Genomic DNA, 57,671 nt, shown 5'->3' on the forward strand with positions numbered 1-57,671 from the left:
AATTTGTTGATTTTAATTTAGTTGTCTGTTACAAAAATACAGTTATTCAGGGTTATCAACAGTAATTAACAATGCTTTTTTAACGATTCTTAATAAAGTGTTAAAAATCAATTAATTAACAATATTCATTAAATGTTAACAAATACTAGTATCTTTTTAAAACTTTTTTTGGTTATTAAATTATTTTTTACAATACTCGAATAGGTATTAAATATGCAACTTTTTTTATGATTTTATAATAAACATTTATCAACATAAAATTAACCTCTTGTTAACAATATAGGTCTCATTAGATATTAAGAATTAACAGTTAATAACAGTTAATAAGTATTGTTAACAAGTAATATAAATATCTAATAATCAAACAAATGAACACCTAATAAAATGTTAACTATTTTTAATAAGTCATATAAACAAAAATTATACCTTTTATTTATTGTAGCTATTAACACACTATAATAACAATCATATTTATTTTTAAAATTTAAAGAAAAGATTTATATAATATAGTAAATGTTAATAACCTAAAACTTAATAGAAATTAAGAATTTATTTTATCAATAGAATCAATTATAAAAAAGGACAATAATTATATAAATTGTTTTTATATATATTTGCAGTATAATTCTGTTAACTATATAACGTAATATTCCTTCTCCATTAACAGAAATTATATTTTACAACTTTATTAAATGAATTCTATAAATTTCATTTAGCAATTATCAACAGTTGTAAAAAAAATAAAAAATTCGATATTTTTTGTAGATTAATTACTCAACTTCTTTTCAATTTTCAAATTATTTTTATTTGTATAAAGAAGATTGGTTATTAAAAAAAAGAATATATCATCAATAATAAAATTTCACCTAATTAAGAATAAATTGATAACAGTTATTTAATAATAAATACCGTTAATTTATTTGTAAATTGGTGATAATTAACAATAAGACGAAAGATTAATGACTAGAAAGAAAAAAATATATAAAAAAAAGGGAAAAGTAATTAAAGACTTAACCTTAAAGATTTTCAAAATATTAAAAGAAGACACTTCAAAAACATATAATTACAAACAGATTGCAAGTAAAATGGATATTTCTGATTCTGACGGAAAAAGCCAAGTACTTAAAAAATTAGTAGAACTACACGAAACAAAAAAAATTAAAGAAATTGATAGAGGTAAGTATCAAATTAATGAAGATCGTAAATATCATATCGGTACATTAGATTTAACATCAACAGGAAATGCATATTTTATGTCTGATGATTTTGAAAATGATATTTTTATTCCAGCAATAAATTTAGGTAAAGGATTACATCAAGATACCGTAAAAGTTTTTGTTTACAATAAAAGAAGATCTTCTAAATTAGAAGCTGAAGTTGTTGAAATAATTGAACGTAAAAAAACAGAATTTGTAGGTATTTTACAAATGAATAAAACTTTTGGCTTTGTAATTCCTGATAATCAAAAAATGCCTGTTGATTTATTTATATCTCAAAATAAATTAAATGGTGCACAAGACGGAGAAAAAGTAGTTGTACAAATGACCGATTGGCCAGAAAACTCTAAAAACCCGTTTGGAAAAATTACTCAAGTTTTAGGAAAACCTGGCGAACACGAAACTGAAATTCATTCTATTTTATTAGAATATGGCTTGCCTTACGAATTTCCTGAAGAAGTAGAAAAAGAAGCAGAAAATTTACCTATTGAAATTACTGAAAACGAAATTTCAAAAAGAAGAGATATGCGTAAAGATTTAACCTTTACCATTGACCCAAAAGATGCTAAAGATTTTGATGATGCATTATCATTTACAAAATTAGAAAATGGAAATTATGAAATAGGAGTTCATATTGCCGATGTTTCGCATTATTTACAACCAAAAACTATTTTAGATGATGAAGCTTATGAAAGAGCAACATCGGTTTATTTAGTTGATAGAGTAGTGCCAATGTTACCAGAAATGTTAAGTAACGGGGTTTGTTCATTACGTCCGCATGAAGAAAAATTAACTTTTTCGGCAGTTTTTGAAATGAATGAAAAAACAGAAATTGTAAATAAATGGTTTGGTAGAACGGTAACTTATTCCGATCAGCGTTTTGCTTATGAAGAAGCGCAATCAATTATTGAGAACTGTAAATTATCAGAAAATATTGAAGCCTACGAAATGCCTGTAGATATTTCAATTACTGATGAAAGTTATCAAGTTACTCCAGAAATAGTTGAAGCTACTTTAAAACTAGATGAATTAGCCAAGAAATTACGTAAAAAACGTATGAAAGCAGGCGCAATTTCATTTGATAGAGTAGAAGTAAAATTCGATTTAGATGAAAAAGCAAATCCTGTAGGAGTTTTCTTTAAAGAATCGAAAGATGCTAATAAACTTATTGAAGAATTTATGTTATTAGCCAATAGAAAAGTAGCCGAATTTATTGGTTTTTCTAAAGGAAAAGAAACAAAAAACACGTTTATATATCGTACACACGATGAACCAAATATTGATAAATTAGCTTCTTTACAGAATATTATCAACAAGTTTGGGTACAAAATAGATACTGAAACAAAAGAAAAAACATCACAATCGTTAAATAAATTATTAGCTGATGTTCAAGGTAAAGGAGAAGCCAATATGGTAGAAACTTTAGCAATTCGTTCTATGAGTAAAGCAGCTTATACGACTCAAAATATTGGTCATTATGGTTTAGCTTTTGATTATTATTCGCACTTTACATCGCCAATTCGTCGTTATCCAGATGTGATGACACACCGTTTATTACAACATTATTTAGATGGCGGAACTTCTCCTAAATCAGATGAATACGAAGTAAAATGTAAGCACTCTTCACAAATGGAAGAATTAGCTGCAAAAGCAGAGCGTTCTAGCATAAAATATATGCAAATAAAGTACATGAAAGATCATCAAGATGAAGAATTTGAAGGTGTTATTTCAGGAGTTACTGAATGGGGAATTTACGTAGAAATTACTTCAAATAAATGTGAAGGAATGGTTAGAATCAGAGATATAAAAGATGATTATTATACTTTTGATGAGAAACAGTATGCTATTGTAGGACAGTCATCGAACAATGTTATTCAATTAGGAGATAAAGTTGTTGTAAGAGTTAAAAATACTGATTTAGAGCGTAAACATTTAGATTTTCATTTAGTTTCACATTAATTTATAGCAATTGTCACAATAAAATATAGTATTTGTCTTTATAGTATTGGTATAATTATTCAACGTATCAAGTAACTAACAACAATTATGATTAAAAAAATAATATTTTTAAGTTTGATTTTGATGCCATTTTTATCAACTGCTCAAACAACAGTAACAAAAAAACTAGGAGAATTTTCTATAGTGAAAGTGTTTAATGGTATTGATGTCGTATTAGTAAAATCGACAGAAAATAAAATTATTATTACAGGAGAAAAAGCAGAAAAGGTAACTGTAAAAAGTAAAAATAATACCTTAAAAATATCTTTAAAATTTCCTGAAACTATAGCTGATAATAAGGTTAAAATAACACTTTATTATGAATCAATATTACAAATAATTGACGCTAATGAAGGTGCTGTTGTTACTGGGAAAGATATTGAACAACCAACAATTGAAATAAAAGCACAAGAAGGTGCTTTTATAAACATGGTTGTTAAGGTGAAACATTTAAAGGTAAAAAGTTCATCAGGTGCTGTTGTAAAGCTCTCAGGTTCTGCTAAAAATCAAAATGTGGAGGCTAATTTAGGAGGCATGTATCACGGATATAATTTATCTATTACCGATTTAAACTATATTCGTGCAGGTTCAGGCTCTAAAGTAGAAGTACAATCTGGTGAAACATTAGATGCTAAAGTTTCTTTTGGAGGTTCTATTTTTTATAAAGGAACTCCCGAAATTTTAAAAGAGAAAAAAGTAATTGGAGGAGTAATTGAACACAGAATTTAATTTAGTATATTTGTACTGTAAAATTTAATTAAAATGATTTCACTTACTATAGTTTTAGGAATGATTGGACCATGGCAAATAGCCATTGTAGTTGCATTAGTTTTATTAATGTTTGGAGGTAAAAAAATTCCAGAATTAATGAAAGGTTTAGGTACAGGTATCAAAGAATTTAAAGATGCTACCAAAATCGAAGAAGATGAAGAGACAAAAGAAAATACTGAAAATAAAAAATAAGTATTTTTAATTATATATAAAAAACCGAAACTATTAAGTTTCGGTTTTTTTATGTTTAATTTTTAGAGTTAAAATTTAATTGCCGTTCCCGAGGCTGTTACCATTAGCATTCCGCCATTTGGTCCTACGGTTTCATAATCTAAATCGACACCAACAATAGCGTCTGCACCTAAAGATTTAGCTCTTTCTTGCATTTCTTGTAAAGATGTATCTTTTGCTTCTCGCAATACTTTTTCATATGAACTAGAACGTCCACCAACAATATCTCTAATTCCTGCAAAAAAATCTTTAATAAAATTTGCTCCAATAATTGTTTCACCAGTAACAATTCCTAAATACTCTTTAGCTGGTTTATTTTCGATGTTAGGTGTTGTAGTTATAATCATAATATTATGCGTCTTTTTTAAGATTCTTACTTTCCTTCATGCTTTCGCCTATTTGATTTGTAGCTGCAAAACTAGCTACCATATCATTTAACATAGAACTTGCTGCATTCGGGTTATTTGGAAGTAAAATTAGGTTACTATTTGTATCAGCCCCAATAGATTGTAAGGTATCGTAATGTTGTGTAATTACAATTAATGCCGATGCTTCTTGTGAGTTTATACCTGCTCTGTTTAAAACTTCTACTGATTCTTCTAAACCACGAGCAATTTCTCTACGCTGATCGGCAATACCTTTTCCTTGTAAACGTTTACTTTCTGCTTCTGCTTTGGCTCTTTCAACAATTAAAATACGTTGTGCATCACCTTCATATTGAGCAGCTGTTTTTTCTCTATCAGCAGCATTAATACGGTTCATAGCTTCTTTTACCTGTGCATCAGGATCAATATCGGTAACTAATGTTTTAATGATATCATATCCATAAGTCATCATTGCTTCATTTAATTCTGATTTTACAGCAATTGCAATATCATCTTTTTTCAAGAAAACATCATCTAATATCATTTTAGGAACTTCCGCACGAACTACATCAAAAACATACGAAGTAATTTGATCGTGAGGATAATCTAACTTATAAAATGAATCATATACTTTTTCTTTAATAACCTTATATTGAACAGATACTTTTAGTTTTACAAAAACATTATCCAATGTTTTTGTTTCAATAATTACATCTAATTGCTGAATTTTTAAACTTAATTTTCCTGAAATTTTATCGACTAACGGAATTTTTAAATGTAAACCTGATTGACGAATACTATGGAATTTACCAAAACGTTCTAGAATAGCCGCAGATTGTTGTTTAACTGTAAAAAATGATTTGAAGAAAATAAATAATCCAATAAGTATTATTGGATACAAATAATTAAACATAGTTTTAATTTTTTTAGTTAGTAATTTTTTTATAAAGATACAGAAAGAAGTAGCTAACTACAAGACGCTTTTTTTTTAAAATGTTACATTTTTTTCTTTTAAAGGTATATTTGCTTAAAATCAATTTTATGGAAATTATTAAACAACACGGAGCAGAAATTTTAATTTTACTTTTTTTAATTGTAACTTTTTTACAGTCGGGTGTAGATAAAGTTTCCGATTGGAATGGTAATGTTTCTTTTATTAAAGATCATTTTAAAAATACGCCTTTAAAAAATTTAGTCCCACTTTTATTAATGATAATTGTAGTGATGGAATTAATTGCTGGAGCTTTTATGTTTATCGGAATTTTTAATTTAATTACTATGGGAGATGGTGATTTAGCTTTACTAGGAGTTCAAATAGCAGCACTTTGTTTAATTTTTCTTTTGATAGGTCAAAGACTTGCAAAAGATTATCAAGGAGCAATGTCATTAGGAGTTTATTTTATAGTAACAATTTTAGGAATGCATTTGTTAAGTAACTAAAATCTATAGTAAAATAATTATCAATAAATTTTAATTATATAAAAAACCTCTTAAAACAGCTGTTTAAGAGGTTTTTTATTTTTAATAATGCAAATGTGTATTTAATTATTTTAAATACATAAAAATATATTTAAAATAATTTTAATTGTTTTTTATCAAAAAAATTAAAGAAGAATACTCTCCATTTTTATTTGCTTTTATATTTGATGTTAATCCTGTAAAAAAAGCACTAATTGGTTTTGATGTATTATTTTTATATTTTTCTGATAATAAAGAAACATAAAAAGCATCAAATTTCATTGGAAGTATTTTTATTACTTTCATATCAATATCAGCAAATAATTTACAAATTGAAATTTTAGAAAAATGCCATAAATGTCTTGGAACATCATAAGCAGCCCAAAATTCTTTATATTTTTTCGCATCGTAACTTTTATAATTTGGTACTGCAATAATTAAAACACCATTTGGTTTTAATAATTTTTTTAATTGATTTATATATTCAATTAAATTAGGAATATGCTCTAAAACATGCCAAAGAGAAATAACATCAAATTGTTCTCCTTTATAGTCTGAAATATCTTCTTGAAGCTCAATATTTTTTTTTGAAGCAAAGTTTCTAGCTTTTTCCGATGGTTCAACTCCTGATACTTTCCAATTATTTTCTTTACAAACTTTTAAAAAATCACCCGTACCAGCACCTACATCTAAAATTGTTTTTTCTTCGGATTTAAAAGAATTTATCAATTTTAATTTTTGTTTTAAAGTATGATTTTTTACTACTTGGTAAACTTTATCAAAAACACTTTTTTTACTATCAGTATGCGAAATATACGCATCACTTACATAGTAATTTTCTAAATTTTGAGGAACAGGCGAAGTAACAAGCATATCATATTTTTTGTTATACATTACCTCATAACTTTCATCAGAAACTGTATGATCGATACAATTTAGTAATGGTGTAAGATTTTTGTAAAGCTCTTTTGTTGTTTCCAATTTTTTATTTTTTATGATGTTCTAAGCTAAATATTGATGCTTTATTATTGCAATAATACGTAAAAAAAAACGCTCCATATGGAACGTTTTTTTATCAAAATAATTTTTATTTTATTACCTTCCCATGTAAACTAATAAAACAGAAATATCACTTGGTGATACACCACTTATTCTACTAGCTTGTGATATTGAAGTTGGTTGAATTTTCGTTAATTTCTCTCTAGCTTCACGTGATAATGAATGTACTTTACTAAAATCAAATTTAGCAGGAATTTTAACATTTTCTAATCGGTTTAATTTATCGGCATTATTTTTTTCTTTTTCAATATAACCAGAATATTTTAAGTGAATTTCAACTTGTTCAATTATTTCTTGATCCATATCATTTTCTTGAAGATAATTTTCTAGTTTTTCAATAACTCTAAAATCATTAAATGATAATTGTGGTCTTGTGGCTATTTTAAATAATTTAACTGATTGATTAATTAAACTAAGTCCTTTGCTTTCTAAAATAGGATTTATCTCTTCTTGTTTAACACTTAAATTTTCAACAAATTTAACAAGAGCGGCTGTTTTAATTCTCTTATTTGTTACTCTGTCTAATCTTTCTTTAGATGCTAAACCAAGATTATAAGCTATTTCTGTTAAACGTAAATCAGCGTTATCTTGTCTTAATAAAGTTCTATATTCAGCACGAGAAGTAAACATTCTGTAAGGTTCTTCTGTTCCTTTTGTAATTAAATCATCAATTAAAACTCCAATATAAGCCTCACTTCTTTTTAAGATAAAAGGCCCTTTATTTTGAGTTTTTAAAGCCGCATTTACACCCGCCATTAAACCTTGTGCAGCAGCTTCTTCGTAACCAGTGGTTCCGTTAATTTGTCCTGCGAAAAATAAATTTTCAATTAACTTAGTTTCTAAGTTGTGTTTTAATTGTGTTGGCTGAAAGAAATCATATTCAATAGCATATCCAAAACGTAAGAATTTTACATTTTCAAAACCTGCAATATGTCGAATTGCTTTGTCTTGAATATCTTCAGGTAATGATGTAGAAAATCCGTTTACATAAATTTCTACCGTATTCCATCCTTCAGGTTCTACAAAAACTTGATGACGATCTTTATCAGCAAAACGATCAATTTTATCTTCTACAGATGGGCAATATCTTGGTCCTGTCGATTTAATTCTACCGTTAAACATTGGCGAACGATCAAAACCTTCACGAAGAATATCGTGTACTTTTTGATTTGTATATGTTAAATAACAAGAACGTTGTGTGGTTAATTTTTCAGTAATTGGCAAGTAAGAAAATTTCTCAGGATTTTCATCACCAGGTTGTTCTGTCATTTTAGAAAAATCTAAAGACCTTGCATCAACTCTTGGCGGAGTTCCTGTTTTCATTCTTCCAGATTCAAAACCTTTTTCAACTAAATCTTCGGTAATACCAGTTGAAGCACCTTCACCAGCTCTACCACCGCCGAATGTTTTTTCACCAATATGGATTAATCCATTTAAAAAAGTACCTGCAGTAATAATTACTGTTTTGGCTTTTATTTCTAAACCTAAGGCTGTTTTTACGCCAATAATTTTATTTTCATCAAAAATTAATCCGTTAACGGCATCTTGATAAAAATCTAAATTATCGGTTTTTTCAAGCATATTTCTCCAACATTCTGCAAATTGCATTCTGTCAGATTGCGCTCTAGGACTCCACATTGCAGGTCCTTTCGATTTGTTAAGCATCTTAAATTGAATAGCTGTTTTATCGGTTACAATTCCACTGTAACCTCCTAACGCATCAATTTCTCTTACTATTTGTCCTTTCGCAATACCACCCATGGCTGGGTTACAGCTCATTTGAGCAATATTTTGAAGATTCATTGTTATTAGTAATGTATGTGCCCCCATATTGGCACTTGCTGCGGCAGCTTCACTACCAGCATGTCCACCACCTACTACAATTACATCGTATGTTGTATTAAATAAACTCATTTTTTAATGCTGTTCCATTAGGAACGGTTTTAGTTTAAATTTAAAAGTTTTAAAGAATCATTTTCTTTAGTACGCATTATTTGTTTTTCTTGATCCGTTTTATCTTTGTATTTCATGTAGTGCAATACGCCATGAATAATAACTCGGTGCAATTCATTTTCAAATAATACATCAAACTCTTTTGCATTTTCTTTTACTCTTTCAATCGAAATAAAAATATCTCCACCAACTAATTTTCCTAAGGTATAATCGAAACTGATAATATCTGTTAAGGTATCATGTTGTAAAAACTCCACATTCATTTTATGTAAATAGGTATCATCACAAAAAACATAGTTTATTTCTCCTAATTCAAAACCTTCTTTTTCGATACAATTTAAAATCCATTGTGCCGTTTTTTCTTCATTTTTTAGTTGAAAATCGGTTTCGTAATTAAATTCAATCACGTTATTTTAGTTGTTTAAAAATAATATTTTTAAGTATTATTTGTTGCTTTTAGGAAGGCTAAAATACTCTTGAACCTTCTTTTTATAATCAGGTTGCAAAGGTAATGATTGTCTATTTAATATTTCTGTTTGGTTATAAAACAACTTTTTAAACTTTAATTCTTTAGCACTTTTGTTGTCAAACTCTTTTAAATTAGCATCAGATTTTCGTTGTTTGTCTTTATTTTGTTCAAAAGTAGCTTTATCTAATTTCAGTAATTGATAATTTAATTGTTGCATTCTGTTAATGCTTTGTTGGGTAAAACCTTTTTCTAAAATGTCGTTTTCTAATTGTTCCATTTTTTTTACCGCTTTTTTAGCATTTCCGTTTCCACCTTTTCCTTGTTTTAAAGCTTCTTCTAATTGCTGTCTTAATTGCGATTGTTCTTTATAAATTTGATACAATTCTCCATTTAATTTTTCACTTTGTCCTTCGCCTTCACCATTTTTTTGACCTTTCTTTTTACCTCCTTTACCATCTTTAGGTTTCCCGCCTTTTTTCTTTTTCATTCCATCTTGCATCTTTTTCATTAATTCACCTTGTTTTTTAATGATGTCGGGCAAGCTAAAAGATTTCCCTTTTCCCTTTCCTTTTCCGCTACCAGGTTTCGGGTTTTTCATGGTGTCAAGCGTACTACTTAACATATCGGCTAAGGCATTTGCGGCGGTCATTATATATCGCTGATTTGAAATTCCATTTTGAAATTTATTATCGGCAAAATTTTCTAAAGATTCATCTAAATTATAATGAGCCAAAGAAAGTTGATCTTGAATTTTTGAAGATATTTTAGGATTTTTCATTGATAAAACAAATAAACTATCATCAATATGTTCAAAATAAGTTTTAAGTTGAAATTGTTTTTGCAAGTTTTTTCCAAAGTTCGGATGCGAAGAATTACTTTCCGAAAATACATTCATTAAATCTTCTTGATCAAAAGAAAAAGTAATTAAATTTTCTAAAACCTGACGCAAACCTTCCATGTTTTCTTCTTCAGATTCTGCGCTCATTTGTTGCATTGATTTTTGCATTTTCTGAGCCATCTCTTCCATTTTTTCGGAAGCTTTTTTCTGATTTTTTTTCGATTCAGGTTCGTTTTTCTTTTCTAAATTTTCTTTTGCTTTGTTTAATTCTTCTTGCGTTTTTTTCGCTAAATCTTCCATTTTTGGAATTTCCATTGGAGATTTTAAATTTTTATTATCTTTTTTAAGTTCGTTTAGCTCTTTTTTAACTTGCTGAAAATCTTTGTTTATTTTTTGTTGTTCTTCTTTTATTTTTTCAATATTATTTTTTTCGGAAGCTTTTTTATTAGCTTCTTTAGATGTTTCTTTTTTACTTAAATCTTTTTGTTTTTTTGATAAATCTTTTAAGTTATCAGCTATTTTTTGCATTTTTTGTTCCATATAAAAACGCTTGGTCATTTCTAAAATACGCTCTAAACTTTTTTCTTGTTGTTTGTTTTGTTCGGCTAATTCTTTAGTTTTTTTAAGTAAATCTTCTCTATTTAATTTTTCAGCTAACTTTTCAAGTTCGTCTAGTAATTTTTGTTGTTTATCTAATTTTTTAAGCTCTTCAATTCGTTTTTTTAAGTCTTCTTTCTTTTCTTGTAAGGCTTCATTTTTCTCTTTTTTCTCCGAAAAATTTTCTTTTAAATTATCAGTTTGTCGTTGCATCATTTTTTTATATTGATTTTGACGCTTAATTAAACTTTCAATTTTTTTCTGATTATTCCAGTTTACATTTTTCTTATTTTGAAGCTCAAATTGAATTTTTTCTAATGATTTTTTATCTTCTTTTTGCTTACTTAAAGACTTTTCTAAATTTTCAATATGATTACGTTGTTCTTGTAAAAGTTCCGTTTCAATTTGATTTTTTGTTTTTTGTTGATACGAAAATTTCTGACTTTTAGTCTTTTTACTACCGTTGATAATATCGTTATCAAACACTTGAAAATACATTTCGTAGTTAATTCCTTTTTGTAAATTCAAGTTATCAGGAAATTCAAAAAAGAACGTTTGCAAGGTGTTTTTAGTAAGTTCTATTCTTTTAATTTTTTGATTTTGTTGACTATTATTTTTATCATAATAAACTAATTCTAATTTTTTGAAACCATAATCATCAGCAATTTGTCCTACAAACTGTGCATTTCCTCGTGATATGCTATCAATATTAGATTTTACATTAATTGTCGGATGTTCATCTTTAATAACTCCAATCGAAAATTGTAATTTTTCGTAATCTTTTAAATTTTTATTGGTCGTTGTAATTTGATAATTGAGTGCTTTTTTTACTTGTTTTTTAAATTGAAATTTATTTTTTTTATCCTTTAAAAAAGGAAATCGTTTGTTATTTGAAAGTAAATGAACACTATCAGTTTCAGAAGTTTTAACTGCCCATTTTACAATTGTTCCTTGGGGAATAATTATATTTCCTGTGTTTTTAATGATTTCATTTTTCTTTTTGATATAGTTCGGATACGTTAAATGCAATGAAATATTTTGAATCGAAGGCGTATTTATTACCGCTATTTTAAAAATATCCGAAGTAATGCCATTTGCACTTGCATAAAAATCAACAGGCTTTTGTACTTGTGTAAAAGTGTAAGAAAACAAACCATTTCCTTCATTTTTGAAGAAATATTGTTGTTTATTAAAATGAATTTTTACTTCTTCAGGAACAGTTTTTCCTGTTATTTGTACGTACACAGTAATGTCTTTACCTTTAATAACAGTTAAATTTTTTGAGGTGATATTAAAGTAAAAAGGTACAGGAGCTTTATAAGCTACCGAATGATTTACAACTCGATTAAAACTTTCAGATAATTGCTTAGAAGTACCTGTTAAAAAAAATAATCCCCAAATAATTAGCGGAATTAATGCATATTTTAAATAGCGAATATTACTTTTAAAATCGATTGCTTTGTTAAAAGTAATTGGTTGTATTTCTTCTGATTTTTGATTAATACTAGCTATTAATAAATCAGATTTAGTGTTATTTTGTTTTAATTGAAGCAGATTTAAAAGTTTATCTTGTACTTCAGGAAAATGATTTCCGATTATTTTTGATGCTTCTTCAAAAGAAATTCCTTGTTTTAATCCTATAATTTTAAATATCGGAAAACAGATAAAACGTATCAATAAAAATAATTGTACAATTATAAATAACCAAAATAATAAAGTTCTGGCATTGGGTTTAAGCCATAAAAAATGCTCTATAAATAAAGTAAATAAAAGGTATATTAAACCTAATGAGATAAATAAAATGCTTCCTTTTATTAATTCGCTTGTATAGTATTTTTTACTAAACAGCTGTAATTTTTGTTCTATTTTGCTAAAATTCTCCATATCAGTTTATAAAAGTACTATTTTTAAAAGGAAAATTTACTTAAATATTCTTGTAAAATTTTTTAGTTCTTGACTATAAAATAATCAAACAATCTTTTATTTTATTCTCTTTCTTATTCTGTTAACATAAAACTATATTTGTAGCTTCAAATCAACATAAAATGACTGATAACGTAAGAGTACGCTTTGCTCCTAGCCCAACAGGACCTTTACATATTGGTGGTGTAAGAACTGCTTTATTTAACTATTTATTCGCTAAAAAATATAACGGAACTTTTGTGTTACGTATTGAAGATACTGACCAAACTCGTTATGTTAAAAATGCCGAACAATATATAGTTGATGCTTTAAAATGGTGTAATATTCCTTTTGATGAAGGACCAAATAATAATGAAAAATTTGGACCTTATCGTCAGTCAGAACGTAAAGAATTATATAAAGAATATGCCAATATTTTATTAGAAAAAGGATGGGCATATTATGCTTTTGATACTGCTGAAGAGTTAGATGCTCATCGTAAAAATCATGAAGAAAACGGAAAAACGTTTACTTATAATTGGCATAATCGTCAAAAATTAAACAGTTCATTAGCACTTTCATCAGAAGAAGTTGAAGCTAAATTAAAGGCTGGAGATAAATACGTTGTTCGTTTTAAAACGCCACAAGATGAAATCTTAATACTTGAGGATGAAATCCGTGGAAAAATTAAAATTGACACCAATGTTTTAGATGATAAGGTATTATTTAAATCGGACGGAATGCCAACTTATCATTTAGCAAATATTGTTGATGACCATTTAATGGAAATTTCGCACGTTATTCGTGGTGAAGAATGGTTACCATCAATGGCATTACATATTTTATTATATCGTGCTTTTGATTGGAAAGCGCCAAAATTTGCACATTTACCGTTAATCTTAAAACCTGTAGGAAAAGGAAAATTAAGTAAACGTGATGGTGATAAATTAGGATTTCCTGTATTTCCATTAGAGTATACCAATGAACAAACTGGTGATATTTCAAGAGGATATAAAGAAGATGGTTATTTTAACGATGCTTTTATAAATATGTTAGCTTTATTAGGATGGAATCCTGGTACGGAGCAAGAAATTTTTTCATTAGAAGAATTAGTTGAAGCTTTTGATTTAAGTAGAGTTAGTAAATCAGGAGCTAAATTTAGCCCAGACAAAACAAAGTGGTTTAATCAGCAATATTTACAGACAAAATCAAATGAAGAATTAACCGCTTTATATATTCCTATTCTTGAAGAAAAAGGAATTACTGCAGATGAAAATTTCACTCAAAAAATAGTGTCATTAATAAAAGAACGTGCTACGTTTGTTGCTGATTTTTGGGAATTATCAAGTTTTTTCTTTCAAAACCCATCAGAATATGATGAAAAAGCAGCTAAAAAACAATGGAAAGAAACTACTGGCGAATTAATGCAAGGGTTAATTACGATAATTTCTAACATTGAAGATTTTACAATAGAAAATGCTCAAACCGAAATTAAAGGATGGATAACATCAAAAGAAATTGGTTTTGGAAAAGTAATGCAACCGCTTCGTTTAAGTTTAGTAGGTAAATTAGCAGGTCCTGATTTATTTGATATTATGACAATGATAGGTAAAGAAAATACTTTACAGCGAATTAAAAATGCAGTAGAAAAATTGTCTTAAAAAAGACATTGAAATAATAATATAAAAAAATGCCACTTTATAACAAAGTGGCATTTTTTTATATTTAGAAAATCTTTTTAATATTTATTGTAATAACAGTCAGGTCTTGATTTTGAACCATTACGAGTATTACTACCATTCGATTTTAGTTTAAATACTAAAGATAGAGTAGCTTGAATATGAGAATGCATACTTTCAAAGCTATCTGCCGAATATTTATAATAAACTTGTGGGTTAAGCCCAATTGTATTGGTAAACCAATAAATTCCACCAGTACCAATGTTTAAAGTAGGTGTTGATCTTAACTCAGAATCAACGACACTTCCTCCTACAAAAATATACGGGCTAAATTTATTTAAGATAGCATTAAAATTATAACGTAACGAAGCATCTATAGAAAAATAATTAACAGAATTTTCCATAATACCAATATTATCAATAACACTTAAAGACATTGCACTATTAACTGATAAATGCTTACTAACAGGTACTGTTAAACTAAGTACAGGTACTTGAAACATATTGGTATCACCAATAACATCACCATCACTTTCACTAAACTTTGTAATTCCTATACCAGCACCTATTTGCCATGAATCATTTAAATTTTGTGAACATAAATTGATTGAAAAACAAAAAAGTGTAATAAGTAAAATTCTATTTATCATTAAAAAGGGGGGGTATAATTATATTATTAATTAATATTTAATGAAATAAGATTAAATCGCATTTACTTTTTTGATAGCTGCAGTAAAATCATCTAAATCATTATCATTATTTACTAAATGGATTGCTTCATTACAAACTTTTTCAACATTATCTGTAGGAAACTGTAAAGCAACAGCAATTTTTTGCATAAGCGATACTTCTTTCTGATCTATTTGTCCGTCTGCAAAAACCATTTTAGTTAAACGATATAAACGCTCAATACGCTCATCATAACTTGCAGGAGGATTTACAGGGTATTTTTCAGGATTTTTTAAAACATTAGTATATTCTGTTTCATCAATGTTTAATCTACTAGCTGTTCTATCTAATAACTTTTGTTCTCCTTCTGAAATAATTCCATCAGTTTTTGCAATTTTTACAACACTTGCAAAGTGTCCTAGTTCTTGTTTGTGTTTTCCAGTAGAATATAAATCTGATATTGACATTTTTTTATAATTTAATAATTAAAATTAGTTGTTTATTATTCAATGTGCAAAGATGAAAAAAAGACATGAATAACCTTTTATGAAAGTTAAGAAATATAGTAATAATTTACTATTATTTTTTCAATGAAATTTTTGTCAAAATTAATAAATATTATTGATTAAAAAAGATATTGATATAACGTATTTTTACCTATTTACAAGATAAAAAATATAGTAGTTAAACACTAATAAAATGAAAATACTTCACACTGCCGATTGGCATTTAGGACATCGATTACACGAACAATCGCAACTAGCAGAACAAACTTTATTTTTAAATTGGATAGAAAATTATATCATCAATGAAAAAATAGATTTGCTTTTAATTTCAGGTGATATTTTTGATAACGGTTCGCCGTCTAATCAAAGTTTAGCGATGTATTATAATTTTTTGATAAAACTAAAATTTACCACTTGTAGCCAAATTATTATTACAGGAGGAAATCACGATTCGCCAGGAACTTTAAACGCTCCCAAAGAATTATTAAATGCTTTATCAATAAAAGTAGTTGGTAAAGCCACCGAAAATATAGCCGATGAAGTTTTTGAAATTGATATAAATGATGAAAAAATTATCATAGCGGCTGTTCCTTATTTGCGTGATGGCGATATTAGGCGTGCCGTAGCTGGTGAATCTTTTGATGATTTAACCGATAAATATAAAAGAGCTTTAATTAATCATTATGAATCGGCAGCAAATCAATCTGAAAAAATAAATACCAGTAATGCGCCCGTTATTGCTATGGGACATTTATTTGCTACGGGCGGTTCGGTTTCTGATAGCGAACAAAATATTTATGTAGGAACTTTAGGGCATATCGGAGCTCAAGATTTTCCAATTTATTTTGATTATGTGGCTTTAGGACATTTACACAGACCACAAATAGTTGGAGAAAATGATAAAATTAGATATTCAGGTTCTCCAAATATTTTAAGTTTCAGTGAAATTAATTATGATAAAAAAATCATTGTTTTAGAAGTATCAGCAAATAAAATTACGAATATTGAAGATGTTATAATTCCTAATTTTAGAGAATTTTACAAACTAAAAGGAAGTATGGAAGACTGTATTTCTAAATTTCCGAGTATTATTTCGAATTCGTATCAATTAAAACCTTGGATAGAAATTGTTTTAGATGAAGATAATACAATACAAACCGATGAATTAAAAATAAGTGCTGAAACGTATGATTTTGAAATATTAAAAATTACCTTAAAAAATCAACGAAAAATAAAAGGAATTGAAGAATTATTAGCAGATGCTACATCAATAAAAGAATTAGTTCCTACCGAAGTTTTTAAATTAAAATGCGAAGAGATGGATTTTGATTTAGAAGAAAATCAGCAAGTTTGGGATGCTTTTAATGAAGTTTTACAAGCAGTTAAAAATCAATAAAAATTAATATTCTTTATTTGTTATGAAAATTTTAAAGATAGTATTACAAAATATAAATTCATTAAAATCAGAAACTCCAATTGTTATCGATTTTGAAAATCAGCAATTTAAAGACGTTGGTTTATATGCTATAACAGGAGTTACAGGAGCAGGAAAAACGACCATTTTAGATGCTATTACAATTGCTTTGTATCATAATATTCCTCGTTTTAAAGGTACAAAAGGAACTTTAATTGATGTTGTTAGTCATGGTGCAAATGATGCTTTTAGTTGTGTTACCTTCGAAAATAATAATTTTATTTATGAAGGATATTGGGGCATACGATTAGCAAATAAAGCAGGAGTTATTTTAAAAAATCCTATTGAAACAGTTAGTTTAAAAAACTTATCGACTGAGAAAATAATAGCAACTCAAAAAAGAAAATATATTGAAGAAGTTGAAAACGTAACGCAATTAGATTACAATCAATTTTTACGTTCTGTAATGTTGGCACAAGGTGAATTTGCATCTTTTTTATCAGCAAAAGGTCCTGAAAAAGGAAAATTATTAGAGCAAATTACAGGCGAACAAATCTATAAAAAAATTGGCGAAGAAATTTTAAATAGAAAATCATCCGAAGAAAAAAAATTAGCAATAATTAAAGCAAAAATTAATGCTGATGATATTTTATCTAAAGAAGAAAAAGAAGAGTTATCAGAAAAATCAGCAGTTTTAATAACCGATATTGCTAAAAATGAACAAGAAATAGCAAAAATTACAGCTGTTATTAATTGGTATATAAATTATCAAAAATTACTTGATAAAGATGTAGTTCTTGAAAAAGAAACTGAAAAACTTTCTCTTTTTATTGATGATTATAAACAAGAATTAAGTTTATTATCTTTAGATGAAAAAGCATCTCCTTTTAAAGAATTGATTCAAAATTTTAAAAGAAATGAGAAAAATATTTTTGATAAAAAGAATGAAGCTGAAAAAATAGAAAAGGAATTAAAAGAGCTTATACCTAAAATTGAAATTTTAAAAAATCAAGTTAAAAACGAAACAACAGCTTTAGAAAATACAGATAAAGAATTTAAAATTTGGTTGCCGAAATTTGATGAAATTACAAAATTAGATGCTCAATTAAGAAATGAAATTGATATTACTTTTCAATCATCTGAAAAATTAAATGAGTTAAAAGAAGAAATTACAAATTTTGAAACTAAAAAAAATAAGCTAAAATCTGATTTAGAAAAATTAAAAGTAAACATTAAAATTGATGAAAAAAATCTAACTGAAAATAAATTTTTATTAGAAGTTAAAAATCATATTTCTAGTTGGAATTCAGATTTAATTACTTTAAAATCATATGAAAAAACTTTAAAAGAAAATGCTTTTTTTATTGATGGAAAAAATGAAGAAGTAAAAAAAACAAAGACATCTTTAAAAGAAAAAACTGATTTTTTATCTAAAGAAAATATCGAAATTGAAAAGCTTGAAAAAGAAATTTTAGATGTAAACTCGAAATTATCAAAAAATAATATTACTGATTTATTAGCAAATCAAAATATACTTTCATCATCAGAAAATAAATGGAAAGAATTTAAAAGTTTATCCGAAGAAATTCTGAAAAATGAGAAAGAAAAAATTGAAAAAACAACTCAAAAAACTACTTTTTCAACGGAATTAATCAATTGTAAATTAGAAATTGAAAAGTTTGAAAATAATATTTCAAAACAAGAAATATCAGTTAAAGATGCCGAGAAAATTCTGAATTTAGAAAAAAGTATTGCTAATTACGAGGCCGACCGTAAAAAATTAAAAAAAGGCGAACCTTGTGGTTTATGTGGTTCAGAAGAACATCCGTTTACAGAAAATTTGGAAGTTATTGGGATTTCAGAATCTGAAAAAATACTTATCGAAAGAAAAAATATTTTAAGAAATTTAGAAAAATCAAAAGTAGCTTTAAAGATAAAAGAAACACAATTAAATACAAATATTGAAGCTCTACAAACTCAACTAAATTCAATTTTAGAGGTTGTAAAAACCTTAAAATTAAAAGCAACAAGTTTAAATATTGATTGTGATTTAACAAATATTTCTAAAATTGATTTTGAATTAAATTCAATATCAGAAAAAATAAAAGTACTTACTCAAAATTTAAAAGTAGCACAAGAATTACAAATTGAGAAAGATAGTTTATCTAAAAAAATTGAATTTAAGAAAAACGAAGTAAATACACTTAAAACAGAAGTTGCAACACTCACAGAAAAAAATAAAAATGCAACAGCAGAAATAACATCCAAAGGTAAAATAACGACTGAATTAACGATTACTTGCAATAAGTTAGAAAACACTTTAAAAACTAATTTAGCCCAATTTAAGTACGAATTACCAGCTATAAATCAGGCGGATTTGTTTATCGAAAATATTGAAAAATCTGTTACTCAATACTTAAAAATTCAACAAAATTTAGAGGCTTTAAAATCCGAAGAAAAAGTAAATAATCTTGATTTAGAAAATACTAAAAAACAAGTAGAAAATTATACAAAAACGCAAAATGAGTTTCTTCAAAAAAAATCAGCATCTGAAAATAATACGAAGCTTTTAAAAGAACAACGAAATAGTATTTTACCATCTGAAATTACTGTGGAAAAAAAGCGTGAAAATTTACAATTAAGATGTAAAGAAGCTTCAAGAAAATTGGAAGAAAGTAAAAAAGATGTTCAAAAAATATTAGAAGAAAAATCGGTAAAAGAAGCGTTAAAAGTTAAAAATAATCAAGATTTAAAAGTTTTATCGGAAGAAATAGAAAACTTAAATGTTGAATTTAATAAGCAACTTAAAAATAGTGATTTTGAATCGAAAGAAGCGATTGAAAAGGCTTTGTTATCGAAAGAAGATATTTTAAAATTTAGCGAGAATAAAGAGAAAATCAACAAAAAACAAGTTGAATTAAAAACACTAAAAGAAGAGAATATAAAAGCAAAAGAATCTTTAAATAACTTTAAGAATTTTGAAATTTCAGAGGAAGATAGCAAACTAAAATTAGCCGATTTTGAACAAGAAAATAAAGATAATTTAACTGAAAAAGGTAAAATATCAGAGGCTTTTAGAAAAGACAAAGAAATAGAAGATAGAAATAAAGAAGTGTATCAAAAAATAGATGCGCAAACTAAAATTTGTAACGTTTGGAAAGAGTTATTTAAAATTATCGGGAACTCAAAAGATGCGTTTAATGTGTATGTGCAACGTTTAACTTTAAAGCATTTATTAGACCTCGCCAATGCGCATTTGCGTAAATTGAACAAGCGTTATTCGTTAAAAATGGAAGATTTATACAAGCCAAAAGAAGAGCTTAATTTTAATTTAATTGACCATTATCAAACTGACCAATCTCGTTTGGTAGATACTTCGAGTGGTGGCGAAAAGTTTATTATTAGTTTGGCTTTGGCGTTAGGATTATCGGATTTGGCGAGTAAAAATGTGAAAATTGATTCGCTTTTTATTGATGAGGGTTTCGGAACTTTAGACAGCAACACGCTTGAAACGGTAATATCAACCTTAGAAACTTTACAAGCACAAGGAAAAATGATTGGGATTATATCGCATGTTGAAAACCTGAAAGAACGTATTCCGACACAAATACAAATTACCAAAAAAAGTAATGGGGTGAGTGTTTTGGGGGTTGTGTAATGTGGTTGGTGGTTTATCTAAATAATTGTGTAGTTTTATAGGTGAAAAATTGAAGAAGGAAAAACTCTTCATTTACGATGTGTTTTGCATTGTTTAATGGTGGAGATGTATAGTTAAAAAATAGATATACTCTTAATAAATTATATAATAGTATGTTTTTATAAAAAAATTAGAATGAAAAGAAAAATCACAGAATTCTCAGTTTTAAAAGCATATAACGGAGATTGTATTTTAATCAAAACGTATACTTCTGATAACAATGAGTTTATTATTTTGTTAGATGGAGGAACGTCTTCTACATTTAAATATTTTTTAAAACAAGAATTAAAAAGTATTACTAAAATTGATTTATTAATCCTGACTCATATTGATTCTGACCATATAGGTGGTTTAATAAAATTATTCAAAAATTCTATTATTGATAAAATAGAAATAGAAGAAATATGGGTAAATCATCCAGAACTTTTTGATATAAATGCAGGTGAATTAATTAGTTTTAAACAAGGGAGTGATTTAAAGAAACTCATTTTAGAGAAAAAACCAAAAGTTAGAGTTAGAAATATAACAAATGAGGATAAAGAAATTAATTTGCAGGGAATAAAATTCAAAATTCTATCTCCTACAAAAGAAATATTAAGTTCACTATATGATAAATGGGAGCAGTTAAAACCTAATAATCAACAACAAAAAGAAAATATATCATCTAAAAATATTACAGACTCTTATAATATTTGCTTAGAAGAGTTGAGTAAAACAAGTTTTAAACCTAATAGTCCTATAAAAAGTGATATTGTAAATGCTTCTTCAATTTCTTTCATTTTAGATTGTTTAGATAAAAAAATATTATTCCTTGCTGATTCAAGAGCTGAAATAATTGAAGAAGAATTAAAGGCGTTAAATTACACAGTCACTAATAAACTAAATTGTGATTATGTAAAAATATCTCATCATGGTAGTAAAAACAATACTTCTAGTAGTTTATTAGAATTAATTAATTGTCCAAATTTTATTATATCTACTAATGGTGGTTCGAGTAATCATAAACATCCATCAAGAGAAACAATTGCTAGAATTGTTTATAATTCAGCTAGAAATTTTGATAATGAAGTTTCTATTTTTACAAACTATTCTTTAGAAGATATTAAAAATAAAATAGGTGATTTTATAACAGAAGTCGATTTAGAAAAAGGCAATTGGAAAATTGAATATAAAAATAAATTCTAAAAAATATGATAACTGATATTTTAGAAAAATCGTGTGTTAGAATAACTATAAAAAAAGAAGGTAAAAATATAAATCAAGGAAGTGGTGTAATTATAGTTAATGACAATAATTATTATGTACTAACCGCATTTCATTGTCTTGGTGATTCTTTACCGAATATAAAGGACATTTATATTGAAACTCAAGATGGTTATAATTCTGAATTTAAAAATATTGATGTTCTTTCAATAGTAGATAATAGTCCTAAAAAGTATAAGGATTGGGCTCTATTAGAAATTGATTTTATTGAAGAAGTAAATAATTTAAAAGCAGTCAAATTAGGCTATGGTTTTATTAAAAAAGAAAATATTATTTTTTATGGTTATCAAGGGGTTTATAAAAATCAATTTAGACCATTTGAAGGAAAGATTTTACAAATATCAAATGATAAATTAAATTTTCAAATTAATATTGATGGCACATTTGATCAAGGGGGTAATGAGGGTCAGTTTGTTGCTCAAGGACTTTCGGGTAGTGGAGTGTATATAATAAAAAACAAGGAACTTTTTCTAATAGGAATACTAAATGCTGTTAATACAGAAACAGCTTGGAATGATGATATTAATTGTTGTTCGATAAAAAACTTATCTAAGGTATTTAAACATTTTCATAATATGTCTGATATAGATTTTTTAAAACAATGGGAAGAAAACTTAGAAAAGGAAAAGACAATAAAAGATTTAGAAAATTATAAATTATTGAATAATGGTAATTTTGAGAATTTAGAAAGAAAAAACAAAGTAATTTATGATACAGAAGAAATAGCAAATAAAAACACACAAAAACAACTTATAAAACATCTTTCTTTACAAGAAAATATTTATGATTTAGATGCTAAAAGCCCTGAATTACATAAGAGTTTTAAAAATATTGTAAATAAATTTCAGGATGATGTTGAAGAGGAATATTCCTCTAAATTTGTAAAGGATAATAATGAAGCAAGAAAAACGAAAAGAGAATTAAAGAATCAACTAAAATATGAACTTGAAAAAGTTATTCCTAATGACATAAAATTAGATTTAGCAGATTTCCAAATAATTGAATGGTTATTAGATTGTTCTTTAAATTTTGAAAATAGATAATAATGATTGATATTAAATTAACTTCAAAAGCTATTTCTGAACCAATAAGACATAATGCTTATTATAAATTAATAATATTACTCGCAATAGTTAAGTATTGTTCCAATAGAAAAAAAGCATCAATACAATTAATTCATTTAGTTTTTTGGGGATTAAGAACAGAATCAAACTATCAAGTTTTATATGATTTTTCTAAAAAAAGAAGACAAACTATTACACCTTGGTCTTTTGAAATTGGAATTGATAAAATATTAGCACTTTGTTATATAAATAATTTTTGTGAAAAATCAATTATAATGAAAGGTAAATACTCCGATAGTTTAGAAATAAATATAACGAATGAAGGAGAGGATATTTTAAAAAAAATAGATGATTTTAATTTATTTACAAAAGATATAATAAAAATTAAAGAATTAGGTACAATTCCTAAAAGTAGAATTATTAATGCAAATAAAAAATGGACACTTATTTAACTAAATATGATAAAAATAAATAGATTAAGAGCTGAAATTTTATCTAATGAAAAAAGTTCTCCCAAAGAAATTTATGGGTTTGATTATAAATTTAATATAGGGTTAAATATAGTTGCTGGGCATAATTCAAAAGGAAAAACCACAATAAATTCTTGTATTTATTATGCTTTAGGAATGGAAGAGTTATTATTAGGTCATAATGAAAAAGCTTTAGATAAAGCTCTCAAAGATGAATTTACAATTAAATCAGAAAAAGGCGAAGATATAAATCATAAAATAATTCGTTCTAGAGTTATTTTAGAAATTGAGAACAATGGAGTAATTGCAATTTTAACTCGAAATATTAAGGCTGGTAAAGAAAAGTTAAAACCTAATTTAATTAATGTTAAAATATCAGAGGAATCTACTATTTCTGAGGACTATTTTGTTAATGGTACAGGTAACAATGAAAGTGAAAATGGATTTTATGTCTGGTTAGCTAATTTTTGTAATATTAATAGACCAACTGTAAGCAATACATCAAAGGTGAATGATTATAGTCCTCTTTATTTACAGATTATTTTTTCTACAATGTTTATTGAACAAACAAAAGGCTGGTCTGATTTTTTTGCAACAATGCCTTTTTTTGGTATACCAAGTGCTAAACAAAAAAATGTTGAGTTTTTATTAAACCTTAATGAATTAGAGCTTTCAACTAAAAAAGATGTTTTATCAAAAGAAGAGAAACAACTATCAGAAAAATGGATTAAAACGATTAAATCTTTCGATATTATATCTAAACAATTTAATGGATCGTTTAATGAATTGCCAAATAATTTGACGGTAGATAGGTCTAAAATTGATGATATACATATTTTATTTTCAGTTTCAGAAACTGAAAAAATTTCACTAGATAAATATTTAAAATCTCAAAAAAACACATTTAATACTTTAAAAAATAAACCGATATCTAAAATTGGAAAGAATAAAAAAGAACTACTTGTAAAGTATCAAGAAAAAGAGAAAGAATATTTTAAATTAAAAGAATACATTAAGGATTTTGCAGGCAAATTGGCTGTTGAAAATATTCAGTTAAGTAATTTAAAGAAACAGTTTGAAAGAATAACTAAAGAAATTCTAGATCAAAATAATTTAAAAAAAGTATTTAGTAAAAATATTCTAAATAAAAAAGGAAATCATTGTCCAACATGTTCTCAAACTGTATCAACAGATTTACTTTCAAATACAGATATTGAGATACCGATATTAAGTATTGAAGAAAATATAGCTTTCTTAAAAGGGCAAAAAAAAATGATTGAAACGTCTTCAAAGTCATTAGAGGTTTCGACATCAGAAAAAAAATTACTATTACAGTATTTTAAAGAAAATTTAAGACAAAAAGAATCTTTAATAAAATCACTATCAAGAGATTTAATTGCAGATGATAGAACATTTTCAGAAGCTGAAATTTTAAAAAAATTACAACTAGAAAAAGAAATTGAAAATCTTTTATTTTTAGAACTAAAGATTACAGAATTAAAAAATGAATTAATTGATTTATTAAATAAATATATAAATAATAAAAATGCGTATGAAAATTTAAATGATTCTGAAATTGAAGATGAAAATAAATTAATTAATTTTGAGAAAAAATATAAAAACTTGCTTTATAAATTTGGTTACGACAGTAATTCTGATAAATGGAAAATATCTATAAATAGAAAAGAACCATTTAAATACTTTCCTGTTTATAGAGCTTATAAATCAGAAATACCTCAATCAATTAGGATAAATTCTTCTGCTTCTGATTTTGTAAGGAATATTTGGGCTTATACCTTATCATTACTTGAAGTAGGAAGTAATCATCCTGGTTTAGTTATTTTTGATGAACCTGGTCAGCATAGAACTAATATTAGTAGTTTGAAATCTTTATTTAAAGAGTCTTCAGAGATAAAAAATAAACAAATAATTATTTTCACTTCAATAGATAAAGAAATTAATGATAAAGAAAAATTAGAAATTAAAATATTGACAGAAGATTTAAATAGTGAGAATTATCATTTAATTGAATTAGATAAAACAAATAAAGTAATACAAAAACTTACAAAATAGTAAATAAAGCAATTCATCGAATGTAGGTCTATGTTTTAAAATGAGTTTCACTCAAAAAAATAAACCACGTATATTTGTATAAAATACTTGTACGTTGAGCAAACAATTGATTGTAAACCATTACCAACAATCTGATACTATCAAACAGATTGTTAAAGAGCTTCAACAAGAACAAAACCACTTTCAAATATCGAATTTGGTTGGTTCTTCGTTGTCTTTTGTTATTTCTGAAACTTTTAAAAAAGCCGAAAAACCCTATTTATTAATTTTTAATGATAAGGAAGAAGCAGCTTATTATTTAAACGATTTAGAGCAATTATTAGGGGATAAAAATGTGTTGTTTTATCCAGGTTCGTATCGCCGACCTTATCAGATTGAAGAAACCGATAATGCCAATGTTTTGTTGCGTTCAGAGGTTTTAAATCGAATTAATTCAAGAAGAAAACCCGCTGTTATTGTAACATATCCAACAGCGTTGTTTGAAAAAGTAGTCACCAAAAAAGAACTCGATAAAAATACTTTAAAAATTAAAGTTGGCGAAAATGTATCTCCCGATTTTGTAAACGAAGTATTGTTTGAATATCATTTTAATCGAGTAGATTTTGTTACTGAACCTGGTGATTTTTCAGTTCGTGGTGGAATTATTGACATTTTTTCATTTTCGAATGATGAACCTTATCGAATGGAGTTTTTTGGCGATGAAGTAGAAAGCATCCGAACTTTTGATGTGGAAACGCAATTATCAAAAGAAAAACATCAAAAAATAAGTATTATGCCCAATGTAGAAAACAAAGGGCTACAAGAAAATAGAGAAAGTTTTTTAAAATATATATCGGCTAAAACAGCAATTTTTGTAAAAGATATAACCACAATCAAAACAAATTTAGATACGTTTTTTAAAAAAGCTGAACTTTCATTTGATGAATTATCAAAAGAAATAAAACGTTCGAAACCATCCGAATTATTTTGTGATGGTGCTTTAATTCAACAAGAATTACAACAATTTACTACGGTAAATATGAGTAAATCTAGTATCAAAAATGTAACAAATATTACTTTTGATACAACTGCACAGCCATCTTTTAATAAAAAATTCGATTTGTTAATTCAGAATTTTAATGAATTTTCAGCAAAAGGATTTACCAATTATATTTTTTGTTCTAACGATAAACAGGCACAACGTTTTCATGATATTTTTGATGATAATGATGCCGAAGTATCTTATGAAACCATTGTTTTTCCTTTGTATCAGGGATTTGTTGATAATCAAAATAAAATTGTTTGTTATACTGACCATCAAATATTTGAGCGTTATTATAAATTTCGCTTAAAAAATGGCTATGAAAAAAAGCAATCCATCACTTTACAAGAACTTACCAGATTAGAAATTGGCGATTATGTAACACATATCGATCATGGAATTGGAAAATTTGGCGGGCTTCAAAAAATTGATGTAGAAGGAAAAAAACAAGAAGCAATTAAGTTAATTTATGGCGATAGAGATATTTTATATGTAAGTATTCACTCGTTACATAAAATTTCAAAGTTTAACGGAAAAGATGGAAAACCACCTAAAATATATAAATTAGGTTCGGGTGCTTGGAAGAAAGTAAAGCAAAAAACAAAGGCTCGAGTTAAACATATTGCGTTTAATTTAATTCAATTATACGCTAAAAGAAAATTACAAAAAGGCTACGCTTTTGCTCCTGATACGCATATGCAACATGAGTTGGAAGCAAGTTTTATTTATGAAGATACGCCTGATCAATTTACATCAACTCAAGATGTGAAAAATGATATGGAAAAACCGCAACCCATGGATAGATTGGTTTGTGGTGATGTTGGTTTTGGAAAAACAGAAGTAGCAATTCGTGCAGCTTTTAAAGCTGTCGATAACGGAAAACAAGTAGCTGTTTTAGTGCCTACAACTATTTTAGCGTTTCAACATTTTAAAACTTTTACCGAGCGTTTAAAAGATTTTCCTGTTACGGTTGATTATTTAAATCGATTTAGAACGGTAAAACAACGAAATACTGTTTTAGAAGGTGTTGCAAATGGAAGTGTAGATATTGTAATCGGAACGCATCAATTAACTAATAAAAAACTGCAATTCAAAAATTTAGGATTGTTAGTTATTGATGAAGAACAAAAGTTTGGAGTTGCCGTAAAAGACAAGTTAAAAACCATCAAAGAAAATGTAGATACGCTTACTTTAACAGCCACGCCAATACCAAGAACCCTACAATTTAGTTTGATGGCAGCCAGAGATTTATCAGTAATAAAAACAGCACCACCAAATCGTCATCCTATTGAAACCAATGTCATCCGCTTTAGCGAAGAAACTATTCGAGATGCTATTTCTTATGAAATTTCTCGTGGAGGACAAGTGTTTTTTATCCATAATAGAATCGAAAATATTAAGGAAGTAGCAGGTTTATTACAACGTTTAGTTCCGAATGCTAAAATTGGTATCGGTCATGGACAAATGGAAGGTAAAAAGTTAGAAGAATTGATGCTCGGTTTTATGAATAATGAGTTTGATGTATTGGTATCAACCACCATTATTGAAAGCGGATTGGACGTGCCAAATGCCAATACTATTTTTATCAACAATGCGAATAACTTCGGTTTGTCAGATTTACACCAAATGCGTGGTCGTGTAGGTCGTTCGAACAAAAAAGCGTTCTGTTATTTTATTACGCCAGCTTATCATATGATGACTACTGATGCGAGAAAACGTATCGAGGCTTTAGAATTATTTTCAGAATTAGGAAGCGGTTTAAATATCGCCATGAAAGATTTAGAAATTCGTGGAGCTGGAGATTTATTAGGAGGTGAACAAAGCGGATTTATTAATGATATTGGGTTTGAAACTTATCAGAAAATACTACAAGAAGCTATTGAAGAATTGAAAGAAAATGAGTTTAAAGAATTATATGTTACGGATGAAAATACACCGAAAGAATATGTAAAAGATGTACAAATTGAAACAGATTTTGAAATTCTTATTCCTGATGCTTACGTAAATTCGGTAACTGAAAGATTAAGTTTATATAATGATTTAGGAAACTTAACAAAAGAAGAAGAGTTATTAACATTTGAAAGTCAAATTGTTGATAGGTTTGGCGAATATCCGCCAGAAGTACAAGATTTATTAGACAGCGTTCGCATAAAATGGTTGGCGAAAGAGTTAGGACTTGAAAAAATCATATTAAAACAAAAACGCTTATTAGGATATTTTATATCTGATCAACAAAGTTCATTTTATGAAACCGAAGCGTTTACAAAGACGTTACAATATGTACAACAAAATCCGAAAAGTTGTGTAATGAAAGAGAAAGATACTAAAAATGGAAAAAGATTATTAGTTACTTTTATTCGAATTGATTCGGTAAAAACAGCTTTAAATTTATTACAAAAAATATAATATGGCATCAATATTTGGTCATGCAATTGCTGCTTTAGCACTTGGAAAAGGGTTTTCGAAAACAATAGTAAATTGGAAGTTTCTTTTACTTGGCGTTATTTGTTCGGTATTACCAGATGCTGATGTAATCGGTTTTAGCTTTGGAATTAAATATGAAAGTTTTTGGGGACATCGAGGATTTTCGCATTCGTTACTTTTTGCTTTAATTATTGGGGTTTTAATTACAACTATTTTTTACAGAAAAGATTTAGTGTCTAAAAAAGGAATAACTTTTATATTTTTTTACAATATGTACAGCATCTCATGCTGTTTTAGATGCTTTAACAACAGGAGGTTTAGGAGTTGCATTTTTTTCTCCTTTTGATACGACACGTTATTTTTTTCCGTGGCGACCTATAAAAGTTTCCCCCATTGGTGTGGAACGTTTTTTTGGTGAAAGAGGTATTAAAGTATTAAAAAGTGAGTTCCTTTGGATAGGAATTCCGAGTGTTTTATATGTATTAATTATTCAATATTTTAAAAGAATAAAATCAACAAAATTAAAAATAAACAATGGAGAATAATCATACTAAAAATTTAGCTGGTTTATTATTAGCAACTTTATTTATAAGTACATCAGGTGTTTTAGGAAGATATATAGCGATGCCTTCTGAAGTAATTATTTGGTTTCGCTCAGTTTTTGCGATGCTAATTTTATTTGCTTTTTGTAAGTTTAAAAAAATTGATTTAACTATAAAATCAAGCAAACATATTTTTCCGTTTATTATTAGCGGAATTTTTATGGCTGCTCATTGGATTACTTATTTTTATGCCTTAAAATTATCGAGTGTTGCTATTGGAATGCTCTCTTTATACACTTTTCCTGTGATGGTTGCTTTTTTAGAACCCTTGTTTTTAAAAGTGAAATTTAATCCGATTTATCTTGTTTTGGGCTGTATGGTTTTGCTAGGCGTTTATATTTTAGCTCCTGAATTTAATTTAGAAAGTTCCAATGTTCAAGGGATTTTATTCGGATTACTTTCGGCATTGTTTTATGCTATCAGAATTTTGATGTTAAAGCAATATGTAATTCAATATAACGGAACAATGTTGATGTTTTATCAAACTTTAATTATTACGATTTGTTTGTTACCAGTATTGTTTTTTATGGATGTTTCAGGTTTTACAAATCAATATCCATATGTGTTATTATTGGCACTTTTAACCACGGCAATAGGGCATAGTTTAATGGTACATTCTTTACAGTTTTTTACAGTTTCAACATCTAGTATTATTAGTAGTGTACAACCTATTTTCGGAATTATTTTGGCATTTATCTTTTTAAATGAAATACCAACATGGAATACTTTTATAGGAGGTTCATTAATATTAGCAACGGTAGTTATTGAAAGTATCCGAAGTAAAAATTAATACGGTTTTTGTTGTTGTTCTATAATACTTTTAAGCGTTACATCTTCATAATTTCTACGAACAAAAGTTAGTGCATTTTCTAATATTTGTCCCATACCATCACTATCTCTAAAATTTATGTCACCTGTAAAATCAAAAATTTCGGTTTTTAGTTTTTCTATATTTTTAGGGATAGAAATGGTATCTGATTTCATTGCAGTAACTAATCTGCTTAAACGAGAACGAGAACCTAAAATTCGTTTTGCTACAATTGAACGTTCTTCTAGTTGATATTGTTCAATAGAATCGGATGTTAATTTTTGGGCTACTAATTGCACCATTTTTAAATTTTCTTTAAAAAACTGCGGGTAATAGACTTTAAATTTACCTTCATAACATTGTTGATCAAAATCGATAGGTCTAATTTTATATACCACATTTTCAAAATCATGTGTAGGAACAACCACGTAATTATACGAACGCATATCGCCTAACAAACGAATCATACAACGTTCGTTAAACTTTACAAACTCTTTGGCTATTTGCGCTTTTTCAATTTCTAAACAATCATCTAAATAATTTTTGATAAAAACATCCCCTGGAATTCCTGAAATATGTTCTTCAATTAAGGTGTCTTTATAAACTAAAAAGTTCAAATTATAAGGTGATAAAATATCTTCTAATTCTAATCCATAAATACGAGAAGCATCTGTTTTTTTAACGTAAAAGTAAGTGTAATTATCATTTAAAATATTACGAACCTTTACTCTAAATGGCTGAGAGTTTCCAAAAGTACAGAAATCTACAGCATCAATATTTAAATGTTTTATACTTGCATCTGAACCGTTTGAATGTAAAATATTATATATTTTTTTTAAACTGAAATCTATTTCTTCACGTTCAAATTCATTGTAATAAACACGTACCCATAAAGTATCATTATCATATTTATCATAGACTGTTATAGCACCCTGATAACGTAATAAATCATCATAAAAAATAGGTATTTGAATGGTTCTATTATGTCTTTTTAAATAAAGTCCTAATTTTTTATTAACAGGATATGCAGGTTTTCTTTGAGATATTAATCTTTCTTCAGCCATGTTTCAAAGATACTAAACCTCAAACAGTTTACCAGGTAAAGGCTTAATAACTCCTTTAAGTTCCATTTCGAGTACTAAAGATGATAATTTATAAACAGGAATTTCACATTTATAGGCAATTACATCAAATAATTGTTTGCCATTTTTTGATAAATAATCGTGTATTTTTTGTTCAGAATCGTTTAAGGTAACAAATAATTGGTTTTGTATAGTAGCTATATTTTTTGATAAAGTAACATCCCAATTAAGCATTTTTATAATATCATCAGCACTATTTAATAAATGTGCTTGGTTGTTTTTGATAAGGTTATTACAGCCTTTACTGTAAGTATCATAAGTTCTACCTGGCACTGCAAAAACATCTCTATTATAAGAGTTTGCAATATCGGCAGTAACTAGTGAGCCTCCTTTTCCTGCGGATTCGATTACGATAGTAGCTTTTGATAGTCCAGCAACAATTCTATTTCTTTTTAAAAAATTATCACGTAGTGGTTGTTCTTCATGCCAAAAATCAGTAATAAATCCACCATTTTTAGTTACTTCTGTACAGTATTTTTTATGTGTATTCGGATATATCATTTCTAATCCATGGGCTAAAACTCCAACTGTTTGTAAATCATTTTCAATGGCTACTTTGTGTGCACAAATATCAACACCATATGCAAAACCACTTATAATTATTGGGTTATGTACTGCTAAATCAGTTATAAGTTGATTACAAAAATCACGTCCATAAGTGGTGATTTTTCGAGTACCAACAATTGAAATTATCTTTTGACTATTCAAATTGATATTTCCATCTTTAAAAAATAGAATAGGAGCATCAATACAGTTTTTTAAGTTTTGAGGATAATCGGCATCTAAAAAATAAGAATATTGAATGTTATTTTTGATGATATAATCAAACTCTTTTTCAGCTTTTTTTAAGTTTTCAGTATTTAATAATTGTTGTATAATATGATTTCCTATTCCGTTTATTTTATATAGAGTGCTTGCTTTTTCTTTGAATATTTGCTCAACATTACCTGTAGCTGTAATTAATTTTTTAGCTAAAATATCACCTACATTTTTGGTTGCTTGTAGACGTAAAATAGCTAATAACTTCTCAGAATTCATGTGGTAATGTTTTGATTATCAATGTGTGAAAATACTATTAATAAGATTAAATAACAAACAGAAACAACTACTTTTAAGGAGGTATAACCTTAAAAAATAAAGTTGATTTAACTCTTGTATTATTTATTAGCTTTATATATATCTTTGCATTAAAATTTAACTGATGACAGCTAAAACACCTATAGAATCATTAACAGTACTTACTGACCTTGTTTTACCAGGAGAAACAAATTATTTAGATAATCTTTTTGGAGGAGAATTATTAGCACGTATGGATAGAGCTTGTAGTATTGCTGCCCGCCGTCATTCAAGAAGAATTGTGGTTACTGCATCAGTTAATCATGTTGCTTTTACAAAATCAGTTCCTGTAGGAAGTGTTGTTACATTGGAAGCAAAGGTTTCAAGAGCATTTAGATCATCAATGGAAGTATATGTTGATGTTTGGACTGAAGACCGTCAATCAGGAGAAAGAACAAAGGTTAATGAAGGTATTTATACATTTGTTGCTGTAAATGAAACAGGAAAACCTGTACCTGTTCCTTCAATTACACCAGAAACAGAGTTAGAAAAGAAACGTTTCGATGGTGCTTTACGTAGAAAACAATTAAGTTTAGTTTTGGCTGGTAAATTAGATCCGAAAGAAGCAACCGAATTAAAAGCATTATTTTTAGGAGAAGAATAATATTACTGAAAATCTTAATAAATTTTTTATAATTCCTCAAATACCTTGAAAACTTTAGTCTTATTTAAAAGACTAAAGTTTTTATATTTCATCTATTTCGCCATTTTCAGATAAAAAAATTGCCATTGTTTTTGTTTTTTCAAATTGAGAAAACACAATAATCATAATTACGGTAATTGGTACACTTAAAATCATTCCTGTAACGCCCCAAATTTTACCCCAAATAGCTAACGATAATATCGTTACTAGTGGGCTTAAATTTAGCGATTTCCCAAATAATTTAGGTTCAATAATATTACCAACAATTATTTGAATAGACCCAACAGCGGCAAGTACAATTAAAAAAGGTGGAAATTCACCAAATTGTATAAGGCTAAAAATAGCAGGAAAAACAGTTCCTATTAAAGAACCAATAGTTGGTATATAGTTTAATAAAAAAATTAAAAAAGCCCAAAATGGCGCACTGTCTACGCCTACTAATAGTAAAACGATATAACTTAAAATACCTGTAAGTAAGCTTACGTAGGTTTTTAGTCTAAGATAATTTGAAACAGAAAATTCTATTTTAGCAATCATAGATTGCATGTTGGTAAACTTATTTCCTTTTGCTTCAAATACTTTAATTAGTTTCTTTTTAAAGCTACTTTCTTCTAAAAATATAAATAAAGCATAAATAATAATCATAAAAGTATCTCCTAACAAACTACTAATTCCGTTTGCAATATCTCCTAAAACCGATCCATAATTAAAATCACCTATAAAAGATTTTACTAATTTGATAATATCAATATTAAAATAGGCATCTAATTTTTTTATAATAGCACCAATATTAGGTTCATATTTTGAATAAGATGTTGATAAATTAGTAATACTATTAGTTATTATTTCTGACATAAAACTAAAGCTCAAAATAATAAAAGTAAACACAAAAATATTACTCAACCAAATAGGAATAAATTTAGTTGCGAAAGGTATTTTATAAATAGTTTTTCGTATTTCTCGTGTTAAAAACCAAAAAATTAAGGCAAAAATAAACGGAATTAATATCCCTTTACCGATAACCAATGCAGCTATGATAACAACAATAATAATGCTGAAATTTGCGGAATTTTTCAATGTGGTATTATTATTTAGTATTTATCCATTTTGCAGGATTTAATTTTTCGGTATTTTTAAATAATACAAAAAGTAACTTGGTTTTTCCTGATACTTTATCGGTAAAAACTTTTCCAACTTTTTCTCCAGTTTTTATGATATCTCCTTTTTTTACGTAAACTTTTTCAAGATTATTATAAGCCGATATATAATTACCATGTTGTATTAATACAGATTTTTTACCTCCTGATTGTGATTGTAAAGCAAGAACTTTACCGTTAAAGATACTTTTAGCATCGGTATTTTCTTTGGTAACAATATGTAATCCTGGACTATTAATATTAATTCCTGAAAATGTTGGATGTGGTTGTACTCCATATTTTCGTGTAATAATTCCTTTAACAGGCCAAGGTAAGTTACCTTTATTTTGTTCAAAATTTAGTAATAATTCTTTTTCATCATCATCTAAAACAAAAGTATTTGTTGTTTTTTTGCTTTCTTTTTTTATTTCGAGCTCTTTTTCCTTTTCTTTTTTCTTTGCAATTTCTAACTCTTTTGTTCTTTCTTCAGCAAGTTCTTTTGCTTTTTTTAGCGCAATATCTCTTTCTTTTTTATCAGCAAGTTCATTTGCTAATTTTCTAGCTTTTGCTAGTGCTAATTTTCTGGCTTTTTCTAAAGCTTTTGCTTTTGCTAGTGCTCTTGCTTTTGCAATTGCTCTTTTTCTTTCATTGGCTTTAGCAATTTCATATAAAATTAATTTATCGATACGAGCGGTAATTTGTTTTTCTTCTTTTATTTTAGTTTGTAAATCTTGTTTGTATTTTTTTTCTTCTCCTTTTATTTTAGTAACTAAAGTTTCTTGTGCTTTTTTATCCGTTTCAATTTCTGATTTTTGTGATTTTTCATCAGAAATTAATAGTTCTTTCTTTTTTTCTTTTGGATTAAGGCATTATTAACTTTCTTAATTTCATCTGATTTTATAATGATTGCTTCTCCTTGTTTTTTGCGATAATCATTATATTGTTCCATATATTTTAAACGCTTATATGCCTGATGAAAACTTTCAGAAGATAGTAAAAACATGGCTTTACTTTGTTGAGATTTGCTTTTGTAGGTTTTCACAACCATATCAGCATACTCTTTTTTTAAGCTTTTAAGTTGCTTATTATAAGTTTTTAATTGCTTCTGATTTGCACTTATTTCTTTTGATATTTTTTTAGATTCTAACTCAATAACTTTAATTAAACGTTCTCTTGTATCAATTTTTTGAGTTAAATCTTTTAAATCATCTAAGGCATTTCCTTTTTCTTTTTTGGTTTCAAACAATAAATTATTAATCTGCTTAATTTCATTTTTTAGCTTTTTATGTTTTTTTCAAGGCTTTTCCTTTCTTGACTAAAAGAAGAAAAGCTAACCAAAACAAAGCATAAAAATGAGATATATAAAACAGTTTTTTTCATTATAATTTAATTTCTTTATAGCCGTTTGGCATTCTAAAATCAATATTTAATTTGGTGTTAAAATCAACCGAACGAGTTGTAATATCAATAGCAGTAACTTGTTTATGTTGTTTTGCGTTTATCTTTATTTTTTCAGGAAATAAGATGTTATTTTTATTTGAATAGCTAGGATATCTAATATCTAAACGCTGTTTTTTTGCTGAATTTACAATCGATTGTTTGTTCAGTTTATAATGTATCGGATTTATAAGAAAGAATATATCAAATAACTCAGATTGTTTTTTAGGCGAAAGTTGATATGCTTTTTCAGTAATAACAACTTCTTGTCTTTTTGATTTTACATTTAATAACGATTGCCCTAAAAGCATATTTTGTAATTGTTCAAAATTGATATCTGTTCCTAATAATTTTTTAAGCATAGAAAAATCTCCATCAAAATAATTTTTATAAAATGGCGAATAAAACTGCACTCTTGTAGGTGTAATTTTGGCTTTAAAAACGGTAATAAATTTAACACCTTTCAGCCAAATAACTTCTCCTTTTTTTATTTTCATTCTAACAGAAAAACCTACTTTTTCTTTAGTTGTGCTATAATTTACTTTTAAACGGGCATCAATATTTTTTTCATCAAAATTAGCTGCAACGTGTTTTTTTGCGACTCTTCTTGCAGATATTTCTTTAATTGTTGTCGAATTACCTGTTAAATTTTTACTTGATTTACAAGATGTAAAACTTAAAAATAAGATACTTAATATTACAAAATACTTCATAAATGTTATAGTGGTGAAGAAAAATTATTTTAAAATTTTAGCTGCTTTGTTTTTAAAAGTGTTTGCTTTTTTAACATTGTGTAAGCTTTTATAAGCACTTGCCATTTCTAAATAAAATTTTGCTTCAATTTTAGGATTATCAATTACAAAATCAATACCATTTTGTAAACTTTGTAATGCTTTTTTGTGTTGCTTATTATTATTAAGAGCCTTAGCATTCATTAAATAAACAAAAGGTTGAGCAGGGAACAAAGCTAAGCCTTGCGAACTATATTTTAATAAATCAGGATGCTTATTTACAGCTAATTTTATCAATAAAGGTTTTAAACTGGTAAATGATTTTTCTTTTTCAAAAATAGCATGTAAATCAGTATTTACTAGTTTTTTTGGTTGTTTTTTAACGTTAACAGCGTTATTATTTATTTTTTTTAGAATTCTTCGAAGTGTTGGATTTAATAATTTAGCTTCTTTTAATTCTGATAAAACCTTTTTTGCTGTAACAATATCTTTGTTTTGTAAATGAAGATAGACTAATTCTTGTTTTTTCTTCGGATGTGTTTTTGCAATTTTTTCTTGTACTTTAATTGCTTCTTTAAAATCAGGAATTCTTTTTAAAATAGTAATTTTATGTTCTAGCATCCATAAATTATCGGGTGCTATATTTAAAGCTAACTCAATATATTCTAAAGCTTCAATACTTCTTGCTAGTTTTAAATTGTTTTTAGAAAGTTCAAAAAATACAGCTTCGTTATTTGGGCGTAATTGATTGCAGTTTTCTAAATATTCAATTGCTTTTTTATGATTAAAAAGTGCTTTTTGAGAAAGTGCTTTAAAAAAATCGTTTTGAAATGCAATATTATCTTTTTCACTGATAGCCATTGTAGGAACAACACTATTTTGAGCATTCAAAATAAATGAAAATAACAACAAGAAGAAAGGCAATAGTACGTGTTGTACTATTGTCTTTCCTTTTTTTGGGTGGTTCTTTTTATGTAAGATCTGTATAATCACCTATACTTACTGATGTATAATTAGCATTATATTTGGCATGATTACCAATCATTGCATTATCTAAGGTTGCATTAGAAATACGAACATTTGTTTGAATTAATGAATTTACAATCGTTGAATTTTCAACAATACTATTTTCACCAATAGAAACATAAGGTCCTATTTTAGTGTTTTTTAAAATTACATTTTTTCCAACATAACATGGTTGAATAATTTCTGAATTTTCTAAAACAACATCATCAGAAACTAAATTGTTACCATCGGCTTGTTCAAAACCTAAAACTTGTTTGTTAGTATCAACCGTTGGATCTTTTTTACCGCAATCCATCCAAGCATCTACTTTTCCAGGGATAAATTTAGCACCTTGTTGTTTTAAAGATTCTAAAACTTCTGTTAATTGAAATTCACCAGAAGGTCTGATATCATTATCAATTAAATGTTTAATTTCTTCGCGAAGTTTATCACCATCTTTAAAATAATAAATTCCGATAATTGCTAAATCAGAAACAAATTCTTTTGGTTTTTCAACAAAATCAGTAATAAAACCATCTTTTAATTTTACCACACCAAAAGCGCTTGGGTCTTCTACTTGTTTTACCCAAATAGCACCATCAGCGTTAGCATCTAAAGTAAAATCAGCTTTAAATAAAGTATCAGCAAAAGCCACTACACAAGATCCGTTTAAGGCTTCTTTAGCACAATAAATAGCGTGCGCAGTTCCTAAAGCTTCTTCTTGAATAAATACAGAACCTTTAGCACCTAAGCTTTCAGCAATTGCTATTAATTTATCTTTTGTATCCGCAGGAAATCCTTTGGCAGCTGTACCGATAATAAAAGCAATTTCATCAATAGGTTGATTTACTACCGCAGTAATATCTTCAACTAAACGTTGTACAATTGGTTTACCAGCTATAACTGTTAATGGTTTTGGAGTAGTTAAACTATGAGGTCTTAAACGAGACCCGATTCCTGCCATTGGAACTATAATTTTCATATTTTTTTGGTTTTAACGCTGCAATATACTATTAATATGGTATTGAAAAAAGTTACAAACCTTTTGGTATTGCAGCTATCAATGTTTTTGTGTAGGTTGTTTTCGGATTGTTGTAAATTTCATCGGCATCGGCAATTTCTTCTATTTTACCTTTATTCATAACAACTAATTGATCAGACATATATTTTACTACTGATAAATCATGAGAAATAAATATGTATGTGAAATTAAATTCAGCTTTTAATTGGTTTAATAAGTTTAAAACTTGTGCTTGTACTGATACATCTAAAGCCGAAACCGATTCATCACAAATAATTAATTTAGGTTGTAAAGTAATGGTTCTGGCAATTCCGATTCGTTGTCGTTGTCCGCCAGAAAACTCACGTGGATATCTGTAAAAATGCGCTTTTTCTAAGCCTACTTTTTCTAATAAATTGAATACATATTCTTTTCGTTCTTTTAATGAATTTAAAATATTGTGAACTTTCATCGGCTCAATAATGGCATTTCCTACCGTAATTCTTGGGTTTAAGGATGAAAAAGGGTCTTGAAATATAATTTGAATTTCTTTACGTAATTTTTTAAATGATTTTTTTGAAAGCTTCGTAATATCTTCTCCTTTATATATTACTTGCCCTGAAGTAGCATTTTCTAGCTGTAAAATGGTTCTACCGAGTGTTGTTTTTCCGCAACCACTTTCGCCGACTAAACCTATTGTTTCGCCTTCATAAATTTTAAAAGATACGTTGTTTACTGCTTTTACAGAACTCGATTTAGAAAACCAAGAAGCTTTTGATATAAATTCTTTATGCAGGTTTTTAATTTCTAAAAGAGGTGCTTTTACATATATTTTTTGATGAAATTCGTTACGTTCTTCATCTGTATACAATTCTGTTTTTACAGTGTTTTGGATAAAATCAATAACAGTAGGCAATATTTTAAAACGTTTTTTTACTGTTGGTTTTGAGTTTATTAATGCTTTGGTGTAGTTTTCCTTCGGATGTAAAAAAAGTTCTTTTGTTATACCTTTTTCAACTATTTTTCCTTTGTGCATTACAACAACAGTATCTGCTATTTCTGATACCAAACCTAAATCATGAGAAATAAAAATAATTCCCATTTTATATTCTTTCTGTAGTTTTTTTAAAAGTAAAATTATTTCTTTCTGAACCGTAACATCTAAAGCGGTTGTAGGTTCATCAGCAATTAAAAGTTTTGGTTTACAAGCAATTGCCATTGCAATCATAACACGTTGTTTTTGTCCGCCACTTATTTGATGCGGATACGAGTTAAAAATAGCACTTGGTCTTGGAAGCTGTACTTTTTCAAATAGAGATATAACGGCTTCTTTTATTTCTTCTTTTGATAAATTTGTGTGTTGTTGTAAAACTTCTGAAACTTGAAATCCACAGGTTAATGTTGGATTTAAAGAACTCATCGGTTCTTGAAAAATCATGGCTATTTCACTTCCTCTAATTTTTTGAAATTCTGTATTATTTAAAGCGACTAAATTTTGATTGTTAAATAAAATTTCACCTTTTATAGTTGCCGATTTAGGAAGTAACCTTAAAATAGCTAATGAAGTAACCGATTTTCCACTACCACTTTCTCCTACAATACCAGTCACCGTAGTTTTTTCTACGTTAAAAGATACATTTTGAATAATGGACGGTGCATTTTTAAAACTTATTTCTAAATTTTTAATTTGTAGCATCTGTGTAAATTTTAATAAAAATACAATTAATATTTTTCAATTCTTTTAAAAACGAATGTCAATTGTAATTGGTTAATATTAATGATTAATGAGCTAAATTTTTATCAAGTTATAAAATAATATGATTTTTCATATGAATAAGTTATTTAACTGAAAATCATTGAGTTATAACACCCTCTGTTTAGTATAGATAAAAAATAATAAAAAAAATGAGTGCGATTAAAATTAACTAAAAAAGACTGTATTTACTGATTTTTCATAATGATAAACTAGATGTTTAAAGTCTAGTTGGTTGTAAATGAGTATTTAGCGTGTTATTTTTTCGTTATATTTGAGAGATACATAAACATAAAAAAAGATTTTGATGATAACATAAATATAAACATAATAATTAATTTCATACCCCCTGAAAAAATGAAATACGTTTACTTAAAAAGTCTTGCATTAGCAAGTATTGTTTTTGGATTAAATATTCAATCTCAAGCTCAGAACAAAAGAGAAGTTGCAAAAATTCGTAGTACATACAATTTAACAAAGCTTCAAGAAATAAAAGATAACTTTCAAAAAACTGCAATCGCAGAAAAAAAACAAGCATTACAAATAGCAAAAGAACAAGGTTGGAAAACGAAGTTTACAACTAAAAAAGGTGATTTTGTTGAATTACAAAAAATAGTAAATGGAAAACCTATTTATTATACCACTCTTAATACTAATGCAGCAAAATCTACAAGAACAAACCATTTAAATACTGATGGATCATTAGGATTAAACCTAATGGGACAAGGTATGACTGCACATGTTTGGGATGCTGGAGTGGCAAGAATAACACATCAAGAATACGATGGTTCAGGAGGAAGTAATCGTTTTTCTGTAGGAGATGGTACTACTACTAAAAATTATCATTCTGGTCATGTAACAGGTACTATTATGGCATCGGGTTTTGTAGCCAAGGCAAAAGGAATGGCACCGCACGCAAAAGTTGTTGGCTATGATTGGAATAATGATACATCGGAAGCTATAACAGCTGCTTCAGAAGGTATGTTAGTTTCAAATCATTCTTATGGGTATATTCTTAGAAGTCAGCAAGGAAATGTACAATTACCTCAGTTTTATTTAGGAGGATATATTAATACCTCTAGGTCATGGGATATTATTGCATTTAATGCTCCAAATTACTTAATGGTTGTTTCTGCAGGAAATGATGGCTATGATAATTCAGCAAATGACAATCCAACAGGAGGTTATGGCTATGATAAATTATCAGGTATAACAACTTCTAAAAATAATTTAGTAGTTGCAAATGCACAAGATGCAATAGTAGATGCTGACGGAAATTTAATAACTGTTTCTATTTCGGGAAGTAGTAGCCAAGGACCTACGGATGATTTTCGAATTAAACCAGATATTACAGGTAATGGTTCGTCAGTTTATTCTACTTACACAAGTGGTGATACAGCTTATGGGTCATTGTCAGGAACTTCTATGGCGGCTCCAAATGTTTCAGGTTCTCTAATTTTATTACAAGAACATTATAAAAACTTAAATAATGGAAATTTTATGAAAGCGGCTACTCTAAAAGGATTAGCTCTTCATACAGCTGATGACGCAGGGTTTTCTGGACCAGATGCTATTTTTGGTTGGGGATTGTTAAATGCTAAAAAAGCTACGGAAGCAATTACTAATAATGGAACTAATTCTAAAATTGAAGAATTAACATTAAATTCGGGGGAAACATACACTGTTGTTGTTGATTCTGATGGAGAGAGTCCTTTATTAGCATCTATTTCTTGGACAGATAGACCTGGTTCGGTAAGTGGAATGATAAATTCTACAACTCCTATTTTAATAAATGATTTAGATATAAGAGTATCTCATTCAGAAAAAACATATTTACCTTATAAATTAACAGGAGCAACTACTAGTAGTAAACAAGATAATAATGTAGATCCTTTTGAAAGAATTGATCTTAGTAGAGCTAAAGGAAGATACACAATAACGGTAACTCATAAAGGAACTTTAACAGGAGGAAGCCAAAATTTTTCATTAATAGTAACAGGTATTAAAAGTTTACCAACTATTTGTAATATAACAGTTCCAACAAAAATTTCTACTAATGAATTTTCTGAGACAGCAGTACTTGTAAATTGGGAAAAAGTTATTGGTGCAACATATGATTTTAGATATAAAGCGGTTTTAGCTTCTTCTTGGATCATAAAGCCTGCTTATCAAAATTCTATTGGATTAAGTAGTTTATCAGAATCAGTTTTATATGAAATTCAAATACGTAGTATTTGCCCTTTAGGAAAATCGAGTTACAGTCCTTCAGTTTATTTTACAACTTCAGGTAGAGAGTTAAATTATTGTACATCAAAAGGAGCTAATATAAATAACGAGTATATCCAAAAAGTAACATTAGGAGCAATTAATAATCTATCAACAGGAGGAAATGGATATTCAGATTATACATCTATTTCAACTAATTTAATAAAAGGAAAATCAAATACTATTACTATTACTCCAAAATGGTCAGGTAATTCTTATAATGAAGGTTATGGTGTTTGGATTGATTACAATAAAGATGGTGATTTTTCTGATTCAGGTGAAAAAGTATGGGCTAAATTTAAAGGAAAAGAAACTCCAGTAAGTGGAACTTTTACAGTGCCTTATTTTGCTAAAAAAGGTGCAACAAGAATGCGTATAATATTAAAAAATAATGAAATACCAACAGCATGTGAAAGATCTATTGACTATGGAGAAGTAGAAGATTATTTAGTTGTAATTACTGAAGAAGAAGATACTGTATTAAGTGCTCCATCAAACTTGCTAGTTTCAAAAAATGGACAAAACAGTTTAACTTTAAATTGGTCTGCACCTGTTGGTAATTTAGCTATAACAAGTTATGATATATATGAAGGAACTACTAAATTAGAAACTGTAAAAACTACAGCTACAACAATTACAGGGCTAAATGCTGAAACGCTATATTCTTTTTTTATAAAAGCAAAAGATGTGGGAGGAAATATATCAGAAGCAAGTAATGTAGTTAGTATAAAAACTTTACCTAATAATATTAAGTATTGTTCATCAAAAGGAATAACAAGTAATTATGAGTGGATTGATTATGTTGCTTTCGGAGGAATGATGAATACTACAGGAGCAAATGATGGGTATGGTAATTTTACATCAAAAGTAGCAACAGTATCATTAGGTAGTACTAATCAGTTGATATTAAGTGCAGGGTTTTTAGAAACAGCATATAATGAACATTTTACTGTATGGATAGATTATAACGGAGATGGAGACTTTTTAGATGCTGGTGAAACAGTTACAAAAGGAAACTCTTCAAGTGGAACTAATAGGGTTGCTAATATTGTAATACCAACAAATGCAAAATTAGGGAAGACAAGAATGCGTGTTTCAATGAAATATGGCGTATTACCAAATTCTTGTGAAAATTTTGGTGATGGAGAAGTAGAAGATTATACAGTTAATATAATTTCTGAATCGCTAAATAGAGATTCTTCTGATTTTTTGGAAGAAAATATTCGAGTTCAAGATGAACCAATTCTGTCTGTATATCCAAATCCTGCAGTAAATTTTGTAAAGGTTAAATTAGTATCAGAAGCAAGTAATATTACTTATAAAATTGTAAGTGTGCAGGGAAGTGTTGTACAAATTGGTCGTTTAAATAATTCTAAATTAAATATTACAAATCTTACTTCAGGAATGTATATTTTAGAAATTAACGATGGTCAAAAAAACCTTACAGTAAAGTTATTAAAAAAATAATAAGAGTTTTTTTGTATGTAAATTATTTCTTTTAAAGAATAGCAGTAGACTATAAAGGTTTATAAAAAAATGCTATTTGATAACACCTCTTTTGGAATTAATAAAAACTATAAAAACAATTTTTTTGTTTGAAAGATTACTGATTAAATTTTAATTTATATAGAATTAACAACTTCTATATAAAGTTAGAATAAGTAAATATCTTTTTTTAACTGTTTTTAACAAATTATCATCATTTTAGTGTCTTTTTTTTGTAGATATGATAATAACTATCTATACTTGTAATCTGTTAACATATTAGGTACTAATGTGTTCTAATAATTAATTTTTAAGTTCATTTAAAATGAAAAACAAGTATATTAAAGGTTTTGTATTTGTTAGTTTAGTCCTTGGACTAAATTTTCATATTCAGGCTCAAAGTAAGAAAGAAGTAACACAAATTCGTAGTAAATACAATTTAACCAAACTTCAACAATTAGAAAAAAGCTTTCAGGAAGTAGCAAAAACCGAGAAAGAACATGCTATACGAGTAGCAAAACAAAAAGGTTGGAAGACTAAATTTACCAAAAAAGATGGGGCTCTACTTGAATTACAAAGAATTGTAAATGGTAAACCAATTTATTATACTACTTTTAATGTTTCAGCATCAAAATCAACAAGAGCAAATCATTTAAATATTGGAGGTTCATTAGGCTTAAATTTAATGGGACAAGGAATTACAGCTCGTGTATGGGACGGGGGTATTGCAAGAGCTTCTCATCAAGAATATCATGGAGCAGGAGGAGCGAATAGGTTTTCAGCTGGAGATTATGGTTCTTTAAATTCTCATGCTGCTCACGTAACAGGTACTATTATGTCTTCAGGTGTTGTTGCAAACGCAAAAGGTATGGCACCATATTCAAAAGTAAAAGGATTTGATTGGAATAGTGATAAATCTGAAGCTATAACAGAAGCTTCAAATGGTATGTTAATATCTAATCACTCTTATGGTTATGCAGCAAGAGATCAACAGGGACAAGTACAATTACCTCAATATTATTTTGGTGGTTATATTGATGAGTCTAGAGATTGGGATGAAATACTTTTTAATGCGCCAAATTATTTAATGGTAGTTGCTGCAGGTAATGATGGATATGATAATTCAGCAAATACAAACCCAACGGGAGGTTATGGTTTTGATAAACTAACAGGACGTACAACATCAAAAAATAATTTAGTAGTTGCAAATGCTAATGATGCAACTATTAATTCAAACGGAGAGTTAGTTTCTGTTTATATTAATAATTCAAGTAGTGAAGGACCTACAGATGATTTTAGAATTAAACCAGATATTACAGGAAATGGTACTGGAGTATATTCTACTTATCAAAGTAGTGATTCTGATTATCAGTCTATTACAGGTACATCAATGGCGTCACCAAATGTAACAGGTTCTTTACTTTTATTACAAGAGCATTATAAAAATTTAAGTAATGGTGATTTTATGAAAGCTGCTACTTTAAAAGGTTTAGCACTTCATACTGCTGATGATGCTGGAGTTTCTGGACCTGATGCTGTTTTTGGTTGGGGGTTATTACACACTAAAAAAGCAGCAGAAGTAATTACTAATAAAGGAAATAAATCAAAAATAGAAGAGTTAACATTAACATCTGGAAATACTTATACAATTACAGTTGAATCTGATGGAATTAATCCATTATTAGCTTCTATTTCTTGGACAGATAGACCTGGTGTAGCTACTACTACACTTAATTCTACTACACCTGTTTTAGTAAATGATTTAGATATAAGAGTTTCTAAAGATGGAGAAACTTATTTTCCATATGAATTGACAGGAGCAACAACAAGTACAAAAAGAGATAATAATGTAGACCCTTATGAAAGAGTTGATGTAGATAATGCTTCAGGAACTTACACTATTACAGTAACAAATAAAGGTTCTTTAGTTGGTGGTAGTCAAAATTATAGTTTAATTCTAACAGGTTTAACAAGTACACCAGTAGTGTGTAATGCAACTACACCTGTAGAACTTTCTGTTACAGAAGTTACAGCAAAAAAAGCAGTTGTAAATTGGGAAATGGTACCAGGAGCAACATACGATTTAAGATATAGAGCTGTTTCTACTTCATCTTGGGAAACAAAAGAAGTATCAGTAAATAAAAATACATTAAATGATTTGTTAGAATTAACAGAATATGAAGTACAAGTACGTAGTAGATGTTCTTCAGATAATTCTAATTATAGTAGTTCAGTAAATTTTACAACTACAGATGTACCTTTAAATTACTGTATTTCTGAATCAAATAGTGCAAGTGATGAATATATTCAAAATGTAGTATTAGGTACTATAAATAATGCATCAACAGGAGAGAATGGGTATTCAAATTATACTTCAATTTCTACAAAATTAATAAAAGGATCATCTAATACAATAACAATTACTCCAAATTGGACTAGTACTATTTATAATGAAGGATGTGGTGTTTGGATTGATTATAATAAAGATGGTGATTTTTCTGATGAAGGAGAAGCTGTTTTTATAAACAATCCATCAAAAGATACTCCTGTTGCTGGTACTTTTACAGTGCCTTTATCTGCAGTAAATGGAGCAACAAGAATGCGTATCGTATTAAAGTATAATGAAGTACCAACAGCTTGTGAATCTTCATTTTCTTATGGTGAGGTTGAAGATTATACTGTTGTAATTGAAGAAGATCAAACTGATACTACTGCTCCAAGTGCTCCTGCTAATTTATCTGTATCAAATATTGATAAAACAGCTTTAACTTTAGATTGGTCTGAAGCTACAGATAATGTAGGAGTAACAGGTTATGAGGTATATCAAGATGGAATAAAATTAATTAATACCGCTAATACAACACTACAAGTTACAGGTTTAACAGAAGCAACAACATATGTTTTTTCTGTAAAAGCTATTGATGCTGAAGGAAATGTTTCAGTTTCAAGTAATGAAGTTAATGCAACAACATTATTAAATGATATAACTTACTGTACTTCAAAAGGAGCTAGAGTTAATTACGAATGGATAGATTATGTATCATTTGGAGGAATGACTAATACAACAGGTCGTGATGGAGGTTATGGTGATTTTACATCAAAAATAGCAACAGTAGCCTTAGGAAGTACAAATCAATTAGTTTTAAGCGCTGGTTTTGCAAGTAGATCTTATAATGAGCACTTTACAGTTTGGATTGATTATAATAGAGATGGTGATTTTACTGATGCAGGTGAGCAAATAGTAACAGGTAACTCTGTAAGTAAATTAAATAGAATTACAAATATTACGATACCATCAAATGCTAAATTAGGTAGAACAAGAATGCGTGTTTCAATGAAGTTTGAATTAGCATCAACTCCATGTGAAAATTTTGGAGATGGAGAAGTAGAAGATTATACAGTTAATATTACTACAGCTACATCTACATCATTTATAAATACATTAACAACAATGAGTGTTTCAGGAGAAGATATTAAAACTCAAGAAACATCAAACTTATTGATATATCCAAATCCATCAGTAGATTTTGTACATGTTTATTTAGCTTCAAAAGCAACAAATATTACTTATAGAATTGTAAATACAATAGGTAGTATTGTACAAAAAGGTGATTTAAATAACTCTAAATTAGATGTTACAAATCTTCTTTCTGGAATTTATATTTTAGAAATTAACGATGGTCAAAAAACATTTACAAGAAAATTATTGAAGAAATAATACAACTTTCTTATTAAATAAAGAAAACCCGAGCATTTGCTCGGGTTTTTTGTTTCTTTGCATAAAATATAGAATATGAATTACCTATCAGTTGAAGGCATTGCAAAAGCTTATGGAGAAAAAGTGTTATTTGAAGACATTTCTTTCGGAATTAATAAAGATCAAAAAATAGCTTTTGTTGCTAAAAATGGTAGCGGTAAAACGTCTATTTTAAATATCGTAGCAGGAGTTGATACCGCTGATTCAGGGCAGGTTGTTAGTAGAAAAGATATTGACATTGCCTATTTATCGCAAGCGGATAATTTAAATCCTGATTTAACGATTGAAGAAACTATTTTTTCTACGGATAATAAAGTTTTATCAGTAATTAAACAATACGAAAAAGCAGTAGAAAATCCTGATAATGCAGATGCTTTTCAAGAAGCTTTTGAATTAATGGAGCAATACAATGCGTGGGATTTTGAAACGCAATACACGCAAATTTTATCTAAATTAAAATTAGATAATTTACAATTAAAAGTAAATAAACTTTCTGGAGGACAAAAGAAACGTTTAGCATTGGCAATTGTACTTATTAAAAAACCTGATTTATTAATTTTAGATGAACCTACCAATCATTTAGATTTAGAAATGATTGAATGGTTAGAGGCTTTTTTCGCTAAAGAAAAAATCACCTTATTTATGGTTACTCACGACCGTTATTTTTTAGAGCGTGTGTGTAATGAAATTATCGAATTAGATAACGGACAATTATATAAATACAAAGGAAATTATTCTTATTATTTACAAAATAAAGAGGAACGTTTAGCTCTTGAAGCAACCAATTTAGGAAAAGCAAAAAGTTTATTCAAAAAAGAATTAGATTGGATGCGTCGTCAACCAAAGGCACGTACTACAAAATCGAAATCTCGTACCGATGATTTTTATGAAATCAAAGAAAAAGCTCATAAACGACGTAACGAACACGAGGTTCAGTTAGAAATTAACATGGAGCGTTTAGGAAGTAAAATTTTAGAGCTTCATAAAATGCACAAATCGTTTGATGATAAAGTAATTTTAAACGGTTTCGATTATGTTTTTAAACGTGGAGAACGTATCGGTATTATTGGTAAAAATGGTACAGGTAAATCTTCTTTTTTAAATATGCTTACTGGAGGTATCGAATTAGATAGCGGAAAAGTGACTATTGGTGAAACAGTGAAGTTTGGATATTATACTCAAAATGGAATTGTTATAAAACCAGGTCAAAAAGTAATTGAAGTTGTTAAAGAATTTGGAGAATATATTCCGTTATCAAAAGGACGAAAAATATCTGCAAGTCAATTATTAGAACGCTTTTTATTCGATAGAAAAAAACAATACGATTTTGTTGAAAAATTAAGTGGTGGAGAACAAAAACGATTGTATTTATGTGCAATTTTAATTCAAAACCCAAATTTTTTAATTTTAGATGAACCTACTAACGATTTAGATGTAGTAACATTAAATGTATTAGAAAATTTCTTATTAGATTATCCTGGTAACTTAATGGTCGTTTCTCACGATCGTTATTTTATGGATAAAATTGTTGATAACTTATTTGTTTTTAGAGGCGAAGGTGTTATTGATAATTTTCCTGGTAATTATTCTGATTTTAGAGCTTATGAAGACTCTAAAGTAAAAGAAGCAAGAGAGGTAAAAAATGAAGCTAAAAAAGCAGTTGCTACTCCCGTTAAAACAAATAAAAAAGTAGCATTAAGTTTTGATGAAAAACGAGAATGGGGCTTGCTAGAAAAAGATATTGAAAAACTTCAAAAGAAAAAACAAATTATTGAAGGTAAATTTATGAATGTTGAATTTTCTCCTGAAGAAATTAACGATAAATCAAAAGAACTTCAAGAAATAATTGAGGCTTTAGAAACTAAAGAAGAACGTTGGTTTGAGCTTTCAATGAAAATAGAAGGTGAATAATTTTATGTTTTAATTACCTTAAAAAACGTAACCTAAGTTTTATATATCATAACCGTGTTAATTACTATTTAATAGTAATCAACACGGTTTTTTTATGTTACATATTAAAAATTTACTACCCTTTTCTTATAGGAAAAACCCTTTTTTTATTTAATAGAATCTTGTTTTTATTTCAGGTTATGTATTTAAAATGATTCGTTTATTTGAATTTGTAATATTAATAAATACATTCTTTAATTACCTGATTACAAGTGTTTTATTGTTTGTTTTCGAACTAATTATTAATAGGGTGTTTTTATCAATTCATTTTATGTTGCTTTTTTATCGATATAAATATTCCGAAGTTTATATAAAATTAAACTAAAAAACAGTTTTTCTGTTATTTATATAATTGAAAACAAAAGCTATATTATAATGAAAAAAAGAAACAGAATTTTAGCTATTTTACTTTTAGTAATCATTCATTTTACAAATGCACAACAAAAGTGTGAACATTCAAACGAAATTATAAATGATTTAAATAGTATTACAAAATGTACTATAGAGAAAAAACCATCAGTTTTTAGAAAAAAAATAGCTGATTCTTTAACGAATAAATCAGTATCAAGACGTAGTTTAATTAGGCGAAAAAGATTAAAAAAGATAGGAATATATAGCAATTCTAAGAAATTTAGAAACTTAAAAAAAGAAAATAAATTTACTAAAAGAATCATATTGAATAATTAAAATCTGTATTTCTATATTGATTACATTTATCTATAATTGTAAGAATAAGTGTAATTAAAATTTTAAATTATTGACACTGATAGTTCAGTTAAAGTTAAATGAAAATTATTGATTTTTTCACTATTTTTTTTAAAGAATAAATAAATAAATTTTTTTTAATAGATTTTTTTTCTGATATTTAACAATGAAAGTACTTGTAATTTAGTCTTTTATCTTTTTTAATTTTAAAATAACCCCCCTAATTATTATGAAAAAAAGAAAAATAATTTTCGTTTTTTGTATTTTTATTATTATCAGTTTTGGAAATGCTCAAGAAAAATGTGTATCACCAGAAGAAAATATTGAAGATTTAAATAGTATTACAAAATGTAGTGTTAAAAAACTAGATAATACTACTGATAAAAATTTAAAACAAATATCAGTATAAGTATCAGTTTCTAGAAGAAGTTTAATAAAACGAAAAAGATTAAAAAAATCGGCAAGAGCTGTTAAAGGTATAAATACTGTAGGTGTTCAAAATACAAATACAAAAGAAGTAATTTCAACCCCCATTTTTTTAAATACAAAAGTAGCAAATCTTATCAGTAAATTATCATCAGAACAAGCAAGAAGTGCTGCTGCTTTTGAAGATGTTGATAAAATTCCTGTTTTTAATTCTTGTAAATCAGAAAATAATTCTAAAAATTTAGATTGTTTTAATGAACAGATGATGTTGCATATTCAAAAACACTTTAGATATCCTAACGATGCAGTCATTTCAAAAACCCAAGGAGAAGTTTGGATTCGTTTTATAATAGATGAAAACGGAACTGTTACTAATATTAAAACTTTAGGACCTGAAAATGGTGAGGTATTAATTGATGAAGCAATAAGAGTTGTTTCTAATTTACCAAAATTTACTCCAGCAATGAAAAAAGGAAAAAAAGTACATTCTAAGTTTGGCTTTCCTATTAACTTTTCATTAGAAGAATAAAAATAATTTCCCCCAAATAGTATTATAATCAACAACCATTCAACTATGATTAGATTATTAATAACAGGAGTAGTATTTTTTTATGCTACTCTATTAACAGCACAAGTTACAGTTAAAGGAAAGGTATTCGATATTTACTTAGAGCCTATATCTATTGTAAATGTAACATCTTTACCAGTAAAAACAACCACAGATATTAATGGTAGTTTTACATTAAAAGTAAATAAAAAATTACCTTTTTCAATATTAATAACAGGTGTTGGCTACCAAACACAAACGGTACAAATAACTAAAGAAAATCAAAAAATTAATGTAGTATTAAAAGTAAAAACAAGACTTCAGGAAGTTATTGTTTCCGCTTCGCGTATACCTGAAAGAATATTAGAATCACCTGTAACAATAGAAAGAGTAGGTGCTAGAGATATTAAAAATAATACTTCGCTAAATTTTTATGATGATTTGGTAAATTTAAAAGATGTAGATATACATACAATTGGTTTTAATGTAAAAATGATTAATACAAGAGGTTTTGCATCTTTAGAAAATGTTCGTTTTGTACAGTTAGTAGATGGTACTGATACAGCGAGTCCTTCGGGTAACTTTTCTTTTGGAAATGTAACTGGCTTAAATGAATTAGATGTTATGAATGTAGAGATATTACCAGGAGCAGCATCTGCCTTGTATGGAGCAAATGCTTTTAATGGTATTTTATTAATGCGTAGTAAAAATCCATTTGAGTATGGAGGAATAAGTGCTTATTCTAAATTAGGAATAAGTGAACAGAATCAAAATACAGCAGAAATAAATGCTTTTAATGATACAGGAGTTCGAATGGCTTATGCTTTTAATGATAATTTTGCCGCTAAAGTTAATTTTAGTCAAACAATTGCTGAAGAATGGAATGCTGTTGATACTAGAAATATCGATTTAGATGGAAATATAGGGCTTGGAAATAGAGATAATACTACAGCTTATAACGGAGTAAATGTATATGGTGATGATTCGAACGTTGATCTTAAAAGTATTTTATTATTTTTAGAAGAAGGTGGTGTTATTACACCAGGGATAACTAAAAAAGTACCAAACTCTAGAGTTTCAAGAACAGGAATTGATAATAATAGCTTAGTAAATAATCATATGAAATCTGTATTTTTTGATGGTTCTTTATATTTTAGACCTACGGGGAAAAAAATCTTGAACTTATATGGAACTCAAAATATTCTTATGGTGATAATACCTTACAAGGAGATACTCGTTATGTTCAAGAAGGTGCTTTATTTCAGCAACATAAATTAGAGCTAAAATCGAAGTATGTAACTGCAAGAGGATATTATGTGAATTTTAATCAAGGAGATAAATCGTTTAATACCGTTTTATTGGCCGAAGGTATTAATAATTCTTATTCAATAGATGATATCTGGTATCAAGATTACGGAGCAGTTTATGGGAATACATTTGAAACGGCAATACAAACTAATAGTGTAGAACAGGCAGATATCATGGCACATGAACAAGCTAGAATTTATGCTGAACGACATAAAAATGGTACTATTGATGCCATTTCTAATACCTTAAAAAATAAAAATATAAGTGATGGAGGTGCTAAAACTACAGATAATTCTAGCTATATAAATGGTGATATTGATTTTAACTTGACTGATGTTGTTACGTTTGCAGACATTCAAATGGGAGCAACTTATAGACAACATAAATTAAATTCAAAAGGTCAGTTATTTACAGATTTAAATGATCCAATTATTTATGATTCTTATGGTATTTACACACAGGTAATTAAAAAATTAGTTGATGATCGTTTAAGGTTAACAGGTTCTATTCGTTATGATAAATCAACAAATTTTAAAGGGAATTATTCTCCTCGAATTTCAGCTACTTATGCATCAGGTGTAAATAGAAATCATAATTTTAGAGGATCTTATCAAACAGCCTTTAGAAACCCAACATCTGCAGATCAATATGCAGATCAAAATTTAGGAAGTCGTATTTTTGAAGTTGGTAATGTGTCTGGAAATTTAGAGCGTTATGTATCTAGAACAATAGCCTTAAGACCTGGTAGTCCAGGGATTCCTGTAGTTGGAACATCAGTAAGTTTAACAGGGAAACAGATAGTAGAAAATTCATATACTTTAAATTCACAACAATCATTTAGTAACGCAGTTATTGAAAGTATAGATAATAATATTAGTCCACTATTAGCAATTCAGAATAATGTAGGACTTTTAGAAAAGGCTACAATTAATCCATTAAGAACAGAAAAAGTAAAAACATTTGAAACAGGGTATCGAAGTTCTTTTGATTTATTTGGTAGTTTATTTGAGATTGATGTAAATGGATACTATAGTATTGTAGAAGATTTTATTGTAACTAAAATAGTAAGTACTCCCTTATTTGGAGATATAAATCAAGGAAGTACAGACCTTTTAGCACCTTTTGCAATTGGAAGATATGATTATGCTCAATTTGCTTTTAGAGTTAATAGTCCACAAAATCATGATTATTATGGAGGTGGTATTTCTTTAAGTACTGCTGTTTTAGACGGGCTAAATATTGGTGTGAATTATATGTATAATAAATTTAAAGAACATCAAAAAGGAGGTGATATTTATGAAACAGGAAGCTTTTTTAATACACCAGAACACAAGTTTCGAGCTTCTTTAGGAAAAGAAACTGTTTTTAAAAATGTAGGTTTTAATATAAATGCACGCTGGCAAGATAGTTTCCTATGGAGTTCAAATGCTGTAAATAGTGTTATATCTGCTAGAACAGTATTAGATGCACAAATAAATTTGAGAGTTCCTACTATAAAATCTACTTTTAAAGTGGGGGGAACCAATTTATTTGGTACACCTTATTTAACAGCTCCTGGTATTGGTGAAATAGGATCTGTATATTATGTTTCTTGGAAAATAAATGATTAAAAAATAGATATCTTTAATAGTACAAAAAACAGTTTTCTTTTTTAAGAAAACTGTTTTTTATAAGTTATACTTTAACTATTGATTCGTTACTAATTAATGGTTTGTTACTAAAACGTAATAATAATTGTGCTACAGCTATAGTATCTCGTTCACAATAACTCACAATTTTAGGTAAGTTTTTTTCTTTATAATAAACTTTAGCCACTTCACTTCCGTTAATATCTTGTTTTGGTGAAGGAATATCTAAAATAGCTGTTAATAAATTTAAGGAAGTATAGTGTTTATAATCGCCAAATTTCCATAATTCTAAGGTATCTAAATGTGGAACTTCCCAAGGTTTTTTTCCAAATAAATTTAGCTTTTTAGGTAATTCAATTCTGTTTATAATCACGCGACGAGCTATATATGGAAAATCAAATTCTTTACCATTATGAGCACATAATAGTTGTTTTTCTTTATTAAAATGTGTGTCAAGTAATTTTTTAAAATCTATTAAAATACGCTCTTCATCATCACCAGAAAAAGAAGTAATTCGAAGCTGATTTTCAGATGATTTATTAACAAAATACCCAACAGAGATACATATTATTTTTCCAAATTCTGCCCATATACCAGCTTTGTGATAAAAATCTACTGCTTCAATATCTTCTTTTCGCTGATATTCAGTTTTTAAGGCATACAGTTTTTGTTTTTCTTCGGATAAATCAGAAAAAAACTCTTTTTCAGGAACAGTTTCAATATCTAAAAATAAAATATTTTCTAGTTCTATTTTATGTAGCATTTTTTATTTTTTAAAATAATTAGATTGTCTTTAAATAGTAATTATACTTGTTTATTTGAATAACAATAATTACTTAATTCTTTCTGGTTTTTTGATGAAAAATCAATTTTTATAAAGATACAAAAACCTTTATCACAATATGTGCCACTATTTAAGCAAAGGTTTATGAAAGATTAAATGAATGTTAAGTTAAAGAAGATGGTGTACAATTTATAATTTTATAGTTACTTTTGGGTAACATAATATAAAATGACTTATGAACACGAATGATGTTAAAATTTTACTAGTTGATGATGAGCCAGATATCTTAGAAATAGTAGGATATAACTTAAAATCAGAAGGGTATCAGGTTTTTACAGCCAATAATGGTGCTGAAGCAGTAAAATTAGCAAAAAAAGTAACCCCGCATTTAATATTATTAGATATTATGATGCCTCAAATGGATGGTATTGAAGCCTGTGAGAAAATTAGAAATATCAAATCTTTAGAGAATGTAATTATTTCTTTTTTAACTGCTAGAGGTGAAGATTATTCACAAATGGCAGGTTTTGATGCTGGTGCTGACGATTATATTACTAAACCTGTAAAACCGAAAGTATTAGTAAGTAAAATAAAGTCTTTATTAAGACGTTTAAAAACAGAAGATAAAACAGCTGCAACAACAACATTAGGAGATATTGTTATTAATAGAGATGAATACATTGTATTAAAAGGTGATAAAAAAATTGCTTTACCTAGAAAAGAATTTGAATTGCTATCATTATTAACATCAAAACCAGGAAAGGTATTTAAAAGAGAAGTGATTTTAGATAGCGTTTGGGGTAATGAAGTTGTTGTTGGAGGAAGAACTATTGATGTTCATATTCGTAAACTTCGAGAAAAAATAGGAGATGATTTTTTCAAAACTGTTAAAGGTGTTGGATATAAATTTGTTTTAGAAGGGGAAGACAAGTAAAAATAACTAAAAATAAATAGATATAGATTGCTGAAAAGCAATCTATTTTTTTATAATGAAAAAAATTAAAAAAACATATCGTTACGCGCTTTGGTCAGCATTTTACTCTACTTCAATTTCTGTAATAATTGCTTTATTATCGTACTTTATTTTAATTGATTTATTAGGTATATGGGCTGTTGTTATTTTTGGAATTTTAATGTTTATTGTTTTATTTTTGATTATTCAATACAGAGCTGAACATTTTATTTATCAAAGAGTAAAAAAATTATATGAAGATATTTCTATTTTAGATGTTAATGATTTAGAAAGAAAAGATGTTACAACAGATGTTGAGGCATTAACCAAAAGCCTACAAACATACGTAGAAGATAGAAGTAAAGAAATAGTAGTATTAACACAAAGAGATTCTTTTAGAAGAGATTTTTTAGGAAACGTAGCACACGAGTTAAAAACGCCACTTTTTACAATACAAGGGTATATTTTAACTTTGATTGAAGGCGCAGCCGAAGACAAAGAAATCCGTACAAAATATTTAGGAAGAGCTAATAAAGGCGTAGAAAGATTGACTTCTATTATTAAAGATTTAGACACGCTTGCTAAATTGGAAACTGAAGGAATGAAAATGAATATTCAAACCTTTAATATTGTAGAGCTTATTCAAAATGTTTTTGATTTATTTGAAATGAAAGCTAAAAAACGAAACATTACTTTGTTATTTGATACAATTTATGAGTTTCCTCGTTTTGTTAGAGGTGATGTTGAGCGTATTGAACAAGTTTTAATTAACCTAATAGTTAACTCTATTAAATATGGTAAAGTAGGAGGTATTACTACAGCAAGTATTGAAAGTTACAGCCCTAATAAGTTTATTATTAAAATAACTGATAATGGAGAAGGTATTAAAGAAGATCATATATCACGTTTATTTGAACGTTTTTATCGAGTAGATCAAAGTCGTTCTCGTGAACAAGGAGGTTCTGGTTTAGGTTTATCAATTGTAAAACATATTATTGAAGCTCATAACGAAACCATTTTACTAAAAAGTGATTATGGTAAAGGATCAGAGTTTTCTTTTACTTTAGAAAAAGCAATGTAATAAAAAAGGAGTTGATTTAATCAACTCCTTTTTTTATGATTTTATTTACTATTTATACTAAATCAAATCCAATATCTTTTCTGTAATTCATTCCTTCAAAAGAAATTTTGTCGATGCTTTTGTATGATTTATCAAGTGCTTCTTGAATAGAATCTCCAAAAGAAGTAACCGCCATAACTCTTCCTCCATTTGAAACTACTTTACCATCTTTTTCTGTTGTTCCTGCATGAAAAACAATAGAATCTTCAGCTAAATCGAAACCAGTAATTTCT

The 57,671-nt window shown here is 27.5% G+C and carries 46 protein-coding genes (1 of these 46 running past the window's edge); 27 read left to right on the forward strand and 19 right to left on the reverse strand.

Annotated elements, in window-relative coordinates:
* The first annotated feature begins 959 nt into the window (after positions 1-959).
* The 3 genes from rnr to PG913_RS00015 all read left to right on the forward strand — a co-directional run bounded on the left by rnr (position 960) and on the right by PG913_RS00015 (position 4,178).
* Positions 960-3,176 carry a ribonuclease R gene (gene rnr / locus PG913_RS00005; RefSeq protein ID WP_271231059.1) on the forward strand — a complete coding sequence of 739 codons (2,217 nt, stop codon included), beginning with the start codon at positions 960-962 and terminating at the stop codon, positions 3,174-3,176.
* 87 nt (positions 3,177-3,263) lie between these two features.
* Positions 3,264-3,944, forward strand: a complete 681-nt coding sequence (locus PG913_RS00010) for a head GIN domain-containing protein (RefSeq protein WP_271231060.1) — start codon at positions 3,264-3,266, stop codon at positions 3,942-3,944.
* A 33-nt stretch (positions 3,945-3,977) separates the two neighbouring features.
* The gene (locus PG913_RS00015; RefSeq protein ID WP_271231061.1) at positions 3,978-4,178 is read left to right on the forward strand and encodes a Sec-independent protein translocase subunit TatA/TatB; all 201 of its coding nucleotides are present in this window, start codon (positions 3,978-3,980) and stop codon (positions 4,176-4,178) included.
* A gap of 68 nt (positions 4,179-4,246) precedes the next feature.
* Here the strand turns inward: PG913_RS00015 and PG913_RS00020 are convergent, their stop codons facing one another.
* A complete protein-coding gene (locus PG913_RS00020) occupies positions 4,247-4,564 on the reverse strand; it encodes a heavy metal-binding domain-containing protein (protein ID WP_101902192.1) in 318 nt (105 codons plus the stop codon).
* A 4-nt stretch (positions 4,565-4,568) separates the two neighbouring features.
* Positions 4,569-5,495 carry an SPFH domain-containing protein gene (locus tag PG913_RS00025; protein ID WP_271231062.1) on the reverse strand — a complete coding sequence of 309 codons (927 nt, stop codon included), beginning with the start codon at positions 5,493-5,495 and terminating at the stop codon, positions 4,569-4,571.
* A 128-nt stretch (positions 5,496-5,623) separates the two neighbouring features.
* On the opposite strand from PG913_RS00025, the gene PG913_RS00030 reads away from it, so the two are divergent.
* A complete protein-coding gene (locus PG913_RS00030) occupies positions 5,624-6,022 on the forward strand; it encodes a DoxX family membrane protein (protein ID WP_271231063.1) in 399 nt (132 codons plus the stop codon).
* A 141-nt stretch (positions 6,023-6,163) separates the two neighbouring features.
* Here the strand turns inward: PG913_RS00030 and PG913_RS00035 are convergent, their stop codons facing one another.
* From PG913_RS00035 to PG913_RS00050, 4 genes are all read right to left on the reverse strand, one after another.
* Entirely contained in the window at positions 6,164-7,021 is an 858-nt protein-coding gene (locus tag PG913_RS00035) for a class I SAM-dependent methyltransferase (protein WP_271231064.1), read from the reverse strand.
* 114 nt (positions 7,022-7,135) lie between these two features.
* A complete protein-coding gene (gene mnmG / locus PG913_RS00040; RefSeq protein ID WP_271231065.1) occupies positions 7,136-9,013 on the reverse strand; it encodes a tRNA uridine-5-carboxymethylaminomethyl(34) synthesis enzyme MnmG in 1,878 nt (625 codons plus the stop codon).
* Positions 9,014-9,042: 29 nt separating this feature from the next.
* A complete protein-coding gene (ybeY, locus tag PG913_RS00045) occupies positions 9,043-9,459 on the reverse strand; it encodes an rRNA maturation RNase YbeY (protein ID WP_271231066.1) in 417 nt (138 codons plus the stop codon).
* 36 nt (positions 9,460-9,495) lie between these two features.
* The gene (locus tag PG913_RS00050) at positions 9,496-12,840 is read right to left on the reverse strand and encodes a DUF4175 family protein (protein WP_271231067.1); all 3,345 of its coding nucleotides are present in this window, start codon (positions 12,838-12,840) and stop codon (positions 9,496-9,498) included.
* A 161-nt stretch (positions 12,841-13,001) separates the two neighbouring features.
* On the opposite strand from PG913_RS00050, the gene gltX reads away from it, so the two are divergent.
* Entirely contained in the window at positions 13,002-14,519 is a 1,518-nt protein-coding gene (gene gltX / locus PG913_RS00055; RefSeq protein ID WP_271231068.1) for a glutamate--tRNA ligase, read from the forward strand.
* 77 nt (positions 14,520-14,596) lie between these two features.
* On the opposite strand, the gene PG913_RS00060 is transcribed toward gltX, so the two are convergent.
* Together PG913_RS00060 and PG913_RS00065 are read right to left on the reverse strand one after the other, a co-directional pair.
* Positions 14,597-15,187, reverse strand: coding sequence for a hypothetical protein (locus tag PG913_RS00060; RefSeq protein WP_271231069.1), 591 nt, complete (start codon positions 15,185-15,187; stop codon positions 14,597-14,599).
* A 51-nt stretch (positions 15,188-15,238) separates the two neighbouring features.
* Positions 15,239-15,673, reverse strand: a complete 435-nt coding sequence (locus PG913_RS00065) for a tellurite resistance TerB family protein (protein ID WP_271231070.1) — start codon at positions 15,671-15,673, stop codon at positions 15,239-15,241.
* 232 nt (positions 15,674-15,905) lie between these two features.
* Between PG913_RS00065 and PG913_RS00070 the strand changes: the two genes are divergently transcribed.
* The 10 genes from PG913_RS00070 to PG913_RS00115 all read left to right on the forward strand — a co-directional run bounded on the left by PG913_RS00070 (position 15,906) and on the right by PG913_RS00115 (position 30,530).
* A complete protein-coding gene (locus PG913_RS00070; protein ID WP_271231071.1) occupies positions 15,906-17,108 on the forward strand; it encodes an exonuclease SbcCD subunit D C-terminal domain-containing protein in 1,203 nt (400 codons plus the stop codon).
* Positions 17,109-17,130: 22 nt separating this feature from the next.
* Entirely contained in the window at positions 17,131-20,784 is a 3,654-nt protein-coding gene (locus PG913_RS00075; protein WP_271231072.1) for an AAA family ATPase, read from the forward strand.
* A gap of 174 nt (positions 20,785-20,958) precedes the next feature.
* On the forward strand, positions 20,959-22,008 hold the full coding sequence (locus PG913_RS00080; RefSeq protein WP_172504964.1) for a ComEC/Rec2 family competence protein: 1,050 nt from the start codon (positions 20,959-20,961) through the stop codon (positions 22,006-22,008).
* Positions 22,009-22,013: 5 nt separating this feature from the next.
* The gene (locus PG913_RS00085; RefSeq protein WP_172504963.1) at positions 22,014-23,129 is read left to right on the forward strand and encodes a trypsin-like peptidase domain-containing protein; all 1,116 of its coding nucleotides are present in this window, start codon (positions 22,014-22,016) and stop codon (positions 23,127-23,129) included.
* 2 nt (positions 23,130-23,131) lie between these two features.
* A complete protein-coding gene (locus tag PG913_RS00090; protein ID WP_172504962.1) occupies positions 23,132-23,602 on the forward strand; it encodes a hypothetical protein in 471 nt (156 codons plus the stop codon).
* A gap of 6 nt (positions 23,603-23,608) precedes the next feature.
* The gene (locus PG913_RS00095) at positions 23,609-25,693 is read left to right on the forward strand and encodes a hypothetical protein (RefSeq protein WP_271231073.1); all 2,085 of its coding nucleotides are present in this window, start codon (positions 23,609-23,611) and stop codon (positions 25,691-25,693) included.
* Between the two features lie 94 nt (positions 25,694-25,787).
* Complete coding sequence (mfd, locus tag PG913_RS00100; RefSeq protein WP_271231074.1) at positions 25,788-29,120, forward strand: transcription-repair coupling factor; 3,333 nt, start codon at positions 25,788-25,790, stop codon at positions 29,118-29,120.
* Between the two features lies 1 nt (position 29,121).
* Complete coding sequence (locus PG913_RS00105) at positions 29,122-29,484, forward strand: metal-dependent hydrolase (protein ID WP_271231075.1); 363 nt, start codon at positions 29,122-29,124, stop codon at positions 29,482-29,484.
* Positions 29,408-29,683 carry a metal-dependent hydrolase gene (locus tag PG913_RS00110; RefSeq protein ID WP_271232181.1) on the forward strand — a complete coding sequence of 92 codons (276 nt, stop codon included), beginning with the start codon at positions 29,408-29,410 and terminating at the stop codon, positions 29,681-29,683. Before PG913_RS00105 ends, PG913_RS00110 begins: the two co-directional genes overlap by 77 nt.
* Positions 29,673-30,530 carry a DMT family transporter gene (locus PG913_RS00115; protein ID WP_271231076.1) on the forward strand — a complete coding sequence of 286 codons (858 nt, stop codon included), beginning with the start codon at positions 29,673-29,675 and terminating at the stop codon, positions 30,528-30,530. Before PG913_RS00110 ends, PG913_RS00115 begins: the two co-directional genes overlap by 11 nt.
* Here the strand turns inward: PG913_RS00115 and PG913_RS00120 are convergent.
* Positions 30,527-31,612: a hypothetical protein gene (locus tag PG913_RS00120; RefSeq protein WP_271231077.1), complete on the reverse strand. Its 1,086-nt coding sequence runs from the start codon at positions 31,610-31,612 to the stop codon at positions 30,527-30,529. The two genes, PG913_RS00115 and PG913_RS00120, sit on opposite strands and share 4 nt — an antisense overlap.
* Before the next feature lie 12 nt (positions 31,613-31,624).
* Entirely contained in the window at positions 31,625-32,728 is a 1,104-nt protein-coding gene (gene dprA / locus PG913_RS00125; RefSeq protein WP_271231078.1) for a DNA-processing protein DprA, read from the reverse strand.
* Between the two features lie 163 nt (positions 32,729-32,891).
* Between dprA and PG913_RS00130 the strand changes: the two genes are divergently transcribed.
* The gene (locus tag PG913_RS00130) at positions 32,892-33,410 is read left to right on the forward strand and encodes an acyl-CoA thioesterase (RefSeq protein ID WP_271231079.1); all 519 of its coding nucleotides are present in this window, start codon (positions 32,892-32,894) and stop codon (positions 33,408-33,410) included.
* 81 nt (positions 33,411-33,491) lie between these two features.
* On the opposite strand, the gene PG913_RS00135 is transcribed toward PG913_RS00130, so the two are convergent.
* Positions 33,492-34,526: an AI-2E family transporter gene (locus PG913_RS00135; protein ID WP_271231080.1), complete on the reverse strand. Its 1,035-nt coding sequence runs from the start codon at positions 34,524-34,526 to the stop codon at positions 33,492-33,494.
* A gap of 10 nt (positions 34,527-34,536) precedes the next feature.
* Entirely contained in the window at positions 34,537-34,899 is a 363-nt protein-coding gene (locus PG913_RS12965; protein ID WP_408648511.1) for a murein hydrolase activator EnvC family protein, read from the reverse strand.
* Here PG913_RS12965 and PG913_RS00140 point away from each other — a divergent pair.
* Positions 34,814-35,461 (forward strand): hypothetical protein, encoded by a 648-nt coding sequence (locus PG913_RS00140; RefSeq protein WP_271231081.1) that lies wholly within the window; start codon positions 34,814-34,816, stop codon positions 35,459-35,461. The genes PG913_RS12965 and PG913_RS00140 overlap by 86 nt on opposite strands.
* Here PG913_RS00140 and PG913_RS00145 read toward each other — a convergent pair.
* The 5 genes from PG913_RS00145 to PG913_RS00165 form a co-directional block, all read right to left on the reverse strand.
* Positions 35,418-35,831: a murein hydrolase activator EnvC family protein gene (locus tag PG913_RS00145; protein WP_271231082.1), complete on the reverse strand. Its 414-nt coding sequence runs from the start codon at positions 35,829-35,831 to the stop codon at positions 35,418-35,420. The two genes, PG913_RS00140 and PG913_RS00145, sit on opposite strands and share 44 nt — an antisense overlap.
* Positions 35,832-35,964: 133 nt before the next feature.
* Positions 35,965-36,735, reverse strand: coding sequence for a DUF4292 domain-containing protein (locus PG913_RS00150; RefSeq protein ID WP_271231083.1), 771 nt, complete (start codon positions 36,733-36,735; stop codon positions 35,965-35,967).
* A 24-nt stretch (positions 36,736-36,759) separates the two neighbouring features.
* Entirely contained in the window at positions 36,760-37,644 is an 885-nt protein-coding gene (locus tag PG913_RS00155) for a tetratricopeptide repeat protein (RefSeq protein WP_271231084.1), read from the reverse strand.
* Positions 37,645-37,723: 79 nt separating this feature from the next.
* Positions 37,724-38,740 (reverse strand): sugar phosphate nucleotidyltransferase, encoded by a 1,017-nt coding sequence (locus PG913_RS00160; protein WP_271231085.1) that lies wholly within the window; start codon positions 38,738-38,740, stop codon positions 37,724-37,726.
* A 52-nt stretch (positions 38,741-38,792) separates the two neighbouring features.
* A complete protein-coding gene (locus PG913_RS00165) occupies positions 38,793-40,454 on the reverse strand; it encodes an ABC transporter ATP-binding protein (protein ID WP_271231086.1) in 1,662 nt (553 codons plus the stop codon).
* A 414-nt stretch (positions 40,455-40,868) separates the two neighbouring features.
* Between PG913_RS00165 and PG913_RS00170 the strand changes: the two genes are divergently transcribed.
* The 8 genes from PG913_RS00170 (at position 40,869) to PG913_RS00205 (ending at position 54,564) form a co-directional block, all read left to right on the forward strand.
* Positions 40,869-44,243, forward strand: coding sequence for a GEVED domain-containing protein (locus tag PG913_RS00170; RefSeq protein WP_271231087.1), 3,375 nt, complete (start codon positions 40,869-40,871; stop codon positions 44,241-44,243).
* A 343-nt stretch (positions 44,244-44,586) separates the two neighbouring features.
* Positions 44,587-47,979 (forward strand): GEVED domain-containing protein, encoded by a 3,393-nt coding sequence (locus tag PG913_RS00175; protein WP_271231088.1) that lies wholly within the window; start codon positions 44,587-44,589, stop codon positions 47,977-47,979.
* Between the two features lie 75 nt (positions 47,980-48,054).
* Entirely contained in the window at positions 48,055-49,929 is a 1,875-nt protein-coding gene (locus tag PG913_RS00180) for an ABC-F family ATP-binding cassette domain-containing protein (RefSeq protein ID WP_271231089.1), read from the forward strand.
* Between the two features lie 414 nt (positions 49,930-50,343).
* Entirely contained in the window at positions 50,344-50,655 is a 312-nt protein-coding gene (locus PG913_RS00185) for a hypothetical protein (protein ID WP_271231090.1), read from the forward strand.
* Positions 50,656-50,902: 247 nt separating this feature from the next.
* Positions 50,903-51,082 carry a hypothetical protein gene (locus PG913_RS00190; RefSeq protein WP_271231091.1) on the forward strand — a complete coding sequence of 60 codons (180 nt, stop codon included), beginning with the start codon at positions 50,903-50,905 and terminating at the stop codon, positions 51,080-51,082.
* Positions 51,083-51,361: 279 nt separating this feature from the next.
* Positions 51,362-51,628: an energy transducer TonB gene (locus PG913_RS00195; RefSeq protein ID WP_271231092.1), complete on the forward strand. Its 267-nt coding sequence runs from the start codon at positions 51,362-51,364 to the stop codon at positions 51,626-51,628.
* A gap of 45 nt (positions 51,629-51,673) precedes the next feature.
* Entirely contained in the window at positions 51,674-52,924 is a 1,251-nt protein-coding gene (locus tag PG913_RS00200) for a TonB-dependent receptor plug domain-containing protein (protein WP_271231093.1), read from the forward strand.
* Positions 52,831-54,564 carry a TonB-dependent receptor domain-containing protein gene (locus PG913_RS00205; protein ID WP_333780823.1) on the forward strand — a complete coding sequence of 578 codons (1,734 nt, stop codon included), beginning with the start codon at positions 52,831-52,833 and terminating at the stop codon, positions 54,562-54,564. The genes PG913_RS00200 and PG913_RS00205 overlap by 94 nt, the downstream gene beginning before the upstream one ends.
* A 64-nt stretch (positions 54,565-54,628) precedes the next feature.
* Here PG913_RS00205 and PG913_RS00210 read toward each other — a convergent pair whose 3' ends face one another.
* Entirely contained in the window at positions 54,629-55,345 is a 717-nt protein-coding gene (locus PG913_RS00210) for a 3'-5' exonuclease (RefSeq protein ID WP_271231095.1), read from the reverse strand.
* A 256-nt stretch (positions 55,346-55,601) separates the two neighbouring features.
* On the opposite strand from PG913_RS00210, the gene PG913_RS00215 reads away from it, so the two are divergent.
* Positions 55,602-56,300: a response regulator transcription factor gene (locus PG913_RS00215; protein ID WP_271231096.1), complete on the forward strand. Its 699-nt coding sequence runs from the start codon at positions 55,602-55,604 to the stop codon at positions 56,298-56,300.
* 55 nt (positions 56,301-56,355) lie between these two features.
* A complete protein-coding gene (locus PG913_RS00220; protein ID WP_271231097.1) occupies positions 56,356-57,399 on the forward strand; it encodes a sensor histidine kinase in 1,044 nt (347 codons plus the stop codon).
* Between the two features lie 52 nt (positions 57,400-57,451).
* Here PG913_RS00220 and purD read toward each other — a convergent pair whose 3' ends face one another.
* Positions 57,452-57,671, reverse strand: partial view of a phosphoribosylamine--glycine ligase gene (purD, locus tag PG913_RS00225; protein WP_271231098.1) — the end only. Its footprint extends 1,055 nt past the window's final position; the window shows 220 of its 1,275 coding nt (coding positions 1,056-1,275); its start codon lies beyond the right edge, outside the window — the gene reads right to left on this strand; it ends in the stop codon at positions 57,452-57,454.

The organism is Tenacibaculum pacificus (assembly GCF_027941775.1).
GTDB lineage: Bacteria > Bacteroidota > Bacteroidia > Flavobacteriales > Flavobacteriaceae > Polaribacter > Polaribacter pacificus_A.

Coding starts and splice junctions, on each gene's coding strand:
- rnr (WP_271231059.1), top strand. CDS start 960: ATGACTAGAAAGAAAAAAATATATAAAAAAAAGGGAAAAGTAATTAAA.
- PG913_RS00010 (WP_271231060.1), top strand. CDS start 3,264: ATGATTAAAAAAATAATATTTTTAAGTTTGATTTTGATGCCATTTTTA.
- PG913_RS00015 (WP_271231061.1), top strand. CDS start 3,978: ATGATTTCACTTACTATAGTTTTAGGAATGATTGGACCATGGCAAATA.
- PG913_RS00020 (WP_101902192.1), bottom strand. CDS start 4,564: ATGATTATAACTACAACACCTAACATCGAAAATAAACCAGCTAAAGAG.
- PG913_RS00025 (WP_271231062.1), bottom strand. CDS start 5,495: ATGTTTAATTATTTGTATCCAATAATACTTATTGGATTATTTATTTTC.
- PG913_RS00030 (WP_271231063.1), top strand. CDS start 5,624: ATGGAAATTATTAAACAACACGGAGCAGAAATTTTAATTTTACTTTTT.
- mnmG (WP_271231065.1), bottom strand. CDS start 9,013: ATGAGTTTATTTAATACAACATACGATGTAATTGTAGTAGGTGGTGGA.
- PG913_RS00050 (WP_271231067.1), bottom strand. CDS start 12,840: ATGGAGAATTTTAGCAAAATAGAACAAAAATTACAGCTGTTTAGTAAA.
- gltX (WP_271231068.1), top strand. CDS start 13,002: ATGACTGATAACGTAAGAGTACGCTTTGCTCCTAGCCCAACAGGACCT.
- PG913_RS00060 (WP_271231069.1), bottom strand. CDS start 15,187: ATGATAAATAGAATTTTACTTATTACACTTTTTTGTTTTTCAATCAAT.
- PG913_RS00065 (WP_271231070.1), bottom strand. CDS start 15,673: ATGTCAATATCAGATTTATATTCTACTGGAAAACACAAACAAGAACTA.
- PG913_RS00070 (WP_271231071.1), top strand. CDS start 15,906: ATGAAAATACTTCACACTGCCGATTGGCATTTAGGACATCGATTACAC.
- PG913_RS00075 (WP_271231072.1), top strand. CDS start 17,131: ATGAAAATTTTAAAGATAGTATTACAAAATATAAATTCATTAAAATCA.
- PG913_RS00080 (WP_172504964.1), top strand. CDS start 20,959: ATGAAAAGAAAAATCACAGAATTCTCAGTTTTAAAAGCATATAACGGA.
- PG913_RS00085 (WP_172504963.1), top strand. CDS start 22,014: ATGATAACTGATATTTTAGAAAAATCGTGTGTTAGAATAACTATAAAA.
- PG913_RS00090 (WP_172504962.1), top strand. CDS start 23,132: ATGATTGATATTAAATTAACTTCAAAAGCTATTTCTGAACCAATAAGA.
- PG913_RS00095 (WP_271231073.1), top strand. CDS start 23,609: ATGATAAAAATAAATAGATTAAGAGCTGAAATTTTATCTAATGAAAAA.
- PG913_RS00105 (WP_271231075.1), top strand. CDS start 29,122: ATGGCATCAATATTTGGTCATGCAATTGCTGCTTTAGCACTTGGAAAA.
- PG913_RS00115 (WP_271231076.1), top strand. CDS start 29,673: ATGGAGAATAATCATACTAAAAATTTAGCTGGTTTATTATTAGCAACT.
- PG913_RS00120 (WP_271231077.1), bottom strand. CDS start 31,612: ATGGCTGAAGAAAGATTAATATCTCAAAGAAAACCTGCATATCCTGTT.
- dprA (WP_271231078.1), bottom strand. CDS start 32,728: ATGAATTCTGAGAAGTTATTAGCTATTTTACGTCTACAAGCAACCAAA.
- PG913_RS00130 (WP_271231079.1), top strand. CDS start 32,892: ATGACAGCTAAAACACCTATAGAATCATTAACAGTACTTACTGACCTT.
- PG913_RS00150 (WP_271231083.1), bottom strand. CDS start 36,735: ATGAAGTATTTTGTAATATTAAGTATCTTATTTTTAAGTTTTACATCT.
- PG913_RS00160 (WP_271231085.1), bottom strand. CDS start 38,740: ATGAAAATTATAGTTCCAATGGCAGGAATCGGGTCTCGTTTAAGACCT.
- PG913_RS00165 (WP_271231086.1), bottom strand. CDS start 40,454: ATGCTACAAATTAAAAATTTAGAAATAAGTTTTAAAAATGCACCGTCC.
- PG913_RS00170 (WP_271231087.1), top strand. CDS start 40,869: ATGAAATACGTTTACTTAAAAAGTCTTGCATTAGCAAGTATTGTTTTT.
- PG913_RS00175 (WP_271231088.1), top strand. CDS start 44,587: ATGAAAAACAAGTATATTAAAGGTTTTGTATTTGTTAGTTTAGTCCTT.
- PG913_RS00180 (WP_271231089.1), top strand. CDS start 48,055: ATGAATTACCTATCAGTTGAAGGCATTGCAAAAGCTTATGGAGAAAAA.
- PG913_RS00185 (WP_271231090.1), top strand. CDS start 50,344: ATGAAAAAAAGAAACAGAATTTTAGCTATTTTACTTTTAGTAATCATT.
- PG913_RS00190 (WP_271231091.1), top strand. CDS start 50,903: ATGAAAAAAAGAAAAATAATTTTCGTTTTTTGTATTTTTATTATTATC.
- PG913_RS00195 (WP_271231092.1), top strand. CDS start 51,362: ATGATGTTGCATATTCAAAAACACTTTAGATATCCTAACGATGCAGTC.
- PG913_RS00200 (WP_271231093.1), top strand. CDS start 51,674: ATGATTAGATTATTAATAACAGGAGTAGTATTTTTTTATGCTACTCTA.
- PG913_RS00210 (WP_271231095.1), bottom strand. CDS start 55,345: ATGCTACATAAAATAGAACTAGAAAATATTTTATTTTTAGATATTGAA.
- PG913_RS00215 (WP_271231096.1), top strand. CDS start 55,602: ATGAACACGAATGATGTTAAAATTTTACTAGTTGATGATGAGCCAGAT.
- PG913_RS00220 (WP_271231097.1), top strand. CDS start 56,356: ATGAAAAAAATTAAAAAAACATATCGTTACGCGCTTTGGTCAGCATTT.